Raw genomic sequence first — 57,671 nt, forward strand, 5'->3', positions numbered from 1 at the left:
CTGTAATTGCAGGAACTATGAGTTGGGGAAAATGGGACAAAAACCTCACTCCAAAAGAGATGGCAAACCTAATCCACATTTGCCTGGAAAATAAAATTTCAACCTTTGATCATGCCGATATTTATGGAGGTTACACAACCGAAGCTGAGTTTGGTTTGGCTTTCGCCGAAAGTGGAATCAACAGAAACTTGCTGCAATTCATTTCGAAATGTGGTATCAAGATGCCAAATGGAAATCGCGATTATAAAATAAAATCCTACGATTATTCTAAAGAATACATTATTTGGAGCGTTGAAAATTCTCTTAAAAATCTTAATACAGATTATTTGGACGTTTTGTTATTGCATCGTCCGAGTCCTTTGATTCAGGCTGATGAAGTTGCAGAAGCGGTTGAAAAATTAAAAAGCGAAGGCAAAATATTAGATTTTGGACTTTCGAACTTTACCAATCTTCAAACCGAATTAATTCGTTCAAAAACTGAAGTTTCTTATAATCAAATACAATTTTCAGCTACAGATTTTCAACCCATGATTGACGGAAGTTTAGATTATATGCAATTGCACAACATTCGCCCAATGGCTTGGAATCCTTTAGGAACGGTTTTCAGAGCAAAATCAGATGCAGCAAGACGATTAAAAACATTGTTAGCAGATTTGGTGGCCAAATACCACGTGGGTTCTGACACGATTTTGTTAGCGTGGATTTTACAGCATCCCGCCAAAATTATCCCTATTGCCGGAACGGTAAATGTAGCGCGACTTCAACAACTCCCAAAAGCTGAAGAAATTAAACTCACACAAGATGAATGGTTTGCCATTTGGACAGAAAGTATGGGGAATGAAGTTCCGTAGGATTTATGATTTAAGATATATGATTTATGAAGTGAGATATAGGATTTGTTCAGAAAATCATTGAGATTTACTTTTAGTAAAAAAATAAAACAAACATGAAAACAGTGTTGATTACAGGAGCCACAAGCGGAATAGGACGAGCGACTGCTATTGAATTGGCAAAACATAATTTTAAATTGATACTTTGTGGTCGTCGAGAAGATCGATTGACAGAATTACAAATAGAATTAGAACATCGAACCAAAGTCCATACTTTAAATTTTGATGTAAGAAAGAAAAAAGCTGTTCAAAACGCAATTCATTCTTTGCCGACGGATTTTTCTACTATAGATGTTTTAATTAACAATGCGGGAAATGCTCATGGTTTAGATCCTGTAGAAAACGGAGATTTAGAGGATTGGGACGCCATGATTGACATTAATATTAAAGGACTTTTGTATGTTTCCAAAGCCATTATTCCCAAAATGGTGGAAAAAAAAAGTGGCCATATCATCAACATCGGTTCTACAGCTGCAAAAGAAGTTTACCCCCATGGGAATGTTTATTGTGGCACAAAACATGCGGTAGATGCCATAAATCAAGGTATGAGAATGGATTTAAATCAATATGGAATTCGTGTTGGTGCCATTCATCCCGGAATGGTTGAAACCGAATTTTCTCAAGTTCGGTTTAAAGGAGATGCCGAACGTGCCGCTAATGTTTACAAAGGTTTTCAACCGCTAAAACCCGAAGATATTGCCGATATCATTCGGTTTGTCATCACCAGACCTTATCACGTAAACATTGCCGATTTGATGGTCATGTCAACCGCGCAAGCCTCTTCGACCATCGTCAACCGAATTATTTAATTTTTAGAAAATTCTTTCACTAAATGATTAACAAGCGGTTGCTCATCAAAAATCTTTTGGCTCATAATGATGAGAATGTTTTTTATGATAAAAAACGGCAGCTGAACTTACATTTTAAAGAAGGAAAAGCCAAATTTTTAAAACATATCTGTGCACTTTCAAATTCCAATCCATACAATAATTCTTACATTGTAGTTGGGGTGGAAGACCAAGATAATGCCATCGTTGGCGATGATTTTTTTGACGACAGCCGCATTCAAAATCTTGTAAACGCTTATCTCGAAAATCCGCCGAAAATTCAGTACGAAAATGTACCTTTTCCACATCTTCCGAAAGACAAAGTCGTGGGATTAGTAACAATAAAACCAGGGAAACAAAAATCTTTCTTTAAAAAATCGATTTACACCATTCCCGCAAAAACTACTTTTATGAGGGTTGGAAGCAACTCGCTTCCGGTGGAAAATTTCCCTTCAGATACCAGCCGAAATCAGCAAAACATTGAATTAGTTAACAATTTAGAAAATAATTCGCGCAACAGCATTGCCGATACTTTGGAAGGTGTGATTGATTTTTTGAACAACCGCCACAAAGACATGCAAGCTGAATATAAAGTTTTTAAAGAGCTTTTCGTTGTATGTTGGGCGGGAATATCAAAAAAAGTTAAAGATAAAAAATATTTGTCACGTGTTGATATTGAGTTAGTTAACGAGCAGGTCAAGTTGTTTTATTCTGCGTTAGACGAAGTATTGATTGAATATGATGCCAACAGTTTTCAAATCACCGAATTTCTGCCGTTGGGATTAAACGATAAAACCAGCTATTATCCTTTAGAGCGCAAAAAAATCCTTTTTTTTGAAAATGGTTATTACAAAATCGAAACTGAATTTTTGTTCGAACCTCCGCAATACAATCGCAAAGTGTTGTTCCACATCTACAATGCGAACCTCGCAATTTTAAACAAAATGGAAAAAAAAATTCCCCTAAACGAACGCGAAAAAAAAGACCTCCAAAACCTGCCATCAACCCTCATGATTTGCCACATGAACGATTTTCCAGACGCCAAGAAAATTTTGGCGGAAGCCAAACCCTTACTCAAATCCTTCGAAAATCCAGCCATTTACGTCAGCTTCAAAGAAGCGATGAGGATTCTCCGAAAAATGAAATACGACAGTTCCGACAATTAAATTTCTATAATTTTTTTTTTTAGCAGGAGCGAAAGGTCCGTGAATTTTTGCCATCCTTGTTCCTGCTGCTGTAACTCGCTTTAAACCTGTTTTTTGCAAACAGGTTTAAGAGCTCAAACAATTACAGCATCAGGGCTATGGGAAAATCTTTTGGCATTTTTATAATCGTCGTTGCCAATATTGCGAAAAAAATTTTCCGTTACATCATCCTGCAAGGTTTTTCAAAACCTTGTAGGATGAAACTACCATCTCAAGAAATTAAACGGAACTTCGCCAAGATTTTTCACTTTATTAGCAATTTCAATTTTTAATTGATGATAATTTTTTTGGTGGAATTCAGAGATTGGTACCACTCTACGGTTTTTTATAATGAGATACAAAACTTCAAAACTTCCTCCTTTAGAAGTTTCAATAACAGTTTGGAAGCCATCAAATTCCTCAAAATCGTAGTGCGCGAATTTTGAAAAAATGTTTTTTACGGAAATGTGTTTGTCAAGAATTTCTATTAAAATCGCCCTTTTGTACGTTGCAATTAAGATATACATAAACGCTAAAAATCCTAAAATCCCAATGAATAAAAACTTAAGATTGTAATGATTGCTGAAAGCGGATTTGCGATTAAAAAATAGAAAGATTAGCGACACTAATAAAGGAAATGAACAAAATCCCATAATGTAAGCACGTAAAGATAGCTTAGATTTCATAGATTTATTCTGCAAAAATCATCATGTATTTTTCCACTGCGATTAATTCTTCAGGAGTGAAAGTTTTCGTGATGGCAAAATTGGTTTTCATTACCGAATATTGGCTTGGATCTACGATGGGTTCACTTTTTTCTTGCAAAAAAAGTTTAATGTCGGCATTATTTTTTTTGTAGATATTGGCAATTTCCTTGATACTTGGACCAATGATTTTAGCATCCGGTTTATGGCAAGAATAACACATGCCTTTGCCATCGAAAATTTCTTGACCGAGATTGTCGGATTTGGTTTCCGTTACGGTTTCGGGAGCTGGTTTTCCAAAGTTTTCTTCGGTTTTTTTGCAGGAAAATAGGAGGAAAGTGAGTAGAATTAGAAACGCTGGTTTCATGGTTTGGATTTTTGATAAATTTACGAAAAATTGCATTTTCCTGAAAATATTTTGATAGACAAAGATTGGAAAACTAGCATTTAAAAAATGCCCGAAGTTTTCCCTTAGCCCCGATTGTAGCGGAAATCCTTCTCGATTTTTCTTCGGGAAGATTGTAGCGAAAAGCGGGAATTACGTTTAAAAAAATGCCTAGTCCCGAAGCTTCGGGAGGCTCCTAAAAAATTTATTGATTCAGAATTATTGCGGCTTCTTTGGCAAAATACGTCGAAATTAAACTGGCTCCGGCACGTTTGATACACATGAGTTGCTCCATCATAATTTTGTCGTGGTCGAGCCATCCTTTTTCGGCAGCGGCTTTGATCATGGCATATTCGCCGGAAACGTGGAAGACGGTAACGGGAACATTTACAGCGTTTTTGACTTCACGAACAATATCCAGATAAGCAATCCCGGGTTTTACCATGACCATATCGGCACCTTCTTCAACGTCCCAAAGGGCTTCTTTCACGGCTTCAAGACGATTAGAATAATCCATTTGATAGGTTTTTTTATCTTTTGGAACCACGATATCGGCTTCTTTTGGCGCAGAATCCAAGGCGTCGCGAAATGGTCCGTAAAAAGCCGAGGCATATTTAGCGGAGTAGCTCATAATGCCAACATTTTCAAAACCTGCAGCATCAAGACCTTGACGAAGTCGAAGGACACGACCGTCCATCATGTCGCTTGGTGCTACAAAATCGGCTCCGGCTTTTGCATGCGAAACCGCCATTTTTACGAGTGCTTCGTTGGTTTCGTCATTGGCGATATCACCGTTTTTGATGATTCCATCATGACCGTAAATGGAATATGGATCGAGAGCCACATCGGGCATCACAATCATTTCAGGACAGGCGATTTTGATTTCGCGAATGGCACGTTGCATCAATCCATTATCGTTCCAAGCTTCTTTTCCGGTATTGTCTTTCAAAGATTCATCAACCTTTACATAAATATTTACGGCACGAATTCCTAAAGCAAAAAGTTCTTTCACTTCTGCTACCGTTAAATCAATAGAACGACGGAAAATTCCGGGCATCGAGGGGATTTCTACTTTGTAGTTTTCGCCTTCGGCAATGAACATTGGGAACATAAAATCGCTCGGACTTAATGTGGTTTCGCGGACTAATGAACGGATGGATTCGTTGGTTCGTAGTCTTCTACCTCTTTGTAATGGGAACATGGTTTTAGCTTTTAGCTTTCAGCAATTAGCAATTAGCTACATGCTGTTGGCGATTAAAATTTATTTATTTAACTTTGATATTAAACTATTTAGCATTTTTTTAATCTCTTCAATTTGAAACAATAATTTCTCTGCTGTTTCTAGATTTAGAAAATTTAAATCTCTACTTAATATAAATTGATACTCTAATTCGTTTGCTGATCCGAATGCAATGATTAGAAATCGGGCAAAATCTTTATCTGAGTTTCTACCACAACCTTCCGCAATATTTGTTGGAATCGAACTTGAAGATCTTTTCATTTGACTAGTTAGTCCAAACTGTTCTTCTTTTGGAAAATTAATTACAATTTTATAAACATCTAAAGTCAATTGATGGGATTTTTGCCAAACTGTGAAATTTTTATAATCTTTCATATTTTTAAAGCTGTTAGCTGTTAGCGATTAGCTGTTAGCTATTTTTTTACTTTTTTTGGAAGCTAATTGCTGAAAGCTAACAGCTAATCTCTATCAGCCATTATACCCAATCAACGGGTTTTTCTAACACTGTAATTAATTTTTCTTCTTCTGAACCTGCTTCTGGGTGATAATCATAAATCCATTGAACGTGTGGCGGCAAACTCATCAGGATGCTTTCGATTCTTCCATTGGTTTTTAGCCCGAAAAGAGTTCCTTTGTCATGAACCAAATTGAATTCAACATAACGACCACGACGGATTTCTTGCCAGGTTCGTTGTGCTTCGGTATAAGGTAAATCTTTTCTTTTTTCAACAATTGGAACGTATGCTTCAAGGAAAGAATCGCCAACTTCGGTTACGAAATTGTACCAGTCTTCCATTGACATCTCTTCATTTGCCTTGCAATAATCGAAAAATAACCCTCCGATTCCTCTGGCTTCGTTTCGGTGTGCATTCCAGAAATAGGCATCGCATTGTTTTTTATATTTTGGATAAAATTCGGGATTATGTTTGTCGCAAGCGGTTTTGCAAGTTTGATGAAAATGTGTGGCATCTTCTTCAAACAAATAATAAGGTGTTAAATCTTGTCCGCCACCAAACCAAGCCCCAACCAACTTCCCCGAAGGGGAAGAGTTATCATACATTTCAAAATAACGCCAGTTTGCATGAACCGTTGGCACCATTGGGTTTTTCGGATGAATGACCAAACTCAAACCGCAGGCAAAAAAATCGGCTTCGCCAACGTTGAACATTTTTTGCATGGATTCGGGCAATTTTCCGTGAACGGCCGAGATGTTGACGCCTCCTTTTTCGAAAACTTTTCCGTTTTCGATGACACGTGTTCTTCCTCCACCGCCTTCTGGACGTTCCCAAATGTCTTCGCGGAATTTGGCTACTCCATCGACTTTTTCAAGTCCGGTGACGATGGTGTCTTGGAGGTTTTGTATGTAGGTGTAGAATTTATTTTTCATTATTTAGTAATTCTGATATTTTTTTTATATTCCATGCTCCTTTTCTTGAAAAAGTTACAACTTTAAATTTGTATTGAATATCTTTTCTTTTTATTATTTCAGATGATGAGAACACTTTGTTTTTTTTTGAAGTATCTTTTAAAAATAAATCTTTGTAAACAGAACTTCCAACACACACGATACGTTTGGTTGAAGTTCTAAAATTAAATCAATTGTTCTTTGACGGAAAAAATTTTGAATTGTTCCGTTCCAATGATTTTTTAATGTTTCTTCCTGTGAAAGTTTTTTGTAAATTGACTTTAATTCTTTTGTTGATTTTGTGGCTATTGGGCAAATATTAGTGTAAACAATTTTATTCGCAATTTCATTGATAAATAAATTTCTTTCGTCTTCATTTTTAAGATTAATTCTTTTTCCTAATTTTTTTTCCGAAAAATTTAAAAGAATATCAATCATTTGCTTTGGAAAAGAGTTTTTAGTTTTTGCTTTTTCATCAAACCACTTTCCATGTTTGGCATTGTTATCTTTAAACCAATTTAATTCTGAAGAGGTGTTTTTAGTTAATAGTTCTTTAGGGAAATAGAAAGTATTTCCACTTTTGTGATTTTTTTCAACAAATGCACCTTCACCAGGATTTATACCAAGAAATAAAATTTCAGGTTGATATGAAATCTTACTTTGAATAGAAATAATTCCTTTATATAAATTTCTGTATTTAAAATTATTTTCCGTTTTCTTTTCTTCCAAAATCTTAATTAACGGATTGTATTTTTCTTCAATTAAAATAATTTTATCAATAAGTTCATTGGTTTCCATAATTTTCATTTTATACCTACAAGGTTTTTGAAACCTTGCAGGAAAACTAATCACTGCAAACTGCGACTGATTACTTCTTATACTCCTTCACAGCATCCACAAAAGCCTTCGCATGGTCAACAGGAATATTGGGTAAAATTCCGTGACCAAGATTTACAATGTATTTGTCTTTACCGAATTCGTCTATCATTTGATGCACCATTTTTTTGATGGTTGGAATGGGCGAAAGCAATCTTGAGGGGTCGAAATTTCCTTGCAAAGTGATGTTGCCACCAGACAAATATCTTGCATTTCGTGGTGAACACGTCCAGTCTACTCCAAGTGCCGAAGCCTTGCTTTTTCCCATTTCACCAAGTGCAAACCAACATCCTTTTCCGAAAACAATAACATGCGTTTCATCGGCTAAAGCCTCAACAATTTGGTTGATGTATTTCCAAGAAAATTCTTGATAGTCAACCGGAGAAAGCATTCCGCCCCAAGAGTCGAAAATTTGAACGGCATTTACTCCCGCTTTTACTTTTTCTTTCAAATAGGCAATTGTTGTGTCGGTGATTTTTTGCAATAAAACGTGTGCTGCTTCTGGATGTGTGAAACAAAATCCTTTGGCCATATCAAAACTTTTCGACCCTTTTCCTTCCACAGCATAACAGAAAATTGTCCAAGGCGAACCCGCAAAACCAATCAATGGCACTTCGTCGTTTAGCATTTCCTTGGTCAGTTTAATCGCATCCATCACATAACCTAAAGTCTCGTGGATATTTGGAACTATCACTTTTTCAACATCTTGTGGTGTACGGATTGGGTTTGGCAAAAACGGACCAACGCTTTCCTTCATCAAGACTTCGATTCCCATTGCTTGCGGAACAACCAAGATATCTGAAAATAAGATTGCTGCATCTGGTGCGATTCTTCTGATAGGTTGTACTGTGATTTCAGCCGCCAATTCTGGTGTTTGACAACGGGTGAAGAAATCATATTTGTCGCGTAATGCTCTGAATTCTGGTAAATATCTTCCGGCTTGACGCATCATCCAAACGGGTGGACGTTGAACTGTTTCTCCTCTTAATGCTTTTAAAAATAGGTCGTTTTTTATCATTTTTTTTGTTTTTTTCTTTCAAGCTTTTAAAACCTTGTAAGTGTTTTTTTTGTATTTCTTAATTATACCTACAAGGTTTTGAAAACCTTGCAGGATTAAGATAGTTATTTGTAAAAATTTATCGCTTGAATAATCGTGTTTTCAACTGTTGGCTGATTTGCGATTACGATATTTTTTGTTGTTTTTTCTAATGCTTCGGCTGTTGTATTCCCGATGCAGAAGCACAATTCGTTTTCTATTTTGTTATCTTTCAAGTAACTCTCTACACCTGAAGGACTGAAAAATAGTATTCCATCAAGCGGTGTAGCTATTTTTTGTGGCGTTAAATGCGTTTCATACACTTCAATTTCATTGAACTTGACATTGGCTTCTTTTAAAAAATTTGGCAACGTATCCCTTCGAAGGTTTCCGCTGAAAAAAGTGAAGCTTTCTTTGGCATAAATCAAAGCGATAATTTCGGCTAAATCTTCAGCATAACCTGTATAAGCTATCACATTGAAGCCATTTTTTTCTAATAATGCTTTGGTTTTTAGTCCGACACAAAAAGCATTTTTTTCTTGAAGTTTTGGCAGAACTTCTTTTGCATTTTCCAGCAAACTATGAACAGCATTTTGGCTGGTAAAAATTAAATTTTCGTTAATTTCTTTTAGCTCAAAAGGCTTGCTTTCGGTTGTGATAAAATCGGCTTCGATAACAGAAAAATTGGCGTTTAGCAAAAATTGCTTCTGATTGCTCAAAAGTTTTTTGGTAGATAAAATACGGATTTGGTTTTGCATTTTGGTTGAAATTATTTACAATCGCAATAAAACGATATGTTTTTATTTTCTCCATAAACCACTAAAATATCGTCTTCTAACAAAATGGTTTCGGGTGTTGGAAGTCCAATGGTTTCTTTCACAATAGACTTTTTACCAATGAGGTTTACTTTTTCTCTTTTGCGAATTATTGTAACTAATTTCAGATGGTATTTGTCGATTGTGTCAAGTTCTGCCAAGGTTTTTCCGTGAAATTCTGGTTTAGATTTTACTTCGGATATGGTATAATTATTGTCTAATTGGTAGTTTTCCAAAGTGGTTTTAAAATTAATTTGCTTGGTCAATCTGTCGGCCGATTCTTGTTCGGGATGCACAATACTGTGAATTCCCATCGCTTCCAAAACTGTATCGTGAATGGGTGAAAGTGCTCGACTGATGATTTTTACATCGGATAATTTTTTGATAATAGCGGTTGTGATAATAGCAGCACCTTCATTTTCTCCAATCGCCACCACTACTTTGTCGGCATCTTTTAGCGGCAAGGCTTCGTAGGCTAATTCGTTAGTAGAATCCATGCAAATGGCGTGCGAAATTTTGTCTTTTACTAAATTTACTTTATCCATTTGGCGGTCCACACCAATGACTTCATTTCCTGTTTCTGTTAGGCTTAACGCCAATGACATACCGAAATTTCCCAGACCAAAAACTATAATTTTCATTTCAATCGGTTTTAGTTAATCAAAATATTTTCTTTTGGATACTCATAAAATTGATGGTTGATTTGACGAAGCATTCCAATCATCAAGTTGAGCATTCCGATTCTTCCTATAAACATGGTAGCAATTAATATATATTTGCTTGGCTCTGAAACGGATGGCGTAAAATTAAGCGATAACCCGACTGTACTATATGCCGAAAAACATTCAAAGACAATCGTCAACAAATCGGTTCCTTCGGGTTCAAAAATCAGCAATCCTAAAATCGCAAATCCTATGACTATCAAAGATATACAAAGAATGGCGAACGCTCTAGAAGTCGATTCGCTTGAAATTCTTCTGCCAAAAAGTTGGATTCTGCTTTTGCCTCTAGCAATAGAGAAAATATTAAGTGTTGCTAATGCAAAGGTACTGGTTTTTATTCCGCCTCCCGTAGAAGCTGGCGACGCTCCAACCCACATCAAAAAAATAATAAAAAGGAGTGAGGGCACTCTCATTTCGGTATAATCAATAGTGTTAAACCCTGCCGTTCTGGGTGTTACGGCGTGGAAAGCAGTTGTGGTTATTTTACCAAAAATGGTTTGGTGTTCTAATAAAGTATGATTTTGTTCTAACAAATAAATAAGCAAAAATCCTCCAAATAATAAAATTACTGTGGTGTAGAGTACGATTTTAGTATTTAGGGTTACAATATGATTTTTTTTATGAATGATTTTCTTTTGGAACAATTCTAAAATATAATTCTTTAAATAGGAATAAAAGTTAAAGATGATGGAATAACCCAAGCCTCCAAAAACAATGAGACCAATGATAATCCAATGAAAATAATAGTCATAGAACAAAAAACTCTCACTCATTCCATTATTTAAAGTAGAAAATCCAGCATTACAAAAGGCTGAAATCGAATGGAATATTGAGAAGAATATTTTGTTAGAGATTCCGGCTTCATCAGCTATGGACGTATAAATAAAAATGGCCCCAATTGCTTCGACCGAAAGGGTAAAAATCACAATATTCAGAGCAACTTGAAGGACGTCTTTCAGATTTTCGTGCGATGTAAAATCTTTTACATTCAAGCCTTCTCTAAACGATGAACTTCCACGGAAGAAAAAGGAAAAAAAGGAGGTGAAAGTTAATATTCCTAATCCACCAATTTGAATCAAACACAATAAAATAGTTTGGCCTAACATGGTAAAAGTAGTCGAAACATTTAATACGCTAAGTCCTGTAACACACACGGCACTTGTGGAGGTAAAAAGAGCATCAGTAAATGTAATTGAACCTTTTGTGGCAGTGGGAAGCATCAATAAAAATGCACCAATAAGGATAATTACAAAAAAACTTCCTACGAAAACAATGGCGGGATTGTAGTAAACATCATAGATGTAACGCACTAAAATCATCAGACGGATGATGAAATACATAATAATTCCCAACTCTAACAGCGTTCTTATTTTTTGAGAAATCTCTATGTAACTAAGGTTAAGGTTTACTAATGCTGTTATTGCCGAAATCAATAATAACCCTCCTATAATGATAACATTTACAAACGCAATTTTTTTCTTTCCTGAAGTGGTATAATAATTAAATTTATAGATATTGAAAATCAATAAGGCAATAGAAAGGGTAACTAAAGCGATGAATTTTGGGGTTTTATATAAATCATGAACACTGTATCCAAAGTCAAATACAAGAAAAGTTAAGACAATTAAGTCGAAAAAACGATAGATAAACTTTAAAACAGAGTCCTTTTCCACGGTGAAGTTTTACATTTATAATCTATAAGTTATTGTTTTGTAGTTACAAACATCGGTATTTTTTGTTCCGAAGTTTTACAATTAGCCCCGACTGGAGGGAAAATCCTTTTTATTTTTTTTCAAATAAAAAGATTTGGAAGGAAGGCGGGAACATGGTTTGTCCAAATGCCTGCCGATTTGCTTCTTATTATTTTTTTAGAGATATTTTTATATTTTTCATTAACTCGTTTCCGCCGCTGTCTAATATTTCCTGAGCAGCGTGAAACCCAAGTTTTTTCCACTCCGAAATATCGACGTTTTTATTGATTTCGAGTTTTTGTTTCCCGTCAATTGACAGCAAAACTCCCTGAAATTCAATGCTATCCGTTTGTTCATTGTATTTTGCCAAAGCGCCAATTGGTGCCGTACAACCGCCTTCGAGCGTTCGCAAAAATTGTCTTTCGATGTAAGTGCAAATTTCGGTTTCAATATCGTTTAGTTCTGAAACGGCCTCGCGTGTAAAATCGTCATTAGCCATTGCTACCACAACCATTGCTCCTTGAGCTGGTGCGGGAATCATCCAGTCTAAAGCCTCTCCAACCCCTCCAAAGGAGGGGCTTTTTATCAGTTTGTCGTCAACAAAATTTAATCTTTCTAATCCCGCTGCTGCAAAAACAGCTCCGTTCCAATGGTTATCTTGAAGTTTTTGTAATCTAGTATTGACATTTCCACGTAAATCTACCACATTGTGATTTGGATATTTATTAAGCCATTGAGCCTGACGGCGAAGACTTCCTGTGGCAATTGTTCCTTCGGAATTTAAAAAGTCAAGATTGCCTTTGTGCACCAAAATATCCAAAACAGTGGCTCTTTCTAAAACAGCAGCTTGAACAATTCCTTGAGGTAAAGCGGTTGGAACATCTTTCATCGAGTGAACCGCAATATCCACTTCGCCTTTGATCATCGCGATGTCTAAGGTTTTGGTGAAAATTCCGGTAATTCCGAGTTCGTATAGTGGCTTGTCCAGGATGATATCGCCTTGGGATTTTACGGCAATGATTTCGGTTTTATAACCTAAATCGTTCAGTTTTTTTTCGACCGTATGAGCTTGCCAAAGTGCTAGTTCGCTGTCGCGTGTTCCGATTCTGATTGTTTTTAGCCCCCTAACCCCCGAAGGGGGAATAGTTGACGTTGAATTATTTTTCATTATAGACAGGCTTTTGTGGAGTTCCCCCTTTGGGGGTTAGGGGGCTAATCTGAAAAACTTTTTCAATCCATTCAATACTTTCATCTACCATTGTCGCGTCATCTTTTAAATGATTGGCAAAATGTGTCGTAATTTTCTGGATAATTCTTCGGCTTATGATTTCGGCTTGTTCTTCATCAAAATTTTCAATCTTTTTACGTTGAAAATTCAATTCCGTATCTTTAATCGAATTTAATTTTTCTTTTAGTGCATGAATTGTTGGCGCAAATTTACGACTGTTCATCCATGCGATAAATTCGTCTTTTATTTCTTCAATAATCATTTCCGCTTGCGGAATATGCTTTTTACGATTTTCCAATGTAACATCAGTAATTTTCGACAAATCATCTAAATGAATTACCGTAACGTTTGGAATATTTTTGACATTATCGTGCACATTTTTAGGCATCGACAAATCTAAAATTAAAAGCGGTTTTTGAAGTTGCAAAATCGACTCGTCAATTGTAGGTTCAAGAGCTCCTGTCGCTACAACCAAAACATCGGCTTTAGGTATTTCAAGCGGCAAAACATCGTAGTCTTTTACAATTAGATTAAACTTTCCCGCAATTTTTTCTGCTTTATCTTTAGTTCTGTTGACTAAAACGATGTGGTCATTTTTAGTGTGTTTTACTAAATTTTCGCAAGTATTTCTACCAATTTTTCCCGTTCCGAAAAGCAAAATATTTTTTTCGCTCACATTGGCCACATTGTTCAAAATATATTGTACTGAAGCAAAGGATACCGATGTCGCGCCAGAGCTAATTTCCGTTTCGTTTTTAATTTTTTTACTTGCTTGAATCACACTGTTCACCAATCGTTCCATAAAAGCGTTGGCTAAACCTTCAGCTTTTGCCTCCGCAAAACTGTTTTTTATTTGCGCAATTATCTCAAAATCGCCCAAAATCTGGCTGTCTAAACCAGTTCCAACCCTAAAAATATGGTTAATCGCCTCCTGATTTTTGTACACAAATCCCACTTCCTGAAACTCGTTGACAGTTCCGTTACTATTGTCACAAAGCAATTTAATGAGCTGAAAAGGGTGTTCTGCAAAACCGTAAATTTCCGTGCGATTGCAAGTAGAAGTTACAATTAAACTTTTAATACCTTCTGCTTTCGCCTGTTGCATCACAGTGGCTTTTGCTAAATTTCCAAGGCTAAATTTTCCTCGTATTTCGGCATCAGCTTTCTTGTAACTCAACCCAACCGCATAAAAAGTTTGATGTTTCACCGGATTTTTTTTCTCCATAAATAATCTTCAAATTTTTTTTCAGAAGCCTCCCGAAATTTCGGGACCAGGCATTTTTTTCATCATTTTCCTGCTTTTGCCATTATCTCACTTCTCCTTTGAAGTCGTGAGGACACTAGTTCTCCCGAAGCTTCGGGAAGTGCTATGTTTCATCATTAGGCTTCTTTTAAACTTTTGGCAAAACCTAAAAAACAGACTTTGCACTTTAGCCCACAAAATTATTAGTATCATCTTTACAAAAATAACGCTACAAGTGCTAATTGTGTCGCTCTCGGATATTTTGATAATTTTGGCAATTCTAAATTAGAAAAAGGCTACATTTGCAATGAAATCAGGCATTTTTAACCGTTTTAGTTTAGAACTATTCTAAATAAAACTTAAATCGAAAATAAAATTACCGACAAAAAAAATACCGCTATGAGTTCACCGGAAGAAATTAAAATTGAGGACGACTTTATTATCATCAGGTTTCAAAACGATTCGGACGCTGTTTCACATTTTGAACGAGATGTTAACAAAGAATTAATACAGTTTCATTTTGGCATAAAAGGGCGGGCCAAATTTATTTTTAATCAAGGTCATTATGCTTTAGATTTGCGGGAAGATTTGTCGCTTTTTCTATACAATCCACAAAAAGAATTGCCTGTTCATCTCGAAATTGCACCCCATTCTTGGATTGTTTCGGTATTAATTTCTATCAAAAAATTTCATGCTTTATTTTCTACCGAAGCCGATTACATCCCATTTTTAAGCGAAGAAAATAAAGACAAAAAGTATTACAAAGACGAGCCCATTTCACCTTCGATGTCTATTGTATTGAACCAACTTTTCAATTTTAACCTAAATCCTTCAATTAAAAATTTATATTTCAAAGGTAAAGCCTACGAATTGTTAAGCCTTTATTTCAACCGAAACGAAGATTCAAATGCCGAACAATGTCCGTTTTTAGTTGATGAAGATAATGTTTTGAAAATAAAAAAAGCCAAAGAAATTGTCATCGCCAACATGTCAGAACCGCCGAGTTTGCAGGAATTGTCAGACCAGGTAGGCATCAATCTCAAAAAATTAAAAATGGGATTTAAACAGATTTATGGCGATAGCGTTTACAGTTTTTTATTCGACTACAAGATGGAATATGCAAGAAAATTATTGGATAGCGGTTCATATAATGTCAATGAGGTGGGACTAAAAATAGGGTACAGCACAGCAAGTCATTTTATAGCCGCGTTCAAGAAAAAATTTGGTACCACACCTAAAAAGTATTTAATGTCGATTAACTCTAATGCATCAATTTGAGAATTTGGAAATTTGAAAATGGTTCGTTCCTGATCAATTCCTTCTCTGCTAAATAAAATTCAAATAGTTAAATATAATAAATTGTGATTTTGAACTTTTTGCTTTTTCCAAATCTTCAAATTCTCATTTTTCAAATCAACACAAATGAAAGGCGTATTATTAGTAAATCTGGGTTCTCCGAAAAGTCCCAATCCAAAAGATGTAAAACCGTATTTAGACGAATTTTTAATGGACAAATATGTGATAGACGTTCCGTATTTGTTACGTGCGTTATTAGTTCGTGGTATTATTTTAAGAAAACGTCCGGAAGAATCCGCTCATGCTTATCAAAAAATTTGGTGGGAAGAAGGTTCTCCCTTAATGGTTTTGTCCGAAAGAATGCACAAAAAAGTTCAGGCAAAAACGGATATTCCGGTAGCGTTGGCCATGCGTTACGGTGAAATGACCATTGAAAAAGGTTTGCAAGAATTGCACAACCAAGGCGTTACAGAAGTTTTGCTTTTTCCGTTGTATCCACAATATGCAATGGCATCTACATTGACAATTCTGGTTTTGGCCGAAAAAATCCGCAAAGAGAAATTTCCACATATGACATTTACAGATGTTCCAGCGTTTTATAACAAACCGGATTATATCAAAAACCTTTCGGATTTAATCCAAAAAAGTTTGGAAGGATATGAGTATGACCAACTGGTTTTTTCCTATCACGGAATTCCAGAACGCCATATCAGAAAAACGGATGTAACAAAATCTCATTGTAAAATTAATGGTTCATGTTGCAACACGCCTTCTGCGGCACACGCTTTTTGCTACCGTCATCAATGTTACGAAACCACACGTTTAGTAGTAGAACAATTAGGAATTCCGAAAGAAAAATATACCCAAACTTTCCAATCCAGGTTAGCAGGCGACAAATGGCTCGAACCTTATACTGATGTTGAAATCGACAAAATGCCTTCTAAAGGAATCAAAAAAATTGCGGTGGTAACGCCAGCTTTTGTAACTGATTGTTTAGAAACTTTGGAAGAAATAGCTATGCGTGCTAAAGAAGACTTTGAAGCCAATGGAGGCGAAGAATTTTTAGCAATTCCATGTTTAAATGATGATGATAATTGGGTGGAAACAGTTGTGAATTGGATTGAAGAATGGAAATGCCCCCTAACCCCCAAAGGGGGAATTCAGGAAAACGCTAAGTTAAATTAAATATGGCGGTTTCTTCGGAAGAATTAGGAAAAAAAGACATCAGAAAACTGCTGATTACGCAAGCCATTCCGTCCTCAATTGGGATTTTGTTTATGTCGGTAAATATCTTAGTTGACACGATTTTTGTAGGTCAATGGGTGGGTTCGTTGGCAATTGCAGCAGTTTCGGTGGTGTTGCCTTTTACTTTTTTAATTTCTTCTTTGGGAATGGCAATTGGCGTTGGCGGAGGTTCAGTGCTTTCTCGGGCTTTAGGTTCAGGTAACAAAGAAAAAGCTGATATTGTTTTTGCGAACCAAATCATGATGACTTTTATCTTGGCATCCGTGTTCGTGTTGTTAGGATTATTTTTCGAAGAAGAAACGCTTTTGATTTTTGGTGCGAACGGAAACATTATGAAACCCGCCAAAGAATTTTTTCTTTCGGTTTTGCTAGGTGTTCCGCTCTTGGCACTTTGTATGATGGGAAATAACGTGATTAGAGCTGAAGGAAAACCTACTTTTGCCATGATAAGCATGATCATTCCAGCGTTTGTCAATATTATACTGGATGTAGTTTTTATCAAAATTTTAGACCTCGGAATTACCGGAGCTGCTTATGCCACGTTTGTCTCTTACTTGAGCAGCTTTTTATTTGTATTGTGGTTTTTTATCTTTAAAACCGAATTAAAATTAGGTTGGCATCATTTTAAATTTCACAAAAAAATCGTAGCTGAAATTACCTCGTTGAGTTTTGTAACCTTTGCAAGACAAGGCGTTGTTAGTATTTTGTCGATTATATTAAATCATACCTTATATACTTTTGGTGGCGAACATTCGGTAACTGTTTACGGAATTATTAGTAGGATGTTGATGTTTGCTCTATTTCCTGTTTTGGGAATTACTCAGGCATTTTTACCGATTGCGGGTTATAATTATGGAGCCGATAATTACCACAGAGTCAAACAAAGTATTCGGATTTCCATACAATATGCGGCGGTTTTGGCAATTGCAATTTTTGTGGTAATTTTAATTTTTTCAAAATCTATTGTGACGGTTTTTACTACTGATCAATTGGTGATTGATGAAACGCCAAATGCTTTGCGATGGGTTTTTGCGGCATCGCCAATTATCGCAATTCAGTTAATTGGAGCCGCTTATTTTCAAGCGGCCGGAAAAGCTAAAAAAGCGTTATTGCTTACTCTGACGAAACAAGGTTTTTTCTTGATTCCGCTGGTGTTAATTTTACCACATTTCTTCGGGATTTTCGGGGTTTGGATTGCGTTTCCCATTGCCGATATTTTGTCAACCATTATCACCGGAATTTATTTGAAAAAAGAAATGAACGAACATTTAATTGAAGAATGATAGACTATTACAACTATATCAAATCACTACATCTTATTTTTGTAATCACTTGGTTTGCAGGGCTTTTTTACATTGTTCGATTGTTTGTTTACCAGATTGAAGCCAATGAAAAACCTTCGCCTGAAAAAGAAATTTTACAGAAGCAGTATAAACTCATGAGTTACCGTTTGTGGTACATTATCACTTGGCCGTCGGCGGTTTTAGCCATTATTTTTGCCATTGTACTTTTAATTTTAATGCCAGGATGGTTGGAACAATCATGGATGCATGTCAAACTTGGCTTTGTTTTTGCCCTCATTTTGTACCAATTAAAATGCCATCAAATATTTAGGCAATTGCAAAATGATGAGGTAAAACATTCGGCTAATTTTATGCGTTTGTGGAACGAAGGTGCAACCATCATACTTTTTGCAGTGGTTTTTTTGGTAATTTTGAAAAATGCCTTCAACTGGATTTTTGGTGTTGTCGGTATTATTTTATTTTCAATATTACTAATGTTAGGTTTTAAATTTTACAAAAAAATTAGAGAAAAAAACCGTTAGCAATGCTCAAACCCATTAAAATCAAACGATTGTCACTTCGGGTACGGATATTTTTATCCATGATTTTTCTCACCCTAATTTCATCTGTTTTAATGGCTTCGCTTTCGATTTATCAGTTTAAAGAAGCGGCAAAAGAATACCATGAAGAACGGCTCGAACGGCGGGAAACTGCTATCAAAGAACACATTAATTATGTGTTGAATACCACGACTTATCCGCTTACTTCAGAAAATTTGCCACTCATTTTTAAAGATAAAATTTACGAATTAGCTGATATTCACAGTCTTCCGATTAATTTGTATAGCCTTGACGGTAAGCTGTTAAAATCGTCGAAAGCTTCTTTTACGGTTGATACCATTTTACCTCCCGTTCCGGATTATATTTTGAAATTAGTAAAATCTTCGATGGATAAAAGGTATGTGGATGTGCAAAGTATTGACGGCGTAAAGTTTCGATCTTCGTATGCACAAATTAAAGATACAAAGTTTAAACCGCTCGGAATTTTAAACCTTCCTTACATTCCAGACGATGGTTTTTATGAACGAGAATTGCGAAATTTCCTCATTCGGCTTGGGCAAGTTTACGGGATTATGTTGGTCGTGGCATTCGTTTTGGCGTATTTTTTATCGAGTTACATTACGCAATTTTTAAAGTCAATTACCGATAAAATTACCGAAACGCGTTTCAACCAAAAAAACGAAAAAATCAATCTGGAGGATAGCTCCAGAGAAATTGCGCTTTTGGTCCATGCTTATAATGCGATGGTGGATGAATTGGAAGAAAGTGCTTCGAAATTGGCGCAAAGCGAACGGGAACAAGCGTGGCGCGAAATGGCGAAACAAGTAGCTCATGAAATTAAAAATCCGTTGACCCCGATGCGTTTGACCGTGCAAAGTTTCCAACGAAAATTTAACGCCAACGATCCAGAAATTCAACAGAAAATGGCGGATTATTCCAATACCTTGATTCAACAAATTGACACGATGAGTTCCGTAGCTTCGGCGTTTTCTAACTTTGCCTCCATGCCAGCCCAACAAAATGAAACCCTCAATGTGGTGAATGTGGTGCAGCTTACTTTGGATATTTTTAATGAAGATTATATTCAATTTAAAAGTGAAGAAGACGAAATTATTACGGTGATGGATCGAACCCAATTGATTCGTGTGGTGACGAATTTGGTGAAAAATGCCATTCAGGCGATTCCCGAGAATCAAGTGGAAAAATCAGTCGAAGTTTTGGTTAAGAAAGAAGAAAATCAGGTTTTGATTAGTGTGAAAGACAATGGAACCGGCATTGAAGGCGATCATCTTGATAGAATTTTTGAGCCAAAATTTACCACCAAAAATTCCGGAATGGGACTTGGTTTAGGAATCATTAAAAATATTATAGAAAACTACAACGGAACAATTACCTTTGAAACTGCTGCTGGAAAAGGCACTGTTTTTTGTGTTTTTCTTCCGATAATAAAAATGTAAAAATTTCAATATGATGAATTACGACAATATTTTAATCCATTCGGAAAATGGAATTGCAACGCTAACGATTAATCGTCCGGAAAAGTTGAATGCTTTGAATAAAGCGACGATTGCTGAACTACACAATGCGTTTGAAACTTTGGAACAACAAGCGGAAATTCGTGCGATTATTTTAACCGGAAGCGGCGAAAAAGCCTTTGTGGCTGGAGCAGACATTTCAGAATTTGCCAGTTTTTCTGTTGCCGAAGGCGAAATGCTTGCCGCACAAGGTCAGGAACAATTGTTTGATTTTGTAGAAAATTTAAAAAAGCCTGTAATTGCTGCTGTTAACGGTTTTGCGCTTGGCGGCGGATTAGAGTTGGCGATGGCTTGCCATTTCCGTATTGCTTCAGACAATGCTAAAATGGGTCTGCCAGAAGTTTCGCTTGGCGTAATTCCGGGTTATGGAGGAACACAACGTTTGCCACAATTAATTGGCAAAGGCAAAGCGATGGAATTGATCATGACGGCAGGAATGCTAACTGCTGAAGAAGCGAAAACCTGCGGATTGGTAAATTATGTCGTGCCACAAAGCGAACTTTTGGATTTGGCAAAAAACATTGCCGTAAAAATTTTACGCAATTCACCAATGGCAATCAGCAAAGCCATTGAAGCGGTAAATGCCAATTTTAAACACGACGTAGATGGTTTTAGAGCCGAAATTAAAGCCTTTGGCGAATGTTTTGGAACCGAAGATTTTAAAGAAGGAACGACTGCATTTTTGGAGAAGCGGAAACCAACTTTTTTAGGAAAATAAATGAAAACTGGAAGAAATCACGTTTTTTTGTTTCATTATTAATCAAAAAAAAACTCCGGAAAATTTCTGGAGTTTTTAGTTTTTTGTGGTGGAAGATTAGTTACCTCCGAATACTCTAATATTATCAATTTGATAAGTTGAAGTAATTCCTGTGGCAGAACCTCTGTAACGGAATGCGATGTAAACATTTCCATTGTAAGAAGAAAGATCAACAGGACCTGAACTTGTAAAATCTGTTGGATAAGATTGCGTTTGTGGTGCCATAATTGGATTTAATTGTGTCCAAGTTGCAGCGTTAATTGCAGCAGCTGTTCCAGCTCCACTATAATTTGTAGAAATGTGAACGGTTACTGCTTCGCCATTGGCAAAACCAATTTTAGAACCAAACATTAAAAACTCTCCTGTTGTAGCATCTAAATTAATCGCTGGAGTAATTAACCAAGTATCCATGTTGCTTTCTCCTGTTCCAAAAGCAGAAAGTTGTGCATATTTGTTTCCGCTGAAAATTCTCGCTTCCCATCTTTCTGCTCCACCGTTAAGGGAAACATTAGACCATCCTGGTAAGTTAACAAATTGATTGTTTCCTGTTGCAGCAATGCTTTCGAAATCTTGGCTAAAAAAAGCTTCAATTCTTGGATCTCCCAATTGTACATCGTTTTCTGTTCTAATCATAAACTGAAAATCGTTGTTGAATTTGGTCATGACACCACGAATTTTTCCACTTCCGGTAGGTGTTTGGTTTTTTGCAAATTGTGCATATTCACTCACACGAACAATTAAAGTGTTTCCTTGAAGATCCGTAATGTTATGGTTTGTTGCACCACCAATGCTATTTAACGACGCATCGTAATACGTTTTTCCGTTAGATGCCGACGAAAATTGAACCTCATCTAATTCAATCAACATGTTTAAGTATTGATTGCTTTTAGCTTCGGCAATAGTAAGATGTTTTACAATTTCATCTTCGTTTACTTTATCACAAGATCTGATGATTGTTTGCGGATATTCTACTCTCGACATTCTTCCTACTGAATCATCATTTGGATTATCTGGAGTATTGTTGTTGTAAAGCGAACCGATGATAGTTGATGAATGTTGGTTTACAAAATACCTGTCTTTTAATTTGACATATACTTTTCTTCCTGGTTCATACTTTGTATATAAATTGTAATCATCTGCCGGCATGCTGAAACCTTTTGTACCATCAACTGACATCAAAGTGATCGATTTGTAAAAATTTCCACCTTGGTCGCTTGAGGTAACATAAGCTTCAATTACATCATCAGCTGTATATTGCTGATAGGTAGCTGTAGCAGCACCTGTAATGTCCGAAACTTGTTTGGTTACGGCAAGAGTTTGGCATTTTCCTTCTAAATTAGGAACACCGTAGTCATCGTCATGAGAGCAATTGGTTAGCAACGCAACGGTTGCTAATGCGATGGCTCCTTTATAAAATATCTTCTTCATAATTTAATAATTAATATACGATTACATTATCAATTTGAAAGCCTCCTGCAAGAGTTGTGCCGTTTCCGGTAGCTTTAAATCCGATAAAAATTTCGCCGTTATAATTTGATAGGTCAATTGTTCCTGAATTTACATATTCGTACCAATCGTTGTCCATATCTGCAAAATTAGCCGTAAGAGGTTGCCAGTTTGCAGTTGTGGCGTTGGTTCCGTCATAATCTGTAGAAACAAACACCTCTATCGTGTTACTTGCTGATTCAAGGTGATGTTGAGCCGACTGAAAAGTTAGCTTTTTTTCGCCACCTTCTAAATTAATTGCTGGCGTAATTAACCAAGCAATGTTTGAGGGTTGTCCGGAATTAAAAGATGAAAATTCGGCATAGCCTGCGTTGTCATCGGTAAAAACTCTTTCTCTCCAAACTACGGTTCCGGCTTCGGCAACAGTGGACCAGCCTTCTGTATTCAATGGCGTTTCATAGTTTGTATTATCATTGAAATCCTCGAAAAACAAAGCGGATTTTACCGGTGGGATGTCAAAATCATCTTCGCTAACACAAGAAATTCCTGAAGTTGCGAGTAATGTTATTAGTGAAAATTTTAAAAAAATATTTTTCATAATCAATTTTTAGAAGTTGATGTATAAATTTACGAAAAATGTTCTGCCGTAACCGTAGAAATATTTCGTTCCGAAAGAGCGAATTCCGCTTGTGTTATCTTGAACATAATCTGGGTAAGCAGCTTTACGTGATTGTTCGAATCCTCCTGTTTTGTAGGTAATATCAAAAACGTTGTTTACCGAAGCAAAAAATCCGAAAGTATTGCCATCAATTCTCCAAGATTTTCCTCCTGTTAAATTTACCAACGTAAATGGGTCGAATTTTTCTTGACGAAGTGCATTGGTCACATTTTCTGTAGTGGCACCGTCATAAGAAATTCCTGTGGCCGGGTTAATGGTAAAGTTAGAAGTTCTCAACACGTTAGAAACATCTACGTAATTATCGTCAAGATAGTTTACATTGGCTCCAATCCACCAAAAATGTGGGTCGCGATATTCTAAACCAAATGAATACGCTTGTTGCGGCATTCCTGGCAAACGGTAATTTTTTAAATAAGCCGTTCCGAAATTTCTCAACGGAAGTGGGTTTGTTTCGGTAGCCAAAGCATCATCGTTTAGACGTACGTTTGGATTATTGTCATAAATGTACTGACCATAAGAAGCCGCTGCAGTAGCTTTAATTGTAGAAGTAATTTGGTATTCTAAACCAAGTTCTCCTCCGATATTTCTTTTGTTGATTCCGGTTACAATTTCACTTACAAATGAATCTGCATCTCCTTCGATATCACCTATACTTTCTGCGTAGAAAAATGATAAATCGGCACTATTTTGAATTTTTGAGAAAAATCCTGTAATTCTTGCTTTTAATTTTGGCATTCTCAAGATGTAACTTGCGTCTGCACTCATGATTCTTTCACTTTCAAGATCAGGTGTGATGTTGTTGTTCAAACGTGCGTTTGTAAACGTATTTCTCAAATTCGGCGCTTTAGTCATGTAAGCTCCGTTAAAATCGAACAAGTGGTTTCCGGTTACTTTAAATGTTACCCCACCTTTGAATCCGAAGTTTTCGAAGATCATTTTTTTACTTTTTCCAAAAGAGTTGTTTGCATAAATTCCGTTACGGTACAATCCTTCTCTTTGGTATTCGCTTCTTGAGAAACTTTGTGCCAAATAAAAATCAGCTTTTCTGTAAGTAAATTTAAATTGCGTGAAAGCATCTACAACATCTGCAAATAAATTGTAGTTGTAACCATATTTATCTCCAACTCCAATTTGACGGTTTGGATTATTTAAGTCTGATTGCGAAGCATTTCCTTGGAAAAATGGATCAAAGTCAATAAAGTATGGACCACCAAGCAAATCGAGCAAGTTTTGGAAATTGCTTGATTGTAATTTTCTGTAAGTAACACCAGCATTTAAAATGATGTTATCAGAAAGGTCTGAAGCAAACAATGAATTTGCGGTCCAAGTTTTGTCATCCGTTCTGTCTTCGTACAAAGCATAAATACTATTTCCTAAAGCAGAATTTTGGTTGGCCAAATACATTGCATCCCAGTCAATTTGACTGTTGTTTAAGAAATAACCTCTTAAAGCATCCGCTTCTTCATAATCCGGAAGCCAAGTGCCATCTGGAGTAAAATAATTTAAAGCATAACTCGGGAGGTTTCTGTAGTAAGTTGGATCTGGATTGTTTGCGTTTTGGAAATCAATACGCGAGTTCCCGATAGAACCAAATTGGTAAGATACATTAGTGTTTAAGCTATTTTTATCATTAATTTTCCAATAGTGGCTTAACATAAAAATTGGCTCTTCTACGTCTTTATCACGTGAATTTCTTTTTTTACCATCTTGCCAACCCCAATAAGAGTTGTATTTCACACCCATAAGGTCGTTTACTTCTTTAGTATTTGGCGAATTTTTTCCTCTACTGTTTTGAGCGTAAATAGCAGTAAAATTCAAACTGTGGTTAGCGTTAAATCTTTTTTCAACACTTGCAAACATCGAAAGTGCATCATAGTCCGTTCCTTCAAAATGACCTTCTTCAGCCCATCGTTTTGAAGCAGATAAAACGTAAGCCCAACCGTCTTTGTCCATTCCTGAAGCATGAGTAATCATTGATCTCCAGTTATAATTTGTGTTAGTTCCTGAAAATGAAATTCTGGTTCCAGGTCTGTAAAAAGAAGCTCTTGTATTAATTTCTTGAGTTCCTAAAATCCCTCCAAAAGTATAATCTGAAGGAGCAGAACCCATTGTAAATTCTTGGTTTCTTGTTGCATCGTTTAATCCACCCCAGTTACTCCATTGTGGTCTTCCGTCGTACAACTTGTTCATTACAATACCATTAATCATGGTAGTTCCGTATTCGTTATCTAAACCTCTGATTCTAAAACGTGCTTGTCCCCAATTAAAAGCAGCAGATTGCTGAAACGCATCTCTTGTGGCTTGTAAAAGTCCAGCAGTACTTTCTGATCCACTGTTATCATCACCCAAATCACTTTCGGTAATGGTAATTAAACTCAATTGTTGTTCAGAAGTAATATCTTCTTCCAAAACAACTAATCCAATGTCTAAAGGCTCGCCTTCAACTTCAATTGATAATAATTGACGAGAGAACCCCGTACTTTTTACCTCCAAAAGGTAAGTACCTTCAGAAACTTTTTCAAAAACAAAAATACCGTCAGAATTTGTCAATACGGTTAAAGTTGTGTTTTGAAGTGTTGCAACAACATTCTGCATCGGCTTTTGTGTTTTTGAATCCACAACACGTCCTTTAACTAAAGACTCTTGTTGCGCAAATGCAAAAACAACCTGCATTACAAATAGAATACTAATTACAAGTTTTTTCATAAATTAATTTAAGTTAATACATTCTTGTTAAGTTAATTATTTCTTAACAGCCGGCAAAGTTATATTATTTAATTATATTATTTACTTTTGCAGCGAGTTTTATATCAAACTTCACATTAAATTAATATTTCTATTTATGAGAATTTCCAATTTTATCGCCCTGTTTACTGTGATTTTGTCAATGAATGTGGCTACAGGGCAGGAAAAAAAATTTAAAGTTCAAACCGTTGCATTTTACAATTTGGAGAATTTATTCGACTTTTCGGATGATCCGAACATCAATGATGAAGAATATACTCCTGCTAACGGATGGACAAAAGAAAAATATCAAACCAAGTTAACCAACTTGAGTCGAGTGATTTCCGAACTTGGAACAAGTGAACACCAAAAAGAAGCACCTGCCGTTTTAGGCGTTTGCGAAATCGAAAACCGTGGTGTTTTGGAAGATTTAATAAAACAACCTTTACTAATCAATAAAGATTACGGAATCGTGCACTTTGATTCACCTGATCGTCGTGGAATTGACGTAGGATTTTTATACCAAAAAAAGCATTTCAAACCCACAAGTTACATCAATGTTCCTTTAATTATCTACGATCAGTCAGATAATACTAAAAGAATTTACACTCGTGACCAACTTTTAGTTTCCGGACTTTTTGATGGCGAAGAAATGCACTTCATCGTAAATCACTGGCCATCACGTTCTGGAGGAGAAAAAAAATCAAGCCCTAACCGTGAAGCTGCCGGAAGATTGAACCGAAAAATTATCGATTCGTTGTACAACATCAACCCAAATGCAAAAATCATTACTATGGGAGATTTAAACGATGGACCTTACAATAAAAGTGTAAAAGTTGAAATTGGTGCCAAAGCTAAAAAAGAAGAAACCAAAGCTAGAGGAATGTTCAACCCAATGGAAGAAATGGCAAACAAAGGAATTGGAACCTTAGCTTACCGTGACGCTTGGGATCTTTTTGACCAAATGATTCTATCAGAACCACTCATCAAAAAAGATTATTCAAGCTACACTTTTTGGAAAGCAGGCGTTTATAACAAGCCGTTCCTAACCCAAACCAGCGGAAGATTTAAAGGATATCCACTTCGTAACGCCAATGGCGAAGTAGGATTTAGCGATCACTTCCCGGTTTACCTCTACCTTATCAAAGAAGTAAAATAAATATCAAGGTCGGTTCATTCCGGCCTTTTTTATTTTAGTAAATTAGTCAAAAAATTAATGATGGCCACAACACCTCCCTTCAACCTCAATAAATGGATTGACGAAAACCGACACTTGCTCAAACCACCCGTTGGCAACAAAAATATTTACGTCGATTCGCAAGATTACATCGTGATGATTGTCGCCGGACCAAACGCCCGAAAAGATTATCATTATAACGAAACCGAAGAATTATTTTACCAACTCGAAGGTTCAATAAAAGTCATTGTCCAAGACAATGGCGAAAAAAAAGAATTTGAGCTCAATGCTGGCGACATGTATCTTCATCCGCCCAAAACGCCACATTCACCAGTTCGTTCTGCTGGTTCCATAGGTTTAGTGATTGAGAGAAAACGAGCCGGAAAAGGTTTCACAGATGGTTTACTTTGGTTCTGCGAAAACTGTAACCACAAACTCCACGAAGTCTATTTTGAACTCAACGACATCGAAAAAGATTTCCTTCCCCATTTTCAGCATTTTTACAATTCCAAAGCCTTGCGACAATGCAAAAAATGTGGCACCATCATGGAAGCCGACAAACGTTATACATTAAAAAGGTAATCCGGCAAAGTTTTTAAAACCTTTTATAGATTCTATTTTTTTAGGAGCTATTTCCCGCTTTTCGCTGCAAGTCCTCAACAAAAAAGCCGTGTTTTTAAGTTCTGCAAAGAGCTTCTCCCGAAGCGTCGGGAGTCGCTTTTGCAAAACAAAAAACACAGGCTTTTTTGTTTCCGGGCTTTCCGCTACAATCAGGGCTAATTATGCATCCAGTACCAAGTCTACTAAGTTTATGAAACCTATTCGGCAACAACAATTCCAAAAATTCCAAAAAATTTTCCCATAGCCCTGATGCTGTAATTGTTTGAGCTCTTAAACCTGTTCTTTAAAAAACAGGTTTAAAGCGAGTGGCTGCAGCAGGAAAATGTCCCGAAGCTTCGGGATAAAAAAAATTCACAGACCTTTCGCTCCATGAAAATCATAAGAGACAAGATTGCCAAAATCATAATTTTATTGGTAAAATCCACCTATAAATTATAACTTCGCAAAAAAATATTACAATTTACAATTAAAAAGTTATAAATGGCAACAATAGCAAATCAGTTTGGAATGCAGGAAGCCTTGCAACAATTAGGCTTAAAAGATATTAATGAAGGAACTTCTACTGGAAATTCTTGGTTTTCAAATGGAGAAATTATCGAAAGTTTTTCACCAGTTGACGGACAATTAATTGGCAAAGTTAAAGCCACCACCAAAGCCGATTACGAAAAAGTTATGGAATCAGCGGCTGAGGCCTTTAAAACTTTTCGCGTGATGCCAGCTCCGCAACGTGGTGAAATTGTTCGTCAATTCGGACAAAAATTACGTGAGAAAAAAGAAGCACTCGGAAAATTAGTTTCTTATGAAATGGGAAAATCACTGCAAGAAGGTTTGGGCGAAGTGCAGGAAATGATTGACATTTGCGACTTTGCCGTTGGATTGTCGCGCCAGTTACACGGTTTTACCATGCACTCTGAACGTCCTGGACATAGAATGTATGAGCAATACCATTCGCTTGGAATTGTGGGAATTATTTCTGCGTTTAATTTTCCGGTTGCGGTTTGGTCTTGGAACACGGCTTTGGCTTGGATTGCCGGAGATGTTTGCGTTTGGAAACCATCAGAAAAAACGCCTTTATGTGGTGTGGCTTGTCAAAATATCATTGCCGAAGTGTTGAAAGAAAACAACCTTCCGGAAGGAATTTCTTGCCTGATTAATGGGGATTACAAAGTAGGAGAATGGATGACAAATGATGTTCGTGTTCCTTTAATTTCTGCCACAGGTTCTACCCGAATGGGGAAAATTGTCGCGCAAACCGTTGCCGGAAGATTAGGAAAATCCTTACTTGAATTAGGTGGAAACAACGCCATTATTGTAACTCCAGATGCTGATGTAAAAATGACGGTGATTGGAGCGGTTTTTGGCGCTGTTGGAACGGCGGGACAACGTTGTACTTCAACCCGAAGATTGATTATCCACGAAAGTATTTATGATAAAGTGAAAGAAGCAATTGTTTCGGCTTATGGACAATTAAAAATTGGAAATCCTTTGGATCAAAACAATCACGTTGGCCCGTTAATTGACAAAGGTGCTGTTGAAGCTTACAACCACGCTTTGAAAAAAGTAGTGGAACAAGGCGGAAAAATTATTGTAGAAGGTGGCGTACTTTCGGGTGAAGGTTACGAAAGCGGTTGTTATGTAAAACCTGCCATTGCGGAAGCCGAAGGTCATTTTGAAATCGTGCAACACGAAACTTTTGCTCCGGTTTTATATCTGTTAAAATATTCTGGCGAAGTGGACAATGCTATCGAAATTCAAAACGGAGTAGCACAAGGATTGTCGTCTGCTATTATGACCAATAATTTGCGTGAAGCGGAAAAATTCCTTTCTGTTGCAGGTTCTGATTGTGGAATTGCCAATGTAAACATCGGAACTTCTGGTGCTGAAATTGGTGGCGCTTTTGGAGGTGAAAAAGAAACCGGAGGCGGTCGCGAATCGGGTTCTGATGCTTGGAAAGTATATATGAGAAGACAAACCAATACCATTAATTACACGACAAATTTACCTTTGGCACAAGGAATTAAATTTGATTTGTAAGATTTTTTTAAAATTTTTGAAAGATAAAAATCCCGCTGAAAAAGCGGGATTTTTTTTATTTCTCCCACAAACTATCTGTAAAATAAAACTTACAATCCATAAAATTTTCGACCACTTTAAAGTCTAAATCGGTGGCTAAATTTTCGATTTCTTCGAAGCTGTATTTTTTGGAAAGTTCGGTCCAAATAAGTTCATCTTTTTGGAAATTAAAAGTTTTGTCGAGCGTTTTGCTGTACACATTTTGCTTCACCAAACTGCACAAATAACTGTTGACTTCGCCATTTTCGGGATTGTAATGGCAATAGAACTCAAATTGGTCTAAAGAAATATCGGCTTCTAATTCGCGGTTGATTCTTCGCAGTAAATTAATGTTGAAGGCTTTTGTGATGCCGTGAGGATCATCATACGCTTTTTGAATGATTCGCGGATTTTTTTTAAGGTCGATTCCCATCAATAGTTTGTCGCCTTTTTTCATTCCCGAAGCAAATTTTTTCAGTAAATCTCGGGCTTCAATTTCGCTATAATTTCCAATGTTTCCGCCTAAAAACAAAAATAAATTAGGAATTTCTTCTTTGGAAATATCTTCTAAAATATCAAAATAGTCGCCAATTTTTGAATTCATTTTCAATTCAGGAAGCGAAATTTTCATATTTTCTTCTAAAATTAAAATGGCTTCCTCCGAAATATCGATTGGTACGTATGTGAAATCGGCTTTTTTATGCAAAAAAGTTTTGAGCAAATGTTTCGTTTTCACACCATCTCCCGAACCAAACTCCACAATATTAAAAGGTTGGCTGAAGTTGAGCTTTTGCAAAATGTTCTCGGATTGTTGCGATAAAATTTCGAATTCGCAACTTGTGGGATAATATTCCGGCATTTTCATGATTTGCTGGAAAATATGGCTTCCTTCATCATCATAAAAATAGCGTGAAGACAAATGTTTTTTAATGTCTGTAAAGCCTTTCAGGACGTCTTTTGCGAAAGCAGTATTTTGTATTGTGGTAGTAGTTTCCATGTTTTTTTATTTTGCCAAACGAATTCCGTTGAATTGCCAACGTTCGTTTGCGTGAAAGAAATTTCTATATGTTTTTCGGCTGTGATTTGGGGAAGTCGCACAACTCGAACCACGTAAAACCATTTGGTTAATCATGAATTTTCCGTTGTATTCGCCAATGGCACCTTCGGGTTTTTTAAAATTTGGATACGGCAAATAAGCAGAATTCGTCCATTCCCAACGTTTTCCCCAGTCTAATTTTTCTGAAGCAATTTCCCATTCAAATTCAGTAGGAAGTCGCATTTTTTTCCATTCGGCAAAAGCCAAAGCTTCGTAAAAATTAACATGTGTAACAATGGCTGCGGGGTTTATTTTCTGCAAACCTTTTAATGTGTAATAAAACCATTCGCCGTTAATTTTATGCCAATAAAGTGGCGCTTCAATTTTATTTTCTGTCACCCAGGACCAACCTTCGTCGAGCCACAAATTAAAGTCTTGGTAACCTTTGGCTTCAATAAATTCTAAAAATTCGGCATTGGTAACAAGGGATTTAGAGATTTCAAATGTGTTGAGATACACTTTGTGTTGACCATGTTCATTATCGTAAGAAAATCCTTCGCCAGAAAATCCAATTTCGTAAAGACCTTCGTTAATTTTTTCAAAACCATTTTGGGAATTGCTTTGATTTTCACCTTCAAAATTTTCGCTGTAAACCGGAAAAAGAGGATTGTTCCCTAAAATATATTTGATGTCAGTCAACAATAATTCCTGATGTTGTTGCTCATGATTTAATCCCAGCATGACCAACTCTAGCAATGCATCGGCTTTGGTTTGCAACAAAATTTGCATGTGCAAATCCACATATTTTCGGTATTCAAAAATTTTTTCAACTCCCGGGCGTGTGATATTTCCGCGATCAGCACGAAAAACTCGATCCCCAACATTGTTATAATAACTGTTGAATAAAAAATTAAAATCAGCATCAAAAACTTGGTAATCGGGTAAATTTTCTTTGAGAATAAAAGTTTCAAAAAACCAAGTGGTATGTGCCAAATGCCATTTCGGAGGACTCACAAAATGGGCGGGTTGTGGCACATAATCTTCCGTTTGCAAGGGTTGGCAAAGCGTTTCGCTGTGTTTTCTGATGCTAAAATATTGTTCAGACAAAGTCATCGTTAGGTGGTGTTTGAAATAAATTTACAAAGAATGAACGGTTATGTTTTTAAACGAAGTGGTTTTTAACCAATTTATAACGTTTTTTTGATTGTATGAATTTTTGTCAAGCAACCTTTTTTTTGAAATAGCATCTCTAGAAAAAATAAAAACATGAAAAAAATAATTTTACTATTAATTGTGTTAACATTGGGTTGTAGTAACGATGATGATAATCAGCGATATTGCACTGAAGAATTTGTTTTTGGGTTAGAAGTAACCGTGAAAAATGCCGAAACCGGAGCCAATTTACAAGAAGGAGTAACCGTTGTTGCCACAGATGGAAATTATTCCGAAACTTTAGAATTGGCGTATTATGGACTCTCAACTTTTCTTGGAGCAGGTGAAAGGCGTGGAAATTATACCCTAACAGTTACCAAAGCAGGTTTTCAAACGTATGTATCGCAACCCATAAACGTAACCGCTGACGAGTGTCATGTCATTACCGAAAGAGTTACTGTGGAGCTACAGCCTGAATAATTTTTTAAAAAGATAAAAACAAAAAAAATTCCCGGAATTTCCGGGAATTTCTTTATTAATTGATGTAATAAATATAACCTACGTTCAGCCATACGAGCCAATCGTTAGCCTTATTTTCTGGATATCTATTTGGATCGGGATTTAATCCATCAACCCAGTTTGAAAAATAATATTGAAATCTTAAATCTATCATTAAATCGGAAAGTTCGCTTAATTTATATCGTGTTCCTACACTAGAAACGATAGACCAAGTTGTGCCGCTGTCATTTCTAAAAGCATCACGATATTTTTCGGGAGTGTTGATAATGGTTAATGGTCCGGTTGTAGAAGTAGCTTCCGGATCAAAATAACTAAATTGCGCTCCAAGACTCACAAATGGTGCAAAACTTCCTCTACTTACTGTAAAATCACGAATACTCCAAGGAAAATATTCTAATTGCATCCCAATATTAGTTACAGCAGTTTCACCACGCATGTTGCGAAGCTGTTCTGCAATAACTGAGGTTCGAGATTCATCAACCCATTTACCAAAATGTTTTAACTGGGTTTTATTATAAGACAATTCACTACGTAACTTAAAGTGATCGCTAAAATAAGAATAGGATCGCATACAGTTACATTCAGGATTATATGCAAAATTTAAATAATGCACAATACCTATTCCGTATCCGGTGTTGCCAGCATTTGTACTCATGTCTCGACGTTCACCATAATCAGATTGCATGGCAACCGGACCTGCAATTACACCAACTTCGTGGCCTAAACCAAATTGTGCAACGCTATTTTGAAGTCCTCCAAACATCAATGTTATTATGAGGAGTATTTTTTTAGGCATTTATTTCGGGTTAAATCATTTTTGCCAACAAATATATAAAAACAAAAATTACATACTAAAATAAATAACTAAAATACTTTTTTTCTTCACAAAAATGTCTTAAAAACCTATAAAACGCTGTATTAAAGATAAGTTTCATTTCTATTTCTTAACAAAAAAATAAATTACCACTCTTACGCAAAAAAACTTAGGTAATATTTAACTATAATGTATATTTGTGCGGTAAAACGAAAACGTTTTCAATAACGTAATAACTTAATAATCATGACAGAAAGCATTAATTCTTTTGTTGAAGCAGTTGCTAAAAGAAACCAAAACGAGCCTGAATTTTTACAGGCTGTGAAAGAAGTTGCAGAAACAGTGATTCCTTTCATCGAAGAAAATAAAAAATACCAAAATAAAATGCTCCTCGAAAGAATGGTCGAGGCAGAACGTATTATCACTTTCCGTGTTGTTTGGATTGATGATGCTGGAAATACACAAGTTAACAGAGGTTACAGAATTCAAATGAACTCTGCGATTGGTCCATATAAAGGAGGAATTCGTTTCCATCCATCAGTAAATTTGAGCATCCTTAAATTTTTAGCTTTTGAACAAACTTTTAAAAATAGCTTGACTACGTTACCAATGGGTGGCGGAAAAGGAGGAGCTGATTTTGATCCAAAAGGAAAATCTGATAATGAAATCATGAAATTCTGCCAAGCGTTTATGACAGAATTGTCAAAACACATTGGTGATAATACTGACGTTCCAGCTGGAGATATTGGCGTTGGCGGAAGAGAAGTAGGTTACATGTTTGGCCAATACAAAAGACTTAGAAATGAATTTACCGGAGTTTTAACCGGAAAAGGAATTTCTTTCGGGGGTTCATTAATTCGTCCGGAAGCTACAGGTTATGGCGATGTGTATTTTGCACAAAGCATGTTGCAAACTAAAGGCGAAAGTTTCCAAGGAAAAACAGTTGTCATTTCTGGTTCTGGAAACGTGGCGCAATATGCCGCTCAAAAAGCCACTCAATTAGGCGGAAAAGTAGTAACACTATCGGACTCGGCTGGATATATTTATGATGCTGAAGGAATTGATGCTGAAAAATTAGCACACGTGATGCAAATTAAAAATGTGGACTACGCAAGAATCAGCGAATATGTCAAAAAGTACCCTAATGCAAAATATGTGGCCGGAAAACGTCCGTGGGAAGTAAAATGTGATGTGGCTTTGCCATGTGCCACTCAAAACGAATTAAACGGTGAAGAAGCAAAAATGTTAGTAGATAACGGTTGTATTTGTGTGGCTGAAGGCGCAAATATGCCGTCAACTCCAGAAGCAATTGAAGTATTTCACAAAGCAAAAATTCTTTTTGCACCTGGAAAAGCTTCTAATGCAGGAGGTGTTGCCACTTCCGGTTTAGAAATGTCGCAAAACTCTCTTCGATTAAGTTGGACTTCAGAAGAAGTAGATGAGCGTTTGAAAAAAATCATGTTAGACATTCACGCTTCATGTGTAAAATATGGTTCAGATGGTAACGGCTACGTAGATTACGTAAAAGGAGCCAACATTGCAGGTTTCGTAAAAGTAGCTGATGCCATGTTAGCGCAAGGCGTTGTGTAAATTTTTACAAAAAATAAAACTGAAAAATGCCTTCTTTTAAACGGAAGGCATTTTTTTTAGATAAATTTTTGTCAATTGATATGAAAATCGAAATAAAACCGTTTGTAGTATATTTGTAGCCAATACTTAAAAAACATGAAAAAGCAGCTGCTTCTTTTTTTTATCATTTTCCTTTCAAGCACCGTTTTTGCCCAAAATAATTTGGTTTGGAAAAGTTATTTTTCCTACAACCAAGTCAACGATTTGACAGAAGCCAACACCCAAATTACAGCTGCTACACAAAAAGCACTTTTTTCGCAAAATCTTGCCACCAACGAACTTAAAACGATTACCACAATTGACGGTCTTTCCGGGCAAGATATTTCCGCAATTTTTTACAGTGCCACTTTTAACAAAACTATAATTGGTCATAATAACGGTTTAATTTTGGTGAGAAATGAAACCGACGGCAATATCGTGATTGCTCCCGGAATTCGAGACCAAGCAGGCGTTTCGCCCACTAGAAAAAAAATCAACCATTTCTACGAACACGAAGGAATATTATATATTTCAACTGATTTTGGCGTAGTACAATTTAACTTGACCAACAATCTTTTTGGTGATACTTATTTAATTGGAACTTCTGGTCAAGAAGTCATGGCTTATCAATCTACAGTTTTAAACGGAAATATTTACGTTGCCACCAATCAAGGTATTCGTTCGGCAAGCCTTGCTAATCCTAATCTTAACGATTTTGCACAATGGCAAACTTTTGATGCTGGTTCATGGATTGGCGTGACCACTCACGGAAATATTTTGGCTGCCGTCAATACCTCAGGAGTGGCTTCGCGACACAACGGAACTTCTTTTGTGGCTTTCGCCAATATTTCTCAGCAAGCCGTTGATTTCAGGTCTTTTAACGGAAATCTTACAATCACAACAGCTAACAATGTTTACGTTTTTGATGCTAATTATTCGCAATTGGTGCAGTACCAAAGCAATTTTTATGCAGACGAAATCGTTACATTTAATTGCGGAACAACAATTAGCAACCAAATTTTCATAGGTACCAATCAAGCCGGAATCATCAAAGTTCCCTTAAATAATTTAGCAAACGGCATCAGCATTAAACCTGATGGACCTTCCCGAAATAATATTTTTGCGTTAAGCGTTACTCCTTCGGGAAATATCTGGACGGTTTATGGAGGTTATAACGTGTTTTACGTTCCAGACGTGAGTAGTTACGGCATTAGTAAATTTTCTGAAACTGGCTGGCTCAACATCCCTTTTGAAGAAACCATGAACGCTAATTCACTAGTGCGAATTGCTGTAAATCCGCAGGATGAAAATAATGTTTTTATCAGTTCGTTTCACAGCGGTTTAATCGAAATTCAAAACGATGTTGTCATTGCAAAATACAATCATCTAACGCCAAACGGTCCCGAAGCCTTAATCTTTCCGCCAGACCCTAACTACAAATCTGTAAGAATAAATGGTTTAGCTTTCGACCGAAATAATGATTTGTGGTTTAATAATTCTTTGATTTCTAATGCTTTAAAAGTTCGTAGAGCAAATGGTTCTTGGCAAAGTTACTCAGTTGAAAATGTTTTGAATACCATTGAACAAAATTATTCCCGAATGGTGATTGACAAAAACGGCACGAAGTGGTTTGGTTCAGAACAACAAACATTGATTGGGTTTAACGAAAATGTAACGCCAAATTTTAAACGTGTCACTTCTGACGAAGACGAAGGCTTGCCATTAAACAACAACATCACTGCAGTTGCGGTAGATAACAGTAACCGTCTTTGGATTGGTAGTATGAAAGGTTTGCGAGTGATGGCTGGAGTGGATCGTTTTTTAGGCGAAGGCGAACTCAAATCTAATCCTATTATTATTTTGGAAGATGGTTTGGCGCAAGAACTTTTATACGAACAATACATTACAGATATTCGTGTCGATGGTTCTAACCGAAAGTGGATTGGAACCGCTGATTCTGGAGTATTTTTAGTTTCGGCAAATGGTCAAGAAACGATTCATCATTTTACCATCGAAAATTCGCCTTTACCGTCTAACAATATTTTCGACATTGATATCAATGAAGCTACCGGCGAAGTTTTTTTTGCTACCGAATCCGGAATGATTTCGTTTCTTGGAACTGCAACGCAAGGTGCGGAAAGCTTGGCAAACGTATATATTTATCCTAATCCCGTTCGGCCGGAATTTACCGGAACCGTAAAAATTGCCGGATTAATTGACGATGCCAATGTAAAAATCACTGATATTGAAGGTAATTTAGTTTTTGAAACCACCTCTCAAGGAGGTACAATTGAATGGGATACCCGTGCTTTTGGAAAATATCGAGTGGCTTCCGGCGTTTACATGGTTTTCATCGCATCGGAAGATGGCACGGAAACCAAAGTGAAAAAAGTGATGATTATTCGCTAAAAATTTTTTCCTAAAAAATGCTCGTCAAAACCAAAGCCATTGTCATCAGTTCCTTAAAATATCAGGAAAAAAGTTTGATTGTAAAATGTTTTACAGCTTCGGATGGATTAAAAAGTTACTTTGTTCACAACGCTTTTACCGGAAAAAATAACCGACAAAAGTCGAGCTATTTCCAACCCTTAAATTTACTCGAAATTGAAGCGGTTCACAAAAACAAAGGCACACTCGAAAATTTTAAAGAAATTCGTTTTTTTTCGCCTTATCACAATATCAATACCGACGTTTATAAAAGCACCATCGCTATTTTTTTGTCCGAAGTGTTGCATTATTGTTTACACGAAAATGACGCCAATCCACCTTTTTACCAATACCTCGAAACCGCTTTTTTGTGGCTGGACAACCACGATGAAACCGCTAATTTCCATTTGATTTTATTGGCAGAAATGACCAAGTTTCTCGGCTTTTTTCCGGATACTTCCGAAGGAAATTTTTTCGAAATGACCGAGGGTTTTTTTACCGAAAGAGAAAGCCTGACTTGTCTTTCCGCAGAAGAGTCGCTTTTGTTTAAAAAATTACTCGAAATCAAATTCGATAATCCGCTGGTTTTTTCGGTAAAACAACGCCGTTTGTTGCTCAAAATTTTGATGGATTATTACAGTCTTCATATCGAAAGTTTCCGTCATCCCAAGTCGCTCGAAGTATTGACGGAAGTTTTTTCTTAATCGATTATCGTTCGAAACGTCAGGTTAATTCTGGGAGATTTTACTTTTTTTGTGGGCGGCAATCTGTGTAACCAGTTCGTTTGCGTTTCGTCTTTCATCAATAATAAACTGCCGTGTTCTAAAAATGTAGAAACAGTTTCCGCGGTTTTTTTGTGCTTAAACGCAAATTTCCTTTCTGCACCAAAACTCAACGAAGCAATGGAAGTATGTTTGCCCAAAGCTTTTTCATCATCGCTATGCCAAGCCATGCCTTCATCGCCGTCGTGGTATAAATTGAGCAAGCAAGAATTGTAAATCGTTCCGGTTTTTTCTTCGGCTAAATTTTTTAGTTCGAGCAATTCTTCTGTCCAAGGCAAAGCAGTTTTAGTGGTTTTTGAATAAGTATAATCAAAATTTTTATCGCCATACCACGCCACTTTTCTTTTGGTAATAATCAATTTGCCAAAAATAATCGCTTCGTCATTTTTCCATTCAATCGAATGCATTAGTTTCTCATAATAAAAATCAGCTTTTTCTCTCGGAATTATTTTTCCGAAATAAATCACATTTCCGCCGTAAGGCAAAATATTTTGAAGCGGATTTTGGTCAAAAAGATTCATTTTAAACTAATTTTTAATCGAATAATTTCTAACAAAAAAATGAAATTTCCCTCGAATTATTTTTCCATAAAAATAACATTTCAAAATGATAAAAACCAACCGACTTATTTCAGAAAAAAAATCATTACTTTCGCAAATCTATTTTAGAAAAAGGCAAATAATGAATACTAAATTTACTGAATACAAAGCACTTGACCTTCCAACAGTAGCGTCTGAAATGCTTGATTTCTGGAAAAAACAAAATATTTTTGAAAAAAGCGTAACTACTCGCGAAGGACAACAACCCTACGTGTTTTTTGAAGGACCGCCATCTGCAAACGGTTTACCGGGAATTCACCACGTTATGGCACGTTCTATCAAAGATATTTTTTGCCGATACAAAACTCAAAAAGGTTTTCAGGTGAAGAGAAAAGCTGGTTGGGACACGCATGGACTTCCGGTAGAATTGGGAACTGAAAAAGAATTAGGCATTACCAAGGAAGACATTGGAACAAAAATTTCGATTGAAGATTATAACGAAGCTTGTAAAAAAACCGTCATGCGTTACACCGATGTGTGGAATGATTTGACCGAAAAAATGGGCTATTGGGTGGATATGGAAAATCCGTATGTGACCTACAAACCTAAATATATGGAAACGGTTTGGTGGCTTTTAAAACAGATTTATAATAAAAATTTGTTGTACAAAGGTTACACCATTCAGCCGTATTCGCCAAAAGCCGGAACCGGATTATCTTCTCACGAAGTGAACCAACCCGGAACGTATCGTGATGTTACCGACACAACCATTGTGGCGCAATTTCGTGCCCTAACCCCCAAAGGGGAAACTGGCAACTCAATTGCAAAGGCTTTCGGCATCGACTCTCCCCCTTCGGGGGAGTTGGAGGGGGCTTTTTATTTCTTGGCATGGACGACAACACCTTGGACTTTGCCTTCAAATACCGCTTTAACCGTTGGGCCAAAAATTGATTATGTTTTAGTCAAAACATTTAACCAATATACTTTCGAACCAATCAATGTGATTTTGGCAAAAAATTTGGTTTCGAAACAATTCGTAAAAAATTATTTTGAAAGCAAAGAAGAATCCGACTTCAAAAAGTACGCAACTGTTCCCCCTTCGGGGGTTAGGGGGCCGATTCCTTTCCAAATTTTAGCCGAAGCAAAAGGCGAGGATTTAGTCGGAATTCAATACGAACAATTGTTGCCGTATGCCTTGCCGTACCAAAATCCGGAAAATGCTTTTAGAGTAATTTCGGGAGATTTTGTTACAACAGAAGATGGAACCGGAATTGTTCATACAGCTCCAACTTTTGGGGCAGACGATGCCAAGGTTGCCAAAGAAGCTTCGCCAGAAGTGCCGCCAATGTTGGTTTTAGACCAAAACGGAAATCCGGTTCCATTGGTTAATTTGCAAGGAAAATTCATTGAAAATTTAGGAGAACTTTCGGGCAAATACGTTAAAAATGAATATTATAATGATGGCGAAGCTCCAGAAAAATCGGTAGATGTAGAAATTGCCATCAAATTAAAAGAAGAAAATAAAGCCTTTAAGGTAGAAAAATACGTTCACAGTTATCCGCATTGCTGGCGAACTGACAAGCCAATTTTGTATTATCCTTTGGATTCTTGGTTTATCAAAATCACAGAGGTAAAGGAACGCATGTTTGATTTAAACGAGACCATCAACTGGAAACCGAAGGCAACTGGTGAAGGGCGATTTGGGAATTGGCTCAAAAATGCGAACGACTGGAATCTTTCACGTTCACGTTATTGGGGAATTCCTTTGCCTATTTGGCGTACGGAAGATAAATCCGAAGAAATTTTGATTGGTTCGGTTGAAGAATTGTACAACGAAATCGAAAAATCAATCGCAGCTGGTTTCCAAAAAGAAAATCCGTTTAAAGGTTTTGTTTTAGGCGATATGTCTGACGAAAATTACGAATGGATTGACCTTCATAAAAACGTGGTGGACAACATTGTTTTGGTTTCGCCTTCCGGCAAAAAGATGAATCGCGAAACAGATTTGATTGACGTTTGGTTCGATTCTGGAGCGATGCCTTATGCTCAATGGCATTATCCTTTTGAAAACAAAGAAAAAATTGACGGAAACAAAGATTTTCCAGCCGATTTTATTGCAGAAGGTGTTGATCAAACGCGTGGTTGGTTTTACACTTTGCACGCCATCGGGACTTTGGTTTTTGACAATGTAGCGTATAAAAATGTCGTGTCAAACGGTTTGGTTTTGGACAAAAACGGACAAAAAATGTCCAAACGTCTTGGAAACGCGGTAGATCCGTTTACTACTTTAGGTGATTTTGGTGCCGATGCAACCCGTTGGTACATGATTGCTAATGCCAATCCTTGGGACAATTTAAAATTTGATTTAGAAGGAGTTGCTGAAGTTCGCCGGAAATTTTTCGGAACACTCTACAACACTTATTCATTTTTTGCTTTATATGCCAATGTCGATGGTTTTTCTTATGCTGAAGCCGAAATTCCGCTGGAAAAAAGACCGGAAATTGACCGTTGGATTCTCTCGGAATTAAATACTTTGGTTAAAAATGTAGATGAATTTTATGCCGATTATGAACCAACTCGTGCAGCAAGAGCTATTTCTGAATTTGTTCAGGAAAATTTGAGCAACTGGTATGTTCGTTTGTGCCGAAGACGTTTTTGGAAAGGGGATTATGCCGAAGATAAAATTGCAGCTTACCAAACGCTTTATACCTGCTTGATTACCGTAGCAAAATTAGGAGCACCAATCGCTCCATTCTATATGGACAGGCTTTACAAAGACCTTACTTCCGCGACAAATAAGGAAAATTTTGAAAGTGTACACTTGTCAGATTTCCCGAAATATGCTGATAACTTTGTTGATAAATCGCTCGAAAGCAGAATGCAGAAAGCGCAAACCATTTCTTCCTTAGTATTATCACTTCGGAAAAAAGAAATGATTAAAGTACGTCAACCGTTGCAAAAGGTAATGATTCCGGTACTTGACGCCAAACAAAAAGCGGAAATTGAAGCAGTTTCTGACCTGATAAAAGCCGAAGTAAACGTAAAAGAAATTGAGCTTTTAGACGACGCTTCGGATATATTGGTAAAGCAAATTAAGCCTAACTTCAAGACATTAGGACCTCGTTTTGGTAAAGATATGGGTTTGATTTCCAAAGAGATACAAAATTTCTCACAAGAACAGATTAATCAATTGGAGAAAACAGGCTTGTTAGTGCTTGATATATCAGGAAAAAGTATTAATTTAACATCACAGGATGTGGAGATTTCTTCACAAGATATTGAAGGTTGGTTAGTGGCAAATGCCGATGGAATTACCGTTGCTTTAGACATAACCATTTCCGAAGAATTAAAAAGCGAAGGAATTGCCCGAGAATTGGTAAATAGAATTCAAAACATCCGTAAAGATTCAGGATTTGAAGTAACCGATAAAGTAAAAGTAAAATTACAGCAAGAGCCTGTATTGGAAAGTGCGGTTGCGAAAAATTTGGAATACATTAAAACCGAAACATTAACCGAAGAATTAATTTTTTCCGAAGAATTAAAAAATGGCGCGGAAATTGAATTTGATGACATAAAAACCAAAATACTAATTTCAAAATAATACAAAATGACAGATGAGGTTGTACGATACTCAGACGCCGATTTGGCTGAGTTCAAAGAAATTATTGTAAAAAAGATTGAAAAAGCAAAAGCTGATCTTGACCTTATCAAGAGTGCTTATATGAATGACCTTAACAACGGAACTGACGATACTTCGCCTACTTTCAAAGCCTTTGAAGAAGGAAGCGAAACCATGTCAAAAGAAGCCAACTCGCAATTGGCAATCCGTCAGGAAAAATTCATTAGAGATTTAAAAAATGCGCTTTTCCGCGTGGAAAACAAAACTTACGGGGTTTGCAAAGTTACAGGTAAATTGATTAGCAAAGAACGTTTGAAAATTGTTCCTCATGCAACCATGAGCATAGAAGCAAAAAATCTTCAGAGATAACAAAATTTTACTTTAAATTATGAAACGCTCCTAATTTTGGAGCGTTTTTTTTGAATATTATTGATTACTTTTGCACCAAATTTTGCATAATGTCGTTAAAAAAGGCCTATATCATCGTTTTTTTGATTTTAATCGTTGATCAAATCTCAAAAATTTACATTAAAACTAATTTTCAACTGGGTGAAGCCGTTCATGTAGCCGGAAATTGGTTTCAAATCTATTTTACCGAAAACGAAGGAATGGCATGGGGAACCAAAATTCCTGGCGATTATGGAAAGCTGATTCTCACACTTTTTAGAATTTTTGCAGTTTTCGGGATTGGTTGGTGGCTTTGGGATGCCGTGAAAAAAAACAGCTCACGTTACCTAATTATTGCCATTTCGTTGATTTTGGCAGGCGCTTTCGGAAACATTTTAGACTCTGTTTTTTATGGGGTAATTTTCGACCATAGTAACAATCAAGTGGCTACTTTATTTTCAGATCAGCCTTACGGAACTTGGTTTCACGGTAAAGTTGTCGATATGTTTTATTTTCCAATTTGGGAAGGAAATTTACCGTCATGGTTGCCTTTTTGGGGCGGACAATATTTTACTTTTTTCAATGCTATTTTTAATGTAGCTGATGTTGCTATTTCAACAGGAGTTGGTATTTTAATCGTTTTCAATCGCAAAGCATTTTCGGTGCCACAAAACTCCTAAAGTTTTCCTAACGGCTGTCGGTTTTGGTATCTTTTCAATTATATTTTGAAAAAAATACTACCACATGAACAATCAGTTTAGTTTTGAAGTTGTGATTATCGGCGGAAGTTACGCGGGTTTGGCAGCTGCAATGGCGTTAGGACGTTCCCTCAGAAATATTTTGGTCATCGATTCTGGAAATCCGTGTAACCAACAAACGCCCCAAAGCCATAATTTTATCACACAAGATGGAAAACCGCCCGCAACTATTTCTAAAGAAGCCAAACATCAAGTTTTACAATATCCTTCGGTACAATTTTTAAACGATGAGGTTCATTCCGTGACGCAAGAAAATCTTGGGTTTTTAGTACAAACCGGTTCAGGCAAAAAATTTACTTCCAAAAAAATTATCATTGCCACAGGTTTACAAGATGTCATGCCGGAAATTCCCGGTTTTGCGGCATCTTGGGGGATTTCTGTGTTGCATTGCCCTTATTGTCACGGTTACGAAGTGCGAAATAAAAATTTGGGAATATTGGCAGATGGCGCTTTGGCGTATGAGTTGGCAAAATTAATTTCTCATTGGTCGTCAAACCTCACCATTTTTACAAACGGCATTGGCGAAATTGATTTAGACAAACTCGAAATTTTAGAAAAATTAAATATTGCTGTGATAGAAAAACCAGTTGAATCCATAAGTCATCATTCGGGTTATGTGGAAGCTGTGAATTTCAGTGATGGGACTTCGCAAAAAATTGATGCTATTTTTTCTCGACCAAAATACCATCAAAAAGCGTTGCATTTCATTGAAAAATTAGATTGTGATTTAGACGAAAACGGAATCATTAAAACCGATCATTTCCAGAAAACTTCTGTTGAAGGTGTTTACGCTGTTGGAGATTGTGCGACCTTGTTTCGCTCTGTTTCTGCTGCAGTTGCTGCCGGAAACTTGGCTGGAGCAATCGTAAATAAAGAGTTAATTGAAGAAAAGTTCTTAGCTTTAAAATGCTAAAATGAATAAATTTTTGAAGGCGTTATGCAAAAATCCATTGGAATATCGCCTTCAAAAATGCCATCAATTTCAGTTTCCGGTTCAAAAAAAGAAAGCCCAATTTTAATCGTTTCCGGAGTACATTTTCTTAAAAAATTATCATAAAAACCCTTGCCGTAACCCACCCGATTTCCTTTGATATCATATGCCAAAAGAGGCATAAAAACCACTTCTATTTTCTCGGGATTTACTTCGAAACCGTTTTCAGGTTCTGGAATTCCGTGACTGTTGACCACAAATTTTGTGCTGTCAGTCAATAAAAAATGCGTCATGCTTCTGCTGGAAAAATCAGCTTTAGATACCACAATGTCTTTGTCTTTTCCGGATAATATTTGCAATAAAAATTCAGTATCAACCTCTTTGTTTGCAATAATTGGTAGATAAATATGGTAAATTTGTTTGTGCCAAAAAGTTCCTTGTAAAGCCATGTTTGCAATTGCCATACTTTTGGTTTCCACATCTTCAGCCGATAAATTTTCGCGTAATTTTTTATAGTGGTTTCGTAGCTCTTTTTTTGTCATTTTGTTAAAAATTTTAATCCTCCAAAGCCGTTGAAATATGAAATATTGCATCGCCTTGATATACAATTGGAGCTTCATTTGCATTAATAATATAGCCAGAATTTGGGGCTTTTACTTTCACTTCAACCGCTCCATAAGGATCGGAAATTTTAGCCAAAACTGTTCCTTTTTCCACAAAACTTCCCACTTTTGTCACGCTGTGAAACATCCCCGAACGATTGGCGCGAACCCAATTTGACTTTTCGATGTAAATGGTATTGATCTCCGCTTTTTGTACCGTTTTTTTAGGGTTTAACATCCCAAAATGCGCCAAAAAACGCTTGGTTCCTTCAATGCCTTCTTGGGTAACATCGGCATTTATATCCATGGATTTTCCCCCTTCAAAAAGTAACATTTTTACACCCAATTTATCGCAAGAATTTCGAAACGAACCTGAAATATTTTTGGAATATAAACCAAATGGCGCCTGAAAAACGTCCGCTAATTTTTTAAGGTCGTGGTTGTGTGGCACAATTCTTATTTGTGGTGCGTTAAATCGATCTGCTCCACCAGCGTGAAAATCAATACAATAATCTACCAGCGGAATAATTTCGTGTAACAAATAGTAAGCAAATCTACTTGCCAGCGAACCGTTTTTGCTTCCTGGGAAAACACGATTCATGTCGCGACCGTCGGGGAATTCACGGGTTTTGTTCAAAAATCCAAAAACATTGATTACCGGAATACAAATAATTGTACCAATTTTTGGTTTGTTTATTTTTTGGGTAATGATTTGTCGCACGATTTCAACGCCATTAATTTCGTCGCCATGCAACCCCGCCGAAAATAAAATCACCGGACCGTCAACCAGCGACCGTTCGACGATTACGGGAATTTTGAGTTTGGTCATGGTGTGCAATTTTGCAATTTCCATGTTAAGCGTTCGGCTTTCTCCTGGCAAAATAGTTTCTCCTAAAATTGTGATTTCTTTGGGCGTTTTCGGCATAAATTTTCTTTAAAAAGCTAAATGTATAAAATTTTGCAAGATTGGTGTTTGTTAAAATGAAATTTCCTCGCTTGCAATTCGGCATTTTTGCCCGTAACTTTGTAAGATGCGAACGCCAATAGAACTTCAGATTCAAACTTTGCCCGACGGTCCGGGCGTTTACCAATATTACGATAAAGACGATAAAATTCTTTACGTGGGTAAGGCAAAAAATTTGCGCAAGCGAGTGGCTTCGTACTTTAATAAATTGCACGATAACGGCCGAACCAATGTGCTCGTTCGGAAAATTGTAAACATCCGACACATTGTGGTTCCTACGGAAACGGATGCGTTGTTGCTCGAAAATAATTTAATTAAAAAACTGCAACCACGCTACAATGTCATGCTCAAAGACGACAAAACGTACCCGTGGATTTGTATTAAAAAAGAACCTTTTTCGAGGATCTTTACCACCAGAAACATGGTCAAAGATGGTTCGGAATATTTTGGGCCATACACCAGTTTTAAAACCGTTCACACGCTTTTGGATTTAATCAAAGAATTATACCAATTGCGAACTTGTAACTACGATTTGTCTCCAGAAAATATTGATTCGGGCAAATACAAAGTGTGTTTGGAATACCATATTGGCAATTGCAAAGGACCTTGTGAAGGCCATCAATCATTGGAAGAATATCAAAAAAATGTAGATGCGATTCGTGAAATTTTAAAAGGAAATTTTAGAGAAAGTTTGAAGGATTTTAAAACTTTGATGAAAAATTTGGCGTTGGAAATGCGATTTGAAGAAGCCCAGAAAATTAAGGACAAAATTGATGTTCTCGAAAATTATCAGGCAAAATCTACAATTGTAAATCCGAAAATTTCTAACGTGGATGTTTTTTCAATCGTTTCTGACGAGAGTGCGGCTTATGTTAATTTTATCCAGATTTCTCATGGCGCGATTGTACGTTCGCACACGATGGAAATGAAGAAAAAATTGGATGAAACCAATCAGGAACTGCTCGAATTAGCAATCGTAGAAATCAGGGAGCGGTTTAGATTATTGTCAAAAGAAATTATTGTGCCTTTTGAAGTGGATTTAGGGGGTCCCGAAGCTTCGGGATTAAAAATTACTGTTCCGCAATTGGGCGATAAAAAGCAAGTGTTGGATCTCTCTGAACGCAATGCAAAATTTTACCGGATGGATCAAATGAAGCAGTTGCAAATTGTAGATCCGGATCGTCATACCAACCGAATTATGGCGCAAATGAAAAAAGATTTACGCCTTTCATCAGAGCCACGACACATTGAATGTTTTGATAACTCCAACATTCAGGGAACCAATCCTGTGGCGGCTTGTGTGGTTTTTAAAGATGGAAAACCCAGCAAAAAAGATTACCGACATTTTAATATCAAAACGGTTGAAGGACCAAATGATTTTGCTTCGATGGAAGAAGTGGTTTTCCGGAGATACAAGCGATTGCTGGAAGAAAATGAACCTTTGCCGCAACTCATTGTGATTGATGGTGGAAAAGGACAATTGTCTTCGGCATTAAAAAGTTTGGAACAATTAGATTTGCGTGGAAAAATTGCCATTATTGGTATTGCAAAAAGATTGGAGGAAATTTTTTATCCCGGCGATTCCATTCCGTTGTATTTGGATAAAAAATCTGAAACGTTAAAAATCATCCAGCATTTGCGAAACGAAGCACACCGTTTCGGGATTACATTTCATAGAAATAAACGCAGTAATAGCGCGTTAAAAACTTCAGTAGAAAGCATTCCGGGTATTGGCGAAAAAACAATGATTACATTGATAAAGCATTTTAAATCTGTTAAAAGACTTTCGCAAGCCACAGAAAAAGAAATTTCTGACGTTATTGGAGTTTCAAAAGCGAAAAAAATTGTCGAATTTTACAGCAAAACCTAATTATCTTTTTTTTACATGAAAAACTGGCTCATCATTCTCATAACGATTTTTTCCATTCAAGTTTTTCATGCACAAGAGGCAAAAAAACCGAAGATTGGATTGGTGTTGAGTGGTGGTGGTGCAAAAGGTTTGGCACATATAGGGGTTTTAAAAGTTCTGGAAGAAAATAATGTAGAAATTTCTTACATCGGTGGAACCAGCATGGGGGCCATTATCGGTGGTCTTTACGCTTCGGGCTACAAAGCTGCCGAGATTGATTCGATTTTTAGGACTACGGATTATGATGCTTTAATCCAAGATTATATTCCAAGATCTACCAAAAATTTTTACGAAAAAAGGAATGACGAGTTATACGCTTTATCGCTTCCGTTTAATAAGATGCGATTGAGTTTCCCAAGGGCTTTGTCTAAAGGATTGTATAATTTTAATTTGATTAGCAAACTTACACATCATGTAAGACACGAGCGCGATTTTAGCCAACTTCCCATTCCGTTTCTATGTATTGGAACGGATATTGAAACCGGAAAACAGGTATTGCTCAACAAGGGTTCTTTGCCGCAAGCGATGTTGGCAAGTGCAGCTTTTCCCTCTTTGTATATGCCGGTTGAAATTGACGGAAAAATTTTAATTGATGGCGGTGTGGTCAATAATTATCCTATTGACGAAGTCAAAAAAATGGGAGCTGACATTATTATTGGTGTGGACGTTCAGGATGGTTTTCGGGATAGAAAACAATTGACTGATGCTACGAAAATTTTGGTGCAAATTACCAACATGCAAATGATTCAAAAAATGCCGGAAAATGTCAAAAAAACGGACATTTATATCAAGCCGGATATTGAAGGTTTTAATGTAGTTTCTTTTGACGAAGGCAATGAAATTATCAGTCGAGGTGAAAAAGCGGCTTTAGCAGTTGTAGATCAGCTAAAAAAAGTGAGTTCGTTGAAACCTTTGAAAGAAATTCCGAAACTTCAGGTTGATTCTTTATGTATAGACGATATTTCTATTTCAAAATTGGAAAATTATACGCGATCTTATGTGATTGGGCAATTAGGTTTTAAACCCGGAACTAGTATTTCTTACGAAGATTTGAACCGTGGAATCGCTACTTTAAATGCTACGCAAAACTTTAGCGCCATAGGTTACAATTTTGCCATAAATGAATATGGAGCCGAAACGATGAATTTATCTTTGGTGGAAAATCCAAATCGCACTTATTTAAAATTCGGACTGCATTATGACGGATTGTACAAAAGTGCTTTACTTGTAAACATTACCCAAAAAAAAATGTTTTTTAAGAATGATGTTGCGTTATTAGACATTGGTTTAGGCGATAATTTCCGATATTACTTGGATTATTACGTGGACAATGGCTTTAACATTAGTTATGGTTTTAAGTCGAGATACAATACTTTCAACCGAAATGTTTTGACTGATTTTAAAAATGGTGAACTTTTAGATTTATTCGGTTTAAATTCGCTCAACATAGATTATACTGATTTTTCAAATAAAATTTATTTCCAAACCCTTTTTGCCCAAAAATTCTTGATTGGTGTGGAGGCGGAATTAAAGCATCTCAAGATCAAAAGTAGGACATTGGCCAACACAGAACCTATTTTGGAAAACAGCGATTATTTCTCTGGGAACGCTTATGTTCGTTACGATTCTATGGACAAAAAGTTTTTTCCTAAAAGCGGTGTTATGTTTAGCGGTGATTTTCAAACACTAGTGTACTCTTCGGATTACACCAAAAGTTTTGAACCGTTTTCTATTTTAAAAGGAGAATTGGCTTTCACAAAAACCTTTTGGAAAAAACTTACTTTGACCGCACAATCCGAAGCAGGATTTACGATTGGCGAAAGCACGATACCTTTTTTTGATTTTATTTTGGGCGGATATGGTTACAATACGATTAATAATTTTAGGCATTTTTATGGATATGATTTTGTAAGCCTCGCCGGAAACAGCTATATCAAAGGCTCATTAACAGCAGATGTCGAAATTTTTCGTAAAAATCACTTGAATTTTACTGCTAATTATGCCAATATAGGTTCAAAAATTTTCGATACCGCAGATTGGTTTGCAGATCCTACACATTCGGGTTATGCCTTTGGTTATGGACTAGAAAGTATTATTGGTCCAATTGAGTTAAAACATTCGTGGTCACCCGAAACCAGAGACCATCATACTTGGATTAGTTTAGGATATTGGTTCTAAGGAATTTTAATTTCTTTCGATTTCGTTGTCATTATCACTAAACGAATCTGGTTCTTGCTTAGGTTTGGTAGTCAAAACCCTGTAGAAAAAATATCCTGCAAAGGCTATCACTAGTCCTTGAGTGATTACCATGGTAATTAATGCTTCAGTATTCATACAATTATCGAATTAAAAATTATAATGTGGCACGGCCTTCACGGCGTCTTTTTAAGAATGCTAAATAAACCAAAATACTTATAAACAGGAATAGAGAAAGTAAGAGTAATCTTGCCATATCTAGATAAAAGATTTTATCCTTTAAAGTTTGAATAACCTGATTATCTGTGGCCATGGCTATTTGCTCTTTAATTCCCGCATGCGTTAACGTTTTGATAATTGATCCATTATCAAGATTCCATCCATTTCCTGAAAATAAACTTGCAAAGTTTCCAGACCAATCATTATTAATAGGCTTAAATAATGATCCTAAAAAGATTATGATTAGTAAAATTGGAGTGACGAATTTTATGATGTATTTGAATAGTAAAGGAACCTTAATATCAGCACCACTATTGATTTCTGCCCATCCTTTATTCATTCCAAAAATCCAAGAGAATAAAATGGTTTCAAACATAGCGAATACTACTAAACTCACGGTTCCAGCCCAATAGTCATATTCGTCAAAAACGCCTTGATTGTAAAAAAATACGGTTGGTAATCCCATGATTAATATAAGCGCTCCAAATGACCAAGCTCCTTTATTTCTGTTCCAGTTAAATTCGTCTCGCATAAAGCCCATCCACGGCGTACCCATAGCGAGCGATGAAGTAATACCTGCGAAAAATAAAAGACCAAACCAAAATAATCCGCCGAGTGCCGCTAAAAGTGGACCCCATTGTTGAAATAGATAAGGCATGGTTTGAAATGCCATTCCAAATCCTGCATTTTCAATTATCCAGTCTAATCCCAAATAGCCAGCTGCAATTGGAATTACAATCATACTACCCAATACAACCTCAACAAATTCATTCATAAACCCTGCCGAAACGGCATTTAAAGCGATATCATCTTTTGGTTTGATATATGCTGCATAACAATGTATTGTACCCATTCCTACTGAGAGGGTGAAAAAAATCTGTCCGGCAGCAGCCATCCACACTTTTAAGTCTAAAAGTGAACTGTATTGTGGTGTCCATAAAAAATTTAAACCATCCCAAGCATTGGCATCCGGAAATAAATCAGAAGCTCCGCTGGTTCCAAGTGTTAACCCTCTAACTGCTAAAATTACTCCAAAAAGTATCAAAAGCGGCATTCCTATTTTAGCTACTTTTTCAATTCCACCGAGACCTTTTGATAATATGAATGTGTTTAAGATAAGACATAAAATATAAAAAATCACAGCTTCATATGGAATTCCAGTAGTAGATTCGGCAACATTTACATATGAGTTAAAAAACTCAGCAACACCCGTTTGACTCATGCCTTCAAATGTACCGGAAAGAGAATGATACACGTAGGACATCGTCCAAGACTCAATATAACAATAGTAAGCTGCTACAGCTACATTTGTAAAAATTCCGAACACTCCAATATATTTAAGAACCCTGCCCTTTACCATTGAATCCAATATGTAAGGGGTACTATGATTTCCGAATTTACCTCCAAAACGTCCCGAAGCCCATTCAATGTATAACAATGGGATTCCCATCAATAAAAAACAAACCAAATAAGGAATAATAAATGCGCCACCACCATTTTGAACGGCTTGAACAGGGAATCGCAAAAAATTACCTAAACCTACAGCGTTTCCTGCCATTGCTAAAATGAGACCAACTCTGGAGCCCCACGATTCTGATTTTGACGACATAAATTTTCTTAAATAAAGTTAAATTGAGTCTCAAAGATAAAAAAACAATTGAAAAAAGACATAAAATCTAAAGATGGCGCTCAATTTTTATGATATTGGTAGTTTTTTAATAATCTTGTTCGATATTTTTAAGCTTTATTATAACTGGAGTATTATGCAATTTTATTTTTATTAAAATCAATCTTAAAGCAAAAACAATAAAAATGTAGGTGATTATGTTCTAAAATCGCAAATTTTTCCGATATTTGTTGCTATGAATACAATTTGGTCAGGACTTTTACCACATTTAAAATTTCTCATTAAAAGAAATCCGGAATGAATTTAATTAGATAATTAGTCAATTAGAAAATGAGCTAATTATCTAACGACAAAACCCATTTTCTAATTATCTAATTTTCAAAATTATCTAATTAAAAAGTTATGCCTATCTATCATAAATTAGGAGATTTTCCACAGAAAAGACATACACAATTCGAAAAACCAGAAGGAGGTTTCTACTACGAACAACTTTTTGGAACCGAAGGATTCCACGGTCATTCTTCTTTGTTGTATCACGTTCACAGACCCACACAAGTAAAAGAAATTTTAGCTTCGCACAATGTTGAACCAAAAATTGCTATCGGGAAAAATATAAAATCACTTTTGCTAAAAGGTTTCGAATTGAAACCTGCAGCTGATTTTCTGGATAGTCGAAAAGCAATGCTAGTCAATCGAGATTGCACCATCGGGCTTGCTGCACCAAAAAAATCTTTACGGGACTATTTTTATAAAAATGCCGATGCCGATGAAATGATTTTCATCCACAAAGGTTCGGGAACACTTCGCACGATGATGGGAAATATTCCTTTCGAATACGGCGATTATCTCATTATTCCACGAGGAATTATCTATCAAATCGATTTTGACACCGAAGAAAATCGTTTGTTCTATGTAGAATCTTTCGCACCATTTTATACACCAAAGCGTTATAAAAATGAATCAGGTCAGCATTTAGAGCATTCTCCATTCTGCGAAAGAGATTTTAAATTGCCAACAGAACTCGAAACACACGACGAAAAAGGTGATTTCCTGATTAAAATTAAAAAAGAAGGAATGTTACATGAAGTGGTTTATGCCACACATCCCTTTGACGTTGTCGGTTGGGATGGTTATAATTTCCCGTACGCTTTCAGCATCCATAATTTCGAGCCGATAACAGGTAGAGTGCATTTGCCACCGCCAATTCATCAAACATTTGAAACATCAACTTTTGTAGTATGTTCTTTTGTTCCAAGATTGTACGATTATCATCCAAAATCAATTCCGGCTCCTTATAACCATAGTAATATTGATAGTGATGAGGTTTTGTATTATGTAGATGGCGATTTTATGTCTAGAAATAATATTGAACAAGGTCACATCACTTTGCATCCAAAAGGAATTCCGCACGGTCCAGCACCAGGAGCGATGGAAAGAAGTATTGGACAAACTGTCACCGAAGAATTGGCTGTTATGGTCGATACCTTCCGTCCGTTGATGGTTACAGAAGAAGCGATGGGATTAGACGATGGACAATATTATAAATCGTGGGTGGAAGCCCCCTAACCCTAAAAGGGAGAAAAGGTTTCTCTATCAGCTTTTGAATAAAAAATATTAACTAACTAATTTTCCTTATGGTAATTAATTTTTAAGGAAACAAGATAAAATCCTATTGACCCCTAATAGGAATTGCCCCTTCGGGGGTTAGGGGGCAAATTATGAGTAAAGAAATAAAATCAGTAGAATACGGATTAGAAAAAATATTTGAAGGAGCTCAAGATTTCTTGCCTCTTTTAGGAACAGATTATGTAGAATTTTATGTAGGAAATGCAAAGCAAGCGGCTCATTTCTACAAAACAGCTTTTGGATTTCAGTCCTTGGCTTATTCTGGATTGGAAACAGGAGTTCGTGATCGGGCTTCGTATGTTTTAAAGCAAGACAAAATCCGAATTGTGCTAACAACGGCTTTAAACAGCAATTCACCTATTGGCGAACACGTAAAAAAACACGGAGATGGCGTTAAAGTTATTGCACTTTGGGTGGAAGACGCTCGAAAATCGTTTGAAGAAACCACACAACGTGGAGCAAAACCTTATTTTGAACCCGTAACTGAGAAAGACGAAAATGGCGAAGTGGTTCGTGCCGGAATTTATGGTGCTTATGGCGAAACCGTTTTTGTTTTCGTAGAACGTAAAAATTATAACGGCATCTTTTTGCCAGGTTACGTAGAATGGAAATCCGACTATAATCCAGAACCTGTTGGATTAAAATTTATTGATCACATGGTTGGAAATACGGGCTGGAACCGAATGAATGAAGCTGTAAAATGGTTTGAAGATGTGATGGGATTTGTCAATTTCCTATCGTTTGATGACAAGCAAATTACAACAGAATATTCTGCCTTGATGTCTAAAGTAATGAGTAACGGAAATGGTAGAATCAAATTCCCTATCAATGAACCTGCTAACGGGAAAAAACGTTCTCAAATAGAAGAATATTTAGATTTCTATGAAGATGAAGGCGTTCAACACATTGCCGTTGCCACGGATGATATCTTGACAACCGTTGCAAAAATGAAATCTCGTGGAATCGAATTTTTGAGCACACCACCACAAGCGTATTATGATGCCATTCCAGAGCGATTGAAAGACCACATGGATAAGTTTAAGGAAGACATCAATGAGCTTCAAAAACTCGGAATCATGATTGATGCCGATGAAGAAGGTTATTTGTTGCAAATTTTTACCAAACCAGTAGAAGATCGTCCAACTTTATTTTTCGAAGTTATTCAAAGAATGGGAGCTCGCGGTTTTGGAGCTGGAAATTTCAAAGCTCTTTTTGAATCTATTGAAAGAGAACAAGAAAAAAGAGGAACTTTGTAAACAAAATAGCTTAATATTGATATTTTGATAAAAAACAACGTTTCGAAAACGTTATTTTTGAAAAATATTTGTTAAAATCGATTTTTTATTTGGAATAATATAAAATCGATGTACCTTTGCACTCGCAAAATGAGAGGGGGTGGTTCCCTTTGAATTTTATGTAGATTTTCATAATTTATAGTTTTTTGGTTGGTTAATAGCATAAAAACTCAGTCATTGTTTGGCTGGGTTTTTTTGTTTTGTTACTTTGGAACAGAAATTGTATATTCAGTATAAAAAAACAGAATATATTTACACTATGAAAAAAATAATAGCAATAGTACTACTTTCAATTTCTACACTCCAAGCGCAAACCAGTTCTTTCGATGTAGGTGAATGGTTTAAATTTAGAATTCATTATGGGTTAGTTAACGCAGGCTACGCAACACTCGAAATAAAAGAAGCTACCAAAAGTGGGAAAAAAGTTTTCCATGCAGTGGGAAATGGCTACACTACCGGAATGACAAAATTTTTCTTTAAAGTAAATGACGATTATCAAAGTTATTTTGACAAGAAAACAGGTAAACCCTACCAGTTTGTAAGAAAAATTAACGAGGGAGGCTACACTAAAAATCAAGAAGGATTTTTTAACCCATCAGCCAATAACGTTTTAGTAAAAGACTACAAGAAAAAAACCGAGAAAACGATTTCGGTTCCTGATAATGTACAAGATATTGTGTCCTCCTTTTATTATTTACGTAACCATCCTAATATAGACAAGCTAAAAGAAGGCGAATCTATTACCATTGACATGTTTTTTGACGACGAAACCACAAAGTTTAAGTTAAAATTTATGGGGAAAGAATTATTAAAAACTAAATTTGGAAAAATTAATGCAATGGTTTTTCGCCCGTACGTTCAAGCGGGAAGGGTTTTTAAAGAAGAAGAAAGTTTAACTGTCTGGATATCAGACGACGAAAACAAAGTGCCGCTTCGAATTAAAGCCAGTCTTGCTGTAGGCTCGTTAAAAGCAGATCTAGATGGATTTCGCGGGCTTCAAAAACCATTTAGAGTATTAGCAGAATAACATGGAAATCACCCCCCAACTTCAAAATCAATTGGATCAATTAGAAGAAAAATTTTCCGCAATTGACCAAAAAACAGAAACGCACCTCGAAGGTTTACTTTGGTCGAAACCCATTACCTATTGGGATTACATCCAAACCGATGCCTTGCTCAACCTTCAAACCCAAAGAACAACGCTTCCTGACGAAATGGTTTTTATCATGTATCATCAGGTAAATGAGTTGCTTTTTAAAATGATTTTATGGGAAATTGACCAACTTTGTCACACACCTAAACCCGCAACGGATTATTTTACCGAAAAATTAATGCGGATTAGCCGCTACTTTAATATGTTGACTACTTCCTTTAATATTATGGGAGATGGAATGGAAGTTGACCAATACATGAAATTCCGCAATACTTTAACTCCGGCAAGTGGTTTTCAAAGTGCACAGTACCGTTTAATCGAATTTGCTTCAACTGATTTAATTAATTTAATTGATTACAGATTTCGCGCAACTATTGACCGCAACACCCCATATGAACACGCTTTAGAACATTTATATTGGCAAGCAGCTGGAAAAGATTACAAAACCGGAGAAAAATCTTATCTGTTAAAAGCGTTTGAAACAAAATATAAACCACAATTTTTGAGTTATATGGAAGAATATAATACCATTAACGTGTGGAGGAAATTTAAGGAATTACCAGAAATTGATCAAAAAAATCCAGATTTAGTCAATGCCATGAGACATTATGACCATACCGTGAACATCACCTGGGTCATGCAACATCTCAATACGGCTAAAAAATATATCGACCAAAGTGGTCAGGGCGATGGCGAAGCCACCGGAGGAAGCGATTGGAAAAAATACATGCACCCAAAATACCAACGAAGAATATTTTTCCCCGAACTTTGGACGGAAACTGAATTAGCCAATTGGGGCGAAGAAAAAAAAGTATAAATCACAAAAATTAAAGGTTTGAATTACAAAGTTTTAGCCCTTTTATCACTGTTGCTGTTTTTTTCGTGCGACAAAAAAGGCGAAAATACCACATCTACACCAAAAGCAGTTATAAAAAAGGATCCCATCATCAAAGAATTTGGGTTTACCCTCAATGATTTTAAGGTCGAACGAGACACCGTAAAAAGCGGTGAAACTTTTGGCACGATTATGCAAAAACACCAATTAGGCGATTTACGCGTTCATGAAATTACCGAAAAAGCTCGCGATTCGTTTAAATTTAGAGACATTAGAGCCGGAAAACCTTACACGATTCTAAAGTCTAAAACAGCTCCAAATCCGGTTCAGGTTTTTATTTACGAAAGAGACAATATTCACTACAGCATCATCGATTTGAGAGATTCTATCGTGGCTTACAATAAAACCAAACCCATTTCCATAAAAAAAAGAACCATCGCTACCAAAATTGAAGGTTCTCTCTCCGAAACGCTAAATGCCGCAGGCGTTGATGCTTCGCTTGCGCAAAAGTTAGCCAGTATTTATGCTTATTCTATAGATTTTTTCAAAATTCAAAAAGGAGATCAGTTTGCTGTCACATTTAATGAAAAATATATTAATGACTCCATTTACGTTGGTGTTGAAAGTTTAGAAGCCTCTTTTTTTGTTCACAAAGGCAAAAAAATATACGCTTTTCCTTTTAAACAAGATACGTCTTCTACAAAAGTTAACTATTACGATCAAGAAGGTAAAGTGTTGAAAACCATGTTTTTAAAAGCGCCGCTAAAATTTGGATTTAGAATTTCTTCCAAATTTTCAGCCAATCGTTTTCATCCAGTTCAACACCGATGGAAAGCCCACAAAGGCACAGATTATGCTGCACCACATGGCACGCCAATTGTTTCTACTGCAAATGGAGTTGTGGAACAAACGGGTTATACAGCCGGAAACGGGAATTATGTAAAAATAAAACACAATTCCACTTATTCCACTCAATATTTACACATGTCGAAAATTTTAGTTCGTCGTGGGCAACGCGTTTCTCAGGGTGATGTAATAGGAAAAGTGGGAAG

At 36.4% G+C, this 57,671-nt stretch carries 50 protein-coding genes (2 of these 50 cut by a window edge); 27 read left to right on the forward strand and 23 right to left on the reverse strand.

Annotation, left to right across the window (positions count from 1 at the left end):
• The 3 genes from GV828_RS09460 to GV828_RS09470 all read left to right on the forward strand — a co-directional run.
• Nucleotides 1–851, forward strand: the 3' portion of a protein-coding gene (locus GV828_RS09460; RefSeq protein WP_166537246.1) for an aldo/keto reductase. Its footprint begins 19 nt before the window's first position; the window shows 851 of its 870 coding nt (coding positions 20–870); the start codon falls outside the window, past its left edge; it ends in the stop codon at nucleotides 849–851.
• 95 nt (nucleotides 852–946) lie between these two features.
• On the forward strand, nucleotides 947–1,699 hold the full coding sequence (locus GV828_RS09465) for an SDR family NAD(P)-dependent oxidoreductase (protein WP_166537247.1): 753 nt from the start codon (nucleotides 947–949) through the stop codon (nucleotides 1,697–1,699).
• Nucleotides 1,700–1,722: 23 nt separating this feature from the next.
• Complete coding sequence (locus GV828_RS09470; protein ID WP_166537248.1) at nucleotides 1,723–2,883, forward strand: ATP-binding protein; 1,161 nt, start codon at nucleotides 1,723–1,725, stop codon at nucleotides 2,881–2,883.
• Between the two features lie 242 nt (nucleotides 2,884–3,125).
• Here GV828_RS09470 and GV828_RS09475 read toward each other — a convergent pair whose 3' ends face one another.
• From GV828_RS09475 to hemA, 12 genes are all read right to left on the reverse strand, one after another.
• On the reverse strand, nucleotides 3,126–3,587 hold the full coding sequence (locus GV828_RS09475; RefSeq protein ID WP_166537249.1) for a hypothetical protein: 462 nt from the start codon (nucleotides 3,585–3,587) through the stop codon (nucleotides 3,126–3,128).
• A gap of 4 nt (nucleotides 3,588–3,591) precedes the next feature.
• Nucleotides 3,592–3,972 (reverse strand): c-type cytochrome, encoded by a 381-nt coding sequence (locus tag GV828_RS09480; protein ID WP_166537250.1) that lies wholly within the window; start codon nucleotides 3,970–3,972, stop codon nucleotides 3,592–3,594.
• Nucleotides 3,973–4,195: 223 nt separating this feature from the next.
• Nucleotides 4,196–5,191, reverse strand: coding sequence for a porphobilinogen synthase (hemB, locus tag GV828_RS09485; RefSeq protein WP_166537251.1), 996 nt, complete (start codon nucleotides 5,189–5,191; stop codon nucleotides 4,196–4,198).
• Nucleotides 5,192–5,251: 60 nt separating this feature from the next.
• Nucleotides 5,252–5,605 carry a four helix bundle protein gene (locus tag GV828_RS09490; protein WP_166537252.1) on the reverse strand — a complete coding sequence of 118 codons (354 nt, stop codon included), beginning with the start codon at nucleotides 5,603–5,605 and terminating at the stop codon, nucleotides 5,252–5,254.
• 100 nt (nucleotides 5,606–5,705) lie between these two features.
• Complete coding sequence (gene hemF / locus GV828_RS09495; RefSeq protein WP_166537253.1) at nucleotides 5,706–6,617, reverse strand: oxygen-dependent coproporphyrinogen oxidase; 912 nt, start codon at nucleotides 6,615–6,617, stop codon at nucleotides 5,706–5,708.
• A gap of 138 nt (nucleotides 6,618–6,755) precedes the next feature.
• Nucleotides 6,756–7,433 (reverse strand): hypothetical protein, encoded by a 678-nt coding sequence (locus GV828_RS09500; protein WP_208103169.1) that lies wholly within the window; start codon nucleotides 7,431–7,433, stop codon nucleotides 6,756–6,758.
• Nucleotides 7,434–7,503: 70 nt separating this feature from the next.
• Nucleotides 7,504–8,529: a uroporphyrinogen decarboxylase gene (gene hemE, locus GV828_RS09505; protein ID WP_166537255.1), complete on the reverse strand. Its 1,026-nt coding sequence runs from the start codon at nucleotides 8,527–8,529 to the stop codon at nucleotides 7,504–7,506.
• Nucleotides 8,530–8,633: 104 nt separating this feature from the next.
• Nucleotides 8,634–9,305, reverse strand: a complete 672-nt coding sequence (locus GV828_RS09510; RefSeq protein WP_166537256.1) for a uroporphyrinogen-III synthase — start codon at nucleotides 9,303–9,305, stop codon at nucleotides 8,634–8,636.
• An 11-nt stretch (nucleotides 9,306–9,316) separates the two neighbouring features.
• Nucleotides 9,317–10,003 carry a potassium channel family protein gene (locus GV828_RS09515; protein WP_166537257.1) on the reverse strand — a complete coding sequence of 229 codons (687 nt, stop codon included), beginning with the start codon at nucleotides 10,001–10,003 and terminating at the stop codon, nucleotides 9,317–9,319.
• 11 nt (nucleotides 10,004–10,014) lie between these two features.
• The gene (locus GV828_RS09520) at nucleotides 10,015–11,757 is read right to left on the reverse strand and encodes a TrkH family potassium uptake protein (RefSeq protein WP_166537258.1); all 1,743 of its coding nucleotides are present in this window, start codon (nucleotides 11,755–11,757) and stop codon (nucleotides 10,015–10,017) included.
• 187 nt (nucleotides 11,758–11,944) lie between these two features.
• The gene (gene hemC, locus GV828_RS09525) at nucleotides 11,945–12,943 is read right to left on the reverse strand and encodes a hydroxymethylbilane synthase (protein WP_166537259.1); all 999 of its coding nucleotides are present in this window, start codon (nucleotides 12,941–12,943) and stop codon (nucleotides 11,945–11,947) included.
• A complete protein-coding gene (gene hemA / locus GV828_RS09530; protein ID WP_166537260.1) occupies nucleotides 12,933–14,228 on the reverse strand; it encodes a glutamyl-tRNA reductase in 1,296 nt (431 codons plus the stop codon). The genes hemC and hemA overlap by 11 nt, the downstream gene beginning before the upstream one ends.
• A 417-nt stretch (nucleotides 14,229–14,645) precedes the next feature.
• On the opposite strand from hemA, the gene GV828_RS09535 reads away from it, so the two are divergent.
• From GV828_RS09535 to GV828_RS09560, 6 genes are all read left to right on the forward strand, one after another.
• Entirely contained in the window at nucleotides 14,646–15,524 is an 879-nt protein-coding gene (locus tag GV828_RS09535; protein ID WP_166537261.1) for an AraC family transcriptional regulator, read from the forward strand.
• 144 nt (nucleotides 15,525–15,668) lie between these two features.
• The gene (gene hemH / locus GV828_RS09540; protein ID WP_166537262.1) at nucleotides 15,669–16,727 is read left to right on the forward strand and encodes a ferrochelatase; all 1,059 of its coding nucleotides are present in this window, start codon (nucleotides 15,669–15,671) and stop codon (nucleotides 16,725–16,727) included.
• Nucleotides 16,728–16,729: 2 nt separating this feature from the next.
• Nucleotides 16,730–18,070 carry an MATE family efflux transporter gene (locus GV828_RS09545; RefSeq protein ID WP_166537263.1) on the forward strand — a complete coding sequence of 447 codons (1,341 nt, stop codon included), beginning with the start codon at nucleotides 16,730–16,732 and terminating at the stop codon, nucleotides 18,068–18,070.
• The gene (locus GV828_RS09550; protein WP_208103170.1) at nucleotides 18,067–18,612 is read left to right on the forward strand and encodes a CopD family protein; all 546 of its coding nucleotides are present in this window, start codon (nucleotides 18,067–18,069) and stop codon (nucleotides 18,610–18,612) included. The genes GV828_RS09545 and GV828_RS09550 overlap by 4 nt, the downstream gene beginning before the upstream one ends.
• A gap of 59 nt (nucleotides 18,613–18,671) precedes the next feature.
• Nucleotides 18,672–20,087, forward strand: coding sequence for a sensor histidine kinase (locus GV828_RS09555; protein ID WP_166537298.1), 1,416 nt, complete (start codon nucleotides 18,672–18,674; stop codon nucleotides 20,085–20,087).
• A 13-nt stretch (nucleotides 20,088–20,100) separates the two neighbouring features.
• Complete coding sequence (locus GV828_RS09560) at nucleotides 20,101–20,883, forward strand: enoyl-CoA hydratase/isomerase family protein (RefSeq protein ID WP_166537299.1); 783 nt, start codon at nucleotides 20,101–20,103, stop codon at nucleotides 20,881–20,883.
• A gap of 96 nt (nucleotides 20,884–20,979) precedes the next feature.
• Here GV828_RS09560 and GV828_RS09565 read toward each other — a convergent pair whose 3' ends face one another.
• The 3 genes from GV828_RS09565 to GV828_RS09575 are packed head-to-tail and all read right to left on the reverse strand — an operon-like array spanning nucleotide 20,980 to nucleotide 25,753.
• Nucleotides 20,980–22,350, reverse strand: coding sequence for a DUF5689 domain-containing protein (locus GV828_RS09565; protein WP_166537264.1), 1,371 nt, complete (start codon nucleotides 22,348–22,350; stop codon nucleotides 20,980–20,982).
• Between the two features lie 10 nt (nucleotides 22,351–22,360).
• Entirely contained in the window at nucleotides 22,361–22,966 is a 606-nt protein-coding gene (locus GV828_RS09570) for a choice-of-anchor J domain-containing protein (protein WP_166537265.1), read from the reverse strand.
• A 9-nt stretch (nucleotides 22,967–22,975) separates the two neighbouring features.
• Entirely contained in the window at nucleotides 22,976–25,753 is a 2,778-nt protein-coding gene (locus tag GV828_RS09575; RefSeq protein WP_166537266.1) for a carboxypeptidase-like regulatory domain-containing protein, read from the reverse strand.
• 136 nt (nucleotides 25,754–25,889) lie between these two features.
• On the opposite strand from GV828_RS09575, the gene GV828_RS09580 reads away from it, so the two are divergent.
• The 3 genes from GV828_RS09580 to amaB all read left to right on the forward strand — a co-directional run bounded on the left by GV828_RS09580 (nucleotide 25,890) and on the right by amaB (nucleotide 29,603).
• Nucleotides 25,890–26,930 (forward strand): endonuclease/exonuclease/phosphatase family protein, encoded by a 1,041-nt coding sequence (locus GV828_RS09580; protein WP_166537267.1) that lies wholly within the window; start codon nucleotides 25,890–25,892, stop codon nucleotides 26,928–26,930.
• A 60-nt stretch (nucleotides 26,931–26,990) separates the two neighbouring features.
• A complete protein-coding gene (locus GV828_RS09585) occupies nucleotides 26,991–27,530 on the forward strand; it encodes a 3-hydroxyanthranilate 3,4-dioxygenase (protein WP_166537300.1) in 540 nt (179 codons plus the stop codon).
• A 519-nt stretch (nucleotides 27,531–28,049) separates the two neighbouring features.
• Entirely contained in the window at nucleotides 28,050–29,603 is a 1,554-nt protein-coding gene (gene amaB, locus GV828_RS09590) for an L-piperidine-6-carboxylate dehydrogenase (protein ID WP_166537268.1), read from the forward strand.
• A gap of 55 nt (nucleotides 29,604–29,658) precedes the next feature.
• On the opposite strand, the gene GV828_RS09595 is transcribed toward amaB, so the two are convergent.
• Both GV828_RS09595 and egtB read right to left on the reverse strand, forming a co-directional pair.
• Complete coding sequence (locus GV828_RS09595; protein ID WP_166537269.1) at nucleotides 29,659–30,618, reverse strand: L-histidine N(alpha)-methyltransferase; 960 nt, start codon at nucleotides 30,616–30,618, stop codon at nucleotides 29,659–29,661.
• Nucleotides 30,619–30,624: 6 nt separating this feature from the next.
• Complete coding sequence (egtB, locus tag GV828_RS09600; RefSeq protein WP_166537270.1) at nucleotides 30,625–31,770, reverse strand: ergothioneine biosynthesis protein EgtB; 1,146 nt, start codon at nucleotides 31,768–31,770, stop codon at nucleotides 30,625–30,627.
• Nucleotides 31,771–31,923: 153 nt separating this feature from the next.
• On the opposite strand from egtB, the gene GV828_RS09605 reads away from it, so the two are divergent.
• Nucleotides 31,924–32,289, forward strand: a complete 366-nt coding sequence (locus GV828_RS09605; RefSeq protein ID WP_166537271.1) for a carboxypeptidase-like regulatory domain-containing protein — start codon at nucleotides 31,924–31,926, stop codon at nucleotides 32,287–32,289.
• 55 nt (nucleotides 32,290–32,344) lie between these two features.
• Here the strand turns inward: GV828_RS09605 and GV828_RS09610 are convergent, their stop codons facing one another.
• The gene (locus GV828_RS09610; protein WP_166537272.1) at nucleotides 32,345–33,124 is read right to left on the reverse strand and encodes a THC0290_0291 family protein; all 780 of its coding nucleotides are present in this window, start codon (nucleotides 33,122–33,124) and stop codon (nucleotides 32,345–32,347) included.
• 264 nt (nucleotides 33,125–33,388) lie between these two features.
• Here GV828_RS09610 and gdhA point away from each other — a divergent pair, with 264 nt between their 5' ends.
• From gdhA to recO, 3 genes are all read left to right on the forward strand, one after another.
• The gene (gene gdhA / locus GV828_RS09615) at nucleotides 33,389–34,732 is read left to right on the forward strand and encodes an NADP-specific glutamate dehydrogenase (RefSeq protein WP_166537273.1); all 1,344 of its coding nucleotides are present in this window, start codon (nucleotides 33,389–33,391) and stop codon (nucleotides 34,730–34,732) included.
• 135 nt (nucleotides 34,733–34,867) lie between these two features.
• Complete coding sequence (gene porZ, locus GV828_RS09620) at nucleotides 34,868–37,159, forward strand: type IX secretion system anionic LPS delivery protein PorZ (RefSeq protein ID WP_166537274.1); 2,292 nt, start codon at nucleotides 34,868–34,870, stop codon at nucleotides 37,157–37,159.
• Nucleotides 37,160–37,176: 17 nt separating this feature from the next.
• Nucleotides 37,177–37,881 (forward strand): DNA repair protein RecO, encoded by a 705-nt coding sequence (gene recO / locus GV828_RS09625; RefSeq protein WP_166537275.1) that lies wholly within the window; start codon nucleotides 37,177–37,179, stop codon nucleotides 37,879–37,881.
• On the opposite strand, the gene GV828_RS09630 is transcribed toward recO, so the two are convergent.
• On the reverse strand, nucleotides 37,878–38,480 hold the full coding sequence (locus GV828_RS09630) for an alpha-ketoglutarate-dependent dioxygenase AlkB family protein (RefSeq protein ID WP_166537276.1): 603 nt from the start codon (nucleotides 38,478–38,480) through the stop codon (nucleotides 37,878–37,880). The two genes, recO and GV828_RS09630, sit on opposite strands and share 4 nt — an antisense overlap.
• 160 nt (nucleotides 38,481–38,640) lie before the next feature.
• Between GV828_RS09630 and ileS the strand changes: the two genes are divergently transcribed.
• The 4 genes from ileS to GV828_RS09650 all read left to right on the forward strand — a co-directional run bounded on the left by ileS (nucleotide 38,641) and on the right by GV828_RS09650 (nucleotide 44,175).
• On the forward strand, nucleotides 38,641–42,099 hold the full coding sequence (gene ileS / locus GV828_RS09635) for an isoleucine--tRNA ligase (protein ID WP_166537277.1): 3,459 nt from the start codon (nucleotides 38,641–38,643) through the stop codon (nucleotides 42,097–42,099).
• Between the two features lie 6 nt (nucleotides 42,100–42,105).
• Complete coding sequence (locus tag GV828_RS09640) at nucleotides 42,106–42,486, forward strand: TraR/DksA family transcriptional regulator (protein WP_166537278.1); 381 nt, start codon at nucleotides 42,106–42,108, stop codon at nucleotides 42,484–42,486.
• Between the two features lie 89 nt (nucleotides 42,487–42,575).
• Nucleotides 42,576–43,184 (forward strand): lipoprotein signal peptidase, encoded by a 609-nt coding sequence (locus GV828_RS09645; RefSeq protein ID WP_166537279.1) that lies wholly within the window; start codon nucleotides 42,576–42,578, stop codon nucleotides 43,182–43,184.
• A gap of 64 nt (nucleotides 43,185–43,248) precedes the next feature.
• Nucleotides 43,249–44,175, forward strand: a complete 927-nt coding sequence (locus GV828_RS09650; protein WP_166537280.1) for an NAD(P)/FAD-dependent oxidoreductase — start codon at nucleotides 43,249–43,251, stop codon at nucleotides 44,173–44,175.
• Here GV828_RS09650 and GV828_RS09655 read toward each other — a convergent pair.
• Together GV828_RS09655 and GV828_RS09660 are read right to left on the reverse strand one after the other, a co-directional pair.
• Complete coding sequence (locus tag GV828_RS09655; RefSeq protein WP_166537281.1) at nucleotides 44,172–44,735, reverse strand: 5-formyltetrahydrofolate cyclo-ligase; 564 nt, start codon at nucleotides 44,733–44,735, stop codon at nucleotides 44,172–44,174. The two genes, GV828_RS09650 and GV828_RS09655, sit on opposite strands and share 4 nt — an antisense overlap.
• 13 nt (nucleotides 44,736–44,748) lie before the next feature.
• Nucleotides 44,749–45,720 (reverse strand): succinylglutamate desuccinylase/aspartoacylase family protein, encoded by a 972-nt coding sequence (locus tag GV828_RS09660; RefSeq protein WP_208103171.1) that lies wholly within the window; start codon nucleotides 45,718–45,720, stop codon nucleotides 44,749–44,751.
• Nucleotides 45,721–45,826: 106 nt separating this feature from the next.
• On the opposite strand from GV828_RS09660, the gene uvrC reads away from it, so the two are divergent.
• Together uvrC and GV828_RS09670 are read left to right on the forward strand one after the other, a co-directional pair.
• Nucleotides 45,827–47,629, forward strand: coding sequence for an excinuclease ABC subunit UvrC (uvrC, locus tag GV828_RS09665; protein WP_166537282.1), 1,803 nt, complete (start codon nucleotides 45,827–45,829; stop codon nucleotides 47,627–47,629).
• Between the two features lie 15 nt (nucleotides 47,630–47,644).
• On the forward strand, nucleotides 47,645–49,846 hold the full coding sequence (locus GV828_RS09670; protein ID WP_166537283.1) for a patatin-like phospholipase family protein: 2,202 nt from the start codon (nucleotides 47,645–47,647) through the stop codon (nucleotides 49,844–49,846).
• 6 nt (nucleotides 49,847–49,852) lie between these two features.
• Here the strand turns inward: GV828_RS09670 and GV828_RS09675 are convergent, their stop codons facing one another.
• Both GV828_RS09675 and GV828_RS09680 read right to left on the reverse strand, forming a co-directional pair.
• The gene (locus GV828_RS09675; protein ID WP_166537284.1) at nucleotides 49,853–50,002 is read right to left on the reverse strand and encodes a hypothetical protein; all 150 of its coding nucleotides are present in this window, start codon (nucleotides 50,000–50,002) and stop codon (nucleotides 49,853–49,855) included.
• Between the two features lie 19 nt (nucleotides 50,003–50,021).
• Nucleotides 50,022–51,692 carry a sodium-dependent transporter gene (locus GV828_RS09680; protein ID WP_166537285.1) on the reverse strand — a complete coding sequence of 557 codons (1,671 nt, stop codon included), beginning with the start codon at nucleotides 51,690–51,692 and terminating at the stop codon, nucleotides 50,022–50,024.
• Between the two features lie 420 nt (nucleotides 51,693–52,112).
• On the opposite strand from GV828_RS09680, the gene GV828_RS09685 reads away from it, so the two are divergent.
• The 5 genes from GV828_RS09685 to GV828_RS09705 all read left to right on the forward strand — a co-directional run.
• Nucleotides 52,113–53,276 carry a homogentisate 1,2-dioxygenase gene (locus GV828_RS09685; protein ID WP_166537286.1) on the forward strand — a complete coding sequence of 388 codons (1,164 nt, stop codon included), beginning with the start codon at nucleotides 52,113–52,115 and terminating at the stop codon, nucleotides 53,274–53,276.
• A gap of 152 nt (nucleotides 53,277–53,428) precedes the next feature.
• Nucleotides 53,429–54,592, forward strand: coding sequence for a 4-hydroxyphenylpyruvate dioxygenase (gene hppD, locus GV828_RS09690; protein ID WP_166537287.1), 1,164 nt, complete (start codon nucleotides 53,429–53,431; stop codon nucleotides 54,590–54,592).
• A 298-nt stretch (nucleotides 54,593–54,890) separates the two neighbouring features.
• On the forward strand, nucleotides 54,891–55,658 hold the full coding sequence (locus GV828_RS09695; RefSeq protein WP_166537288.1) for a DUF3108 domain-containing protein: 768 nt from the start codon (nucleotides 54,891–54,893) through the stop codon (nucleotides 55,656–55,658).
• Between the two features lies 1 nt (nucleotide 55,659).
• Nucleotides 55,660–56,601, forward strand: a complete 942-nt coding sequence (locus GV828_RS09700) for a tryptophan 2,3-dioxygenase family protein (protein ID WP_166537289.1) — start codon at nucleotides 55,660–55,662, stop codon at nucleotides 56,599–56,601.
• Nucleotides 56,602–56,619: 18 nt separating this feature from the next.
• Nucleotides 56,620–57,671, forward strand: the 5' portion of a protein-coding gene (locus GV828_RS09705; protein ID WP_166537290.1) for a M23 family metallopeptidase. The gene runs 193 nt beyond the window's last position; 1,052 of the gene's 1,245 nt are visible here — the first part of the coding sequence; it begins with the start codon at nucleotides 56,620–56,622; its stop codon lies beyond the right edge, outside the window.

The sequence above is a fragment of the Flavobacterium ichthyis genome (assembly GCF_009915155.1).
GTDB classification, from domain to species: Bacteria; Bacteroidota; Bacteroidia; order Flavobacteriales; family Flavobacteriaceae; genus Flavobacterium; species Flavobacterium ichthyis.

Coding starts and splice junctions, on each gene's coding strand:
- GV828_RS09465 (WP_166537247.1), top strand. CDS start 947: ATGAAAACAGTGTTGATTACAGGAGCCACAAGCGGAATAGGACGAGCG.
- GV828_RS09470 (WP_166537248.1), top strand. CDS start 1,723: ATGATTAACAAGCGGTTGCTCATCAAAAATCTTTTGGCTCATAATGAT.
- GV828_RS09475 (WP_166537249.1), bottom strand. CDS start 3,587: ATGAAATCTAAGCTATCTTTACGTGCTTACATTATGGGATTTTGTTCA.
- GV828_RS09480 (WP_166537250.1), bottom strand. CDS start 3,972: ATGAAACCAGCGTTTCTAATTCTACTCACTTTCCTCCTATTTTCCTGC.
- hemB (WP_166537251.1), bottom strand. CDS start 5,191: ATGTTCCCATTACAAAGAGGTAGAAGACTACGAACCAACGAATCCATC.
- GV828_RS09490 (WP_166537252.1), bottom strand. CDS start 5,605: ATGAAAGATTATAAAAATTTCACAGTTTGGCAAAAATCCCATCAATTG.
- hemF (WP_166537253.1), bottom strand. CDS start 6,617: ATGAAAAATAAATTCTACACCTACATACAAAACCTCCAAGACACCATC.
- GV828_RS09500 (WP_208103169.1), bottom strand. CDS start 7,433: ATGGAAACCAATGAACTTATTGATAAAATTATTTTAATTGAAGAAAAA.
- hemE (WP_166537255.1), bottom strand. CDS start 8,529: ATGATAAAAAACGACCTATTTTTAAAAGCATTAAGAGGAGAAACAGTT.
- GV828_RS09510 (WP_166537256.1), bottom strand. CDS start 9,305: ATGCAAAACCAAATCCGTATTTTATCTACCAAAAAACTTTTGAGCAAT.
- GV828_RS09515 (WP_166537257.1), bottom strand. CDS start 10,003: ATGAAAATTATAGTTTTTGGTCTGGGAAATTTCGGTATGTCATTGGCG.
- hemC (WP_166537259.1), bottom strand. CDS start 12,943: ATGAAAAATAATTCAACGTCAACTATTCCCCCTTCGGGGGTTAGGGGG.
- hemA (WP_166537260.1), bottom strand. CDS start 14,228: ATGGAGAAAAAAAATCCGGTGAAACATCAAACTTTTTATGCGGTTGGG.
- GV828_RS09535 (WP_166537261.1), top strand. CDS start 14,646: ATGAGTTCACCGGAAGAAATTAAAATTGAGGACGACTTTATTATCATC.
- hemH (WP_166537262.1), top strand. CDS start 15,669: ATGAAAGGCGTATTATTAGTAAATCTGGGTTCTCCGAAAAGTCCCAAT.
- GV828_RS09545 (WP_166537263.1), top strand. CDS start 16,730: ATGGCGGTTTCTTCGGAAGAATTAGGAAAAAAAGACATCAGAAAACTG.
- GV828_RS09550 (WP_208103170.1), top strand. CDS start 18,067: ATGATAGACTATTACAACTATATCAAATCACTACATCTTATTTTTGTA.
- GV828_RS09555 (WP_166537298.1), top strand. CDS start 18,672: ATGATTTTTCTCACCCTAATTTCATCTGTTTTAATGGCTTCGCTTTCG.
- GV828_RS09560 (WP_166537299.1), top strand. CDS start 20,101: ATGAATTACGACAATATTTTAATCCATTCGGAAAATGGAATTGCAACG.
- GV828_RS09565 (WP_166537264.1), bottom strand. CDS start 22,350: ATGAAGAAGATATTTTATAAAGGAGCCATCGCATTAGCAACCGTTGCG.
- GV828_RS09570 (WP_166537265.1), bottom strand. CDS start 22,966: ATGAAAAATATTTTTTTAAAATTTTCACTAATAACATTACTCGCAACT.
- GV828_RS09575 (WP_166537266.1), bottom strand. CDS start 25,753: ATGAAAAAACTTGTAATTAGTATTCTATTTGTAATGCAGGTTGTTTTT.
- GV828_RS09580 (WP_166537267.1), top strand. CDS start 25,890: ATGAGAATTTCCAATTTTATCGCCCTGTTTACTGTGATTTTGTCAATG.
- GV828_RS09585 (WP_166537300.1), top strand. CDS start 26,991: ATGGCCACAACACCTCCCTTCAACCTCAATAAATGGATTGACGAAAAC.
- amaB (WP_166537268.1), top strand. CDS start 28,050: ATGGCAACAATAGCAAATCAGTTTGGAATGCAGGAAGCCTTGCAACAA.
- GV828_RS09595 (WP_166537269.1), bottom strand. CDS start 30,618: ATGGAAACTACTACCACAATACAAAATACTGCTTTCGCAAAAGACGTC.
- egtB (WP_166537270.1), bottom strand. CDS start 31,770: ATGACTTTGTCTGAACAATATTTTAGCATCAGAAAACACAGCGAAACG.
- GV828_RS09605 (WP_166537271.1), top strand. CDS start 31,924: ATGAAAAAAATAATTTTACTATTAATTGTGTTAACATTGGGTTGTAGT.
- GV828_RS09610 (WP_166537272.1), bottom strand. CDS start 33,124: ATGCCTAAAAAAATACTCCTCATAATAACATTGATGTTTGGAGGACTT.
- gdhA (WP_166537273.1), top strand. CDS start 33,389: ATGACAGAAAGCATTAATTCTTTTGTTGAAGCAGTTGCTAAAAGAAAC.
- porZ (WP_166537274.1), top strand. CDS start 34,868: ATGAAAAAGCAGCTGCTTCTTTTTTTTATCATTTTCCTTTCAAGCACC.
- recO (WP_166537275.1), top strand. CDS start 37,177: ATGCTCGTCAAAACCAAAGCCATTGTCATCAGTTCCTTAAAATATCAG.
- GV828_RS09630 (WP_166537276.1), bottom strand. CDS start 38,480: ATGAATCTTTTTGACCAAAATCCGCTTCAAAATATTTTGCCTTACGGC.
- ileS (WP_166537277.1), top strand. CDS start 38,641: ATGAATACTAAATTTACTGAATACAAAGCACTTGACCTTCCAACAGTA.
- GV828_RS09640 (WP_166537278.1), top strand. CDS start 42,106: ATGACAGATGAGGTTGTACGATACTCAGACGCCGATTTGGCTGAGTTC.
- GV828_RS09645 (WP_166537279.1), top strand. CDS start 42,576: ATGTCGTTAAAAAAGGCCTATATCATCGTTTTTTTGATTTTAATCGTT.
- GV828_RS09650 (WP_166537280.1), top strand. CDS start 43,249: ATGAACAATCAGTTTAGTTTTGAAGTTGTGATTATCGGCGGAAGTTAC.
- GV828_RS09655 (WP_166537281.1), bottom strand. CDS start 44,735: ATGACAAAAAAAGAGCTACGAAACCACTATAAAAAATTACGCGAAAAT.
- GV828_RS09660 (WP_208103171.1), bottom strand. CDS start 45,720: ATGCCGAAAACGCCCAAAGAAATCACAATTTTAGGAGAAACTATTTTG.
- uvrC (WP_166537282.1), top strand. CDS start 45,827: ATGCGAACGCCAATAGAACTTCAGATTCAAACTTTGCCCGACGGTCCG.
- GV828_RS09670 (WP_166537283.1), top strand. CDS start 47,645: ATGAAAAACTGGCTCATCATTCTCATAACGATTTTTTCCATTCAAGTT.
- GV828_RS09675 (WP_166537284.1), bottom strand. CDS start 50,002: ATGAATACTGAAGCATTAATTACCATGGTAATCACTCAAGGACTAGTG.
- GV828_RS09680 (WP_166537285.1), bottom strand. CDS start 51,692: ATGTCGTCAAAATCAGAATCGTGGGGCTCCAGAGTTGGTCTCATTTTA.
- GV828_RS09685 (WP_166537286.1), top strand. CDS start 52,113: ATGCCTATCTATCATAAATTAGGAGATTTTCCACAGAAAAGACATACA.
- hppD (WP_166537287.1), top strand. CDS start 53,429: ATGAGTAAAGAAATAAAATCAGTAGAATACGGATTAGAAAAAATATTT.
- GV828_RS09695 (WP_166537288.1), top strand. CDS start 54,891: ATGAAAAAAATAATAGCAATAGTACTACTTTCAATTTCTACACTCCAA.
- GV828_RS09700 (WP_166537289.1), top strand. CDS start 55,660: ATGGAAATCACCCCCCAACTTCAAAATCAATTGGATCAATTAGAAGAA.